Here is a 57,671-nt window from a genome sequence, read left to right on the forward strand (position 1 = left end):
CGTTTTGACCATTTATCCTCCCCCACAAGATATTTTTGTAGAGCAGGCGAAAAATTTTTCAAAAAATCATCTACACTTACGAAAATTTCAACTAATTTTAGCGGACTTAGAGGTAATTGACTCATATGATTAAATATTTAAAAAGTACAACTCAAAGTTAATCATTTTTTCAATTACCCTAAGTTTTTTTATTTAAATCCCTTGAAAACAATAAGTTAGACTTATAATTCACGTTTGTTAAATTGCGAAAACCAAAAAAACGTTTTTTTCAACTAAACGATAAATGCTTATGCGAAAAGTTTTATTGCTTTTACTTGCTGTGTTTTACGCAGGTTTCCTTTCGGCTCAGGATACTACCAAAACTGATGAGCCACCTCCTATTGACGAAGATTTTAGCAATTATGGTGATGTTAGTTCGGGTGTGAAGCGTTATTGTACGCAAAAAGTGCAAAATCTTACCCCTACGAAATTATACGGCGGCGGCTATGAGGTGCAAGGACCTTTTAGTATTACATCTAAAAAAGGTGAGCCTTATCAAAATAATCCCAATTACAACAATGTTGGTGATAGCCCCGATGATGTAAAAGTTCAGGCAGTTCACGGCTTGCATCTAAATGTAAATTATCCAATTATTTCCAAGTCCAGCCTGATAGTGAGCCTTACAGCCCAATATCAGGAGAGTCGTTTTATTTTTGAAGACCCCAAAGGTTATAGTTTGTATCGCAGTCTGAATGATAGAGGCTTACGCACAGGAGGAATAGGCACAACTATATTCAAACCTTTGAATGAGCAACGCTTCATAATTATTCAAGCACAAGGCGATGTCAATGGTGATTTCAAATCAAGTGAATTGGGTACAGCTTTTAGCAGTGGGCTTACGCTCAGTGGGGCTTTTGTGTATGGTTGGAAAAAAAGCGACCGCTTTATGTGGGGGATTGGGGTTACACGTACTTATCGCGGGGGCGAAACTTTGCACATTCCTATTTTGCTCTACAATCGTACTTTCAACGACCGTTGGGGGGTAGAAATACTTTTCCCTGCAAGGGCACATTTCCGCAGAAATTTCTCGCCTAAATCGCTTTTGCAATTGGGTTATGAGATTGTTGGAAATTCTTACCATATCAGCAATATAGGCGACCAAGTAGGTACAGATTTACGCCCTTATGATGATTTGCAACTTCGTCGCTCAGAAGTAAAAATCAGAGCTATTTACGAGCAGGCTCTGAAAAATTTCATTTGGATTTCTGTGCAAGCAGGATTTCGTTACAACTATAAATTTAACCTTTCCGAAGCTCGTGATATTAGAGAGGGGATTATTAACAAAAAATTCTTGCTCAATAACGATATTGGTCATACGCCTTATGTGAGCGTGGGGATTTATTTGGTAAGTCCTTGATATTTGCAAATAATGTCTTTCAAGCAGCCATAATAGTCTTTATGGCTGCTATTTTATTGCTTTATCAATCTTTTCAAGTCTAAAATAAATTTGTCAAACATTTTCACTTTGTCGCTTTCCTCTATGTTGATTTCGCTTAAAACATAGCAGCCGTCTGTATCAACTTCAACGATTGCCCTGCCTTTTTTGGTAGGGTATTTGCTTGTCAAAGTTCCGTCTTCATCGGGCGTGATAAAGTAAACTCTGATGTGTTTGGTCATACTATCCATTGCCAATTTCAATTTCCAGTAACCTGTTTGAGCTATTCTTTCTCGCAAAGTTACTTTGCTTGACAAAACTGCAATAATTTTAGAGTTTTTAGGTTCATAAATTATCAAATCCACATCTGGTAAATGACAACCATATTCGCCATAGTCTACTAATAAATTACGCTTTACTTTGCTCAATTCTTCGGGCAGGTTCTTACCTTCTGTTCTTTCCAAAGAACTACCATTGATGACTTTTAGTCCTAAATTTTGAACTTCGTCAGTGATGATGTACTCAATTAGTTTTTCTAAATTCTTACCTTTGAAAGCACGCCAAGATTGTTCGTGGTCTGGTTCTCTACCCTCTTTGCGGGCTTTTTGGGCAACCTTGCTTACTAAAAAGTCTGCTTTGTGTTGTTCTTTTGCCTCTGTAAGTAGGTTAGAAATATATTTGTAAGCATTTTCTCCGTATTGGGCTTTTTTGTTTTTGTAAATCGCTATCAGGTCTTTAATTGTCATTGTTTTTGCATAATTAAAATATATTCTGTAGGATACGCTAAAGTTAAGTTGGCATCGGTTACTTTTGCAAATTGCCCTGTATTGCTATCTCTTGTGGAAGGTAGCATTTTAGAAGGAATTTCTCTTTTAATAATATCAAAAACTCTAAAACCAATCGTTTGCATTTGTTCTACAAAAACCTCTGCGTTTAGAATTTCCACACCCTTAAAATTAGTGTTGCCAATTACAATACAAGCCTTTCCTTTCGGCTTCAAAACTCTGTGCATTTCTACAAAAGTTTCGTACATATCCGCAAAATAATTTCGTACTTCACGTCCTTTTTTATTATTGCCCAATTTTGATACAATTTCATTTGCCAAATCACTATGCAATTCAATTTCTTCTCTTTGTGTAGCCGAAGAGCCAATAAATTTTTTGCGAAATTGAGCTAATTCGTCTAAATGTCCTAACCAATACAAGGGAAGTTGGTGTAAATCGGCATATTCATAACTTGTTACATAGGGCGGACTTGTTACAATCAGGCTTGCTTTTTCATTTTCACAAGGCACGTTTCGGGCATCTTGGCAAGCAATTTTTCTGAAATTTTCAATATTACCTAAAACATTTTGAGGCAAAATTTTACAAAAAGCATCATTTTTTTTGAGCATTTTTTTTGTTTGTTGCAAAAAAGTAACCAAAACATCATATTCTTTTTTCTTGAAATCTCGTGTAGGTTTAATACTTTTTTGTAACCAAATAGAGCAAGTTTTTAGGATTTGGGCAAAAGCAACAAGAAAAAAGTTTTTTATGCTTTCGTTTTCAATTTCTAAAATCCTATAAAGCAAAATCGCTAAATTTTCCTTTTGAGTAGGTTTATACCAGTAATCTATTCTTTCGTGAAAATTCAGTTTTTCGTAAGCCTTTTCCAAATAAAAATCTTTTTTTCCATTAAAACGACTTATTAAGTCTATCTCTAATTGAACAAACTCTTTGGCTAATTCAGTAGATTTGATAGGGGTTGTTTTTGCCTTTGCCACCAAATAGGCTATTTCGTTAATATCTGTACCTATTCCAACTCTTTGATTTACAATACTTTCTACAATTGTTGTACCACTTCCCATAAAAGGGTCTATAATGAGTTCTCCTTTTTGGCTATGTTCTGCAATAAGCCTACTTGCTAATTGTGGAATAAATTTGGCGGGATAAGTATAGTAAGAATGTGTAATGTAAGAAGTATCCTTTGCGGAACAATTTGTAAAACTCCAAGATTTGTCTAAGGCAATATTATCAAACATTTGATTAAAATTTTCTACAAAAGTACGTATTTTTTATTGAATTGTGTTTAGCACCTTAAAAATTCATAAATAAGCAAGTTTTAAGCATTATTTAAGAACTTGTAAAAATATTTTTTCAGCAAACAAACCTTTTTGTATTTTTGGCAAAAAACCTTTTGCAAAAATGATGGAATCAGGAAAAACCAAAGCCGAAAAATATCAGATTTTAGCAGAAAAAAATGCAGAAGCCTTACTGGGAGGCGGAAAAGACAAAATTGAAGCTCAACACAAAAAAGGCAAACTGACAGCTCGGGAGCGTATAGAATTGCTATTAGACAAAGGTTCTTTTGAAGAGATAGGTAAGTTTGTAATGCACCGAGCCCGAGATTTTGGTATGGATAAACAGCACTATTTGGGCGATGGCGTAGTTACAGGCTATGGAACAATCAATGGGCGTTTGGTGTATGTTTTTTCGCAAGATTTTACGGTATTTGGTGGCTCACTTTCAGAAGCCTATGCCGAAAAAATCTGCAAAATAATGGACTTGGCAATGAAAAATGGTGCTCCTGTCATCGGTTTGAACGACTCAGGAGGAGCAAGAATACAAGAAGGTGTGGTCTCGCTGGCGGGCTATGCCGATATTTTCTACCGAAATACACTGGCTTCGGGAGTAATTCCACAAATTTCGGCTATTATGGGACCCTGTGCAGGAGGGGCTGTCTATTCACCTGCCATTACTGATTTTATTCTAATGACCGAAGGCACTTCGTATATGTTCGTAACGGGTCCTAACGTAGTGAAAACCGTTACCCACGAAGAAGTAACTTCCGAAGAACTGGGCGGAGCTTCCACACACAGCACTAAATCGGGGGTTACGCATTTTGCCTGTGCCAACGAAATAGAAACCTTAGAAACTATCAAAAAACTGCTTTCTTACATACCTCAAAATTGCGAAGAAGAATCGCCCGTTTATGCTTACGAAGCCAAAAGTGATGAGCTACGCCCTCATTTAGACGATATTATTCCCGATAATCCCAATCAACCTTATGATATGCGAGAAATCATTGAAAGTGTGGTTGATGAAGGATCTTTTTTAGAAGTCCATAAGAATTTTGCAGAAAATATCGTGGTAGGTTTTGCTCGTTTGGCGGGGAAAAGCATCGGGATTGTGGGTAATCAGCCTGCGGTGCTAGCGGGAGTTCTGGATATAAATGCCAGTATCAAGGCGGCTCGTTTCGTTCGTTTTTGCGATTGTTTCAATATTCCTTTGCTTGTTTTTGAAGATGTACCCGGCTTTTTGCCCGGTACCGACCAAGAATGGCACGGCATCATCAATCACGGAGCAAAACTTTTGTATGCCTTTTGCGAAGCTACTGTACCACGTGTAACCGTTATTACACGCAAAGCCTATGGAGGTGCTTATGATGTGATGAACTCTAAACACATAGGGGCAGATATGAATTATGCTTGGCCCACCGCCGAAATTGCTGTAATGGGAGCAAAAGGTGCTGCCGAAATTATTTTCCGTAAAGAGATTATGGAAGCTGAAAACCCCGAAGCCAAACTGCAAGAAAAAATTGAAGAGTACGAAAGAAAGTTCGCTAACCCTTACAGAGCGGCTTTCAGAGGCTATATTGATGAGGTGATTATGCCTTCGCAAACCCGTCAGAAACTCATAAAGGCTTTCAAAATGCTTGAAAATAAAGTTGCTTCGCTCCCTAAAAAGAAACACGGCAATATTCCTTTGTAAAAAAGATTTTTTTTGATAAATTGCCTTTCAAGTGTAATTTTGCCAATTCAAACATTGTATGGTATGAGCTTTTACATTCAGAATACGGCTACGGGGATTAGCCTGACCAAGGAAGACATTTTAGCCGATTACCGCCTTGCTTGCGAAAGTCGTGAGGCGAGCCTTATGGGGCGGAAAGAGGTTTTTGCTGGGAAAGCTAAATTTGGTATTTTTGGTGATGGTAAAGAATTACCTCAAATTGCAATGGCAAAAGCCTTCAAGGCAGGTGATTGGCGTTCGGGCTATTACCGCGACCAAACTTTTATGATGGCTATTGGCGAACTGACTTTGGAAGCCTTTTTTGCCCAACTATATGCTGATACACAAATAGAAAATGAGCCTGCTTCCGCAGGTAGGTGTATGAATTCGCACTTTGCTACTCGCTTGCTCAATGAAGATGGTTCTTGGAAAAACTTGACTGAACTTAAAATCTCCTCTGCTGACATATCTCCTACCGCAGGACAAATGCCTCGTCTGTTAGGTTTAGCTTGGGCTTCTAAATTGTATCGCCAAAACCCCGAACTACGTGGATTTTCGCACTTTTCAAACAATGGAAATGAAATTGCTTTTGGAACTATTGGCAATGCTTCTACTTCCGAAGGAATGTTTTTTGAGGCTCTCAATGCGGCAGGTGTGTTGCAAGTGCCCCTGCTAATGTCGGTTTGGGACGATGAATATGGCATTTCTGTTTCCAAAGAATACCATACCATTAAACATAGTATTTCTGACGCCTTGGCGGGCTTTCAACGAGAAAATCCTCAACAAAAAGGCTTTGAAATCTTTAAAGTGAAGGCTTGGGATTATCTCAAACTCATTGATGTTTATCAGAAAGCGGCTAAAATTTGTCGCGAAACACATACACCAGTGCTTATACACGTGATAGAAGTTACGCAACAGCAAGGACACTCTACTTCGGGCTCTCACGAACGCTATAAATCCAAAGAACGTTTGGAGTGGGAGCAGAATTTTGACTGCAACCGAATGTTCAAAGAATGGATTTTAGAACACGGTATAGCTACCATTACCGAACTCAATCGTATAGAGGAAGAAGCAAAAGAACGCGTAAAACAGGCTAAAACTACGGCTTGGAATAATTTCCTAAAATCTATCAGGCGTTACCAAGAGGATACTGAAAAAGCATTAGACTGGGCAATTTCACAAAATCCTGCTTACCAAGAGGCTTTGCAAAAAGTGAGGCAAGAATTAAAAAGCACCGTCAATCCTATCAAAAAAGATTCTATTATTGCTCTCAAAAAAGCCATTCGTATCTTGCGAAATGAGCCTGAAAGTGCTAAAAAAGAATTGTTGCGAGTTCTAAAAAATAAACAGGAACTTGCTCGTGATGAATATAACTCATTCCTTTATAGTCAATCACCGAAAAATGCTTTACACGTAAAAGAAATAAAACCTATCTACGCTCCCGATGCCAAAGTGGTAGATGGCAGAGAAGTTTTGCAGGCAAACTTTGAAGCCATTTTCCAAAATAATCCTTTGGTAGTAGCTTTTGGTGAAGATGTTGGCAAAATTGGCGATGTAAATCAGGGTTTTGCAGGTTTGCAAGAAAAATTCGGTGAAATTCGCATTACTGATACGAGCATTCGTGAATGTACTATTTTGGGGCAAGGCATTGGAGCGGCAATGCGTGGTTTGCGTCCTATTGCTGAAATTCAGTATTTGGATTACTTGCTGTATGCCATTCAAATTATGTCTGATGATTTGGCTTGCTTGCAATATCGCACCAAAGGCGGACAAAAAGCTCCTGTGATTATACGCACACGAGGGCATCGTTTGGAGGGGATTTGGCATTCAGGCTCGCCTATTGGAATGATTTTACACGCTATTCGGGGTATTCGGGTGCTTGTACCTCGCAATATGACTATTGCGGCGGGCTTCTACAATACAATGCTTCAAACCGATGAACCTGCTCTCATTATTGAGTGCTTAAATGGTTATCGTTTGAAAGAAAAAATGCCACTCAATTTAGGTGAATTTACCGTGCCTCTGGGAGTGCCTGAAATTTTACGCGAAGGCACTGATGTTACATTGGTTACGTATGGCTCAATGTGCCGAATAGCAATGGACGCCGCCTCTCAACTTGCCGAAGTGGGCATAAGTGTAGAAGTGATTGATGTGCAAACCCTTTTGCCTTTTGATGTTCATCACAGCATTTTGCACTCTATCAAGAAAACCAACCGAGTAGTTTTTGCAGACGAAGATGTAGAAGGAGGTGCTTCGGCATTTATGATGCAACAAGTTTTAGAGGTGCAAGGAGCATACCGCTACTTAGATTCAGCCCCTGTTACCATTCACGCACAAGATCATCGCCCTGCCTATGCCTCTGACGGCGACTATTTCTCTAAACCCAATGCCGAAGATATTTTTGATAAAATCTACGCAATGATGAGCGAGGCAAATCCGCAAAAGTTTCCTCCGTTGTATTAACTAAAAAGCAAGGTTTCTGTTGAATGAAGCCTTGCTCCTCTTATGGTTGTGTAAATGCAAAAGTTTATTTTCAAAATAGCCTTTATTTTAATATTGGTAGCCTGCCAAGAGCAAAAGGCTCGCTTTGCTGTTCAGGAAAATGCTCAAATAGATGCGTTTTATTCACTGGCTTCTTTACAAACGCTTCAAAAAGCTTGGGAAAATGACCCCGAAAATGATATAACGGCTTATCAACTTGCTTTGTGGTATTTTCATCAGAAAGAATATAACAAAGCCAAAGATTTTGTCCAAAAAGCTCTTAAAATTTCTGAAAGAGCAGAATATTATTTGCTCAAAGCTCAATGTGAAAATGCTTTGAAAAACTTCACCGAAGCTCGTAGTAGCCTACAAAAAACCTTGAACCTTGAAAAAAACAATTTTCAAGTTTTACTTTTTGCATTTCAGTTTGCAATGGAACAAAGCGAGTGGCAAGAGGCAGAGAGATATTTGCAAAAACTTGAAAAAAATTATCCCGAAGCTCCTCAACTTACTTTTGCCAAAGGAAAACTTGCTTTTCTGAAAAATGATACCCTGCAAGCCTATCATTTTTTACAGAAAGCAGTTGAGCAAAATCCTGCCTATACCGAAAGCTACAAGCTATTGAGCCATTTGTATAATCAACAAAATCAGCCTACAAAGGCTATAGAATGGGCAAATAAAGGACTGAAAGTCAAAAATTTATATGATAGTCTGTTTTTAGAAAAAGCTCTTGCTTGGCAAAAACTCAAAGAAAAAGATAGTGCCGCCAAATACTTCCTGCGAGCCTATCAGCAAAACAATCGTTTGTATCAGGCGTCCTTTTTTTTAGGCGAGCAGGCTCTTAAAGCAGAAAAGTATCAAGAGGCGTTAAATTTCTTGGAAAATGCCTATCGTTATGCACCTGCTTTGCCCAAAATCAATTATTTTTTAGGTATTTGTTATGAAAAATTAGGTAAAGATGAACTTGCATTAGATTTTTATCAAAAAGCTATCAAACAAGATGCCGAAGATTTAATGGCTCGTCAAGCATTGTATTTCTTGAAAGAAAAATTAGAACGAGAACGAATGAAACGTCTGCAAGATTCTTTATGGAAAGCACAAAGCCTAAAAAACGAACCATAAAACTCATTGCTTGGGTTCAAAAATAATTGGAATTCTTGTGTGGCTTTTTTTCAATTTTTAGGCACAATGTTATGATATTTGTAAATACTTTGGACTTTTTGGAAAAAGTTGATTTTTCTAAAAAAATAGAAGTTTTTATACTGCGTTTGGATAAAATTGATAGCTACATTTCAGGGAACAAATGGTTCAAACTGAAATACAATTTGCAAGAGGCACGAAAATTGGGTTTGAATAAACTGCTTACTTTTGGCGGGGCATATTCTAACCACATTGTAGCAGTAGCCGCGGCGGGGAAGCGTTGGGGTTTTGAAACTATTGGTGTTATCAGAGGAGAAAAACCTCCAATACTCAATGAAAGGCTCTTGCAGGTAGAAAAATGGGGAATGGAATTATACTTTGTGAGCCGTCAGGACTATCAGCAGAAAAAAAATCCTGATTTTATCCAAAAGTTAGAGCAAAAATTCGGAAATTTTTACCTTATTCCCGAAGGAGGTTCTAATGCTTTGGCGGTTCAGGGTACTAGTGAGATTTTAGATTTTTTACCGCAACTTTCTTTTAGTTTTGACTATATTCTGTGCTGTGTAGGAACAGGCGGCACACTTGCAGGACTTGCCCGAAGTCTTTACGCCACAAATACAAAACTTGTAGGTATTCCTGTACTCAAAAATGCATCTTTTTTGTATCAAGAAATTTACAAACTCTTGCAAGATACGCCTTTTCAATCTTTTGAATTGCTTTTAGACTACCATTTTGGCGGGTATGCCAAAAAAACAGAAAAACTTTCGGCGTTTATTCAGCATTTTGAAGAAAAATTTCAAGTTCCTACGGAGTTTGTCTATACAGGAAAGATGTTTTTTGCTTTTTTTGATTTATTAGAAAAAAACTTTTTCCTTCAAAATAGTAAAGTGCTTCTTGTACATACGGGAGGAGTTTTTAGATAAAAAAATCCTCACAGATAGCATCTGTGAGGATTTCAAGAAAAAAACTGCTTAATCTAATTTTACTCTACCAAAGTAAATGTATTTACCATTTGAAGTTGAACCAAAAAAGGTAATTTTATTAGGTGCAGGCTTGAAAAATGGGAAATTTTTATCCAAGTAAAATTTCTTTTTATTCACTACGCCCAAAGTTGTAAAATTGCTAATGGAAGCATCGCCTTTGTTAATTTTAGCAATACGAGGATAAATTTCCAATCTATCATCTCCAACATCAAATCCATCAATTTCGGTGAGAATTAAGTACATATTTTGATTAGATTCGCTCACATCTAAAATATACTGCGGAGCTCCCATAGCCTTGCTCCATTTATTGTTTTCAACAGGGTCTATGCCATACATTGCTTTCAGAACCCCCTTGTTATCAAAATACAAGGTAATTACATCTTGATAGACTTTCTTATTCTTGGAAACTTTATAGTTTTGCCCCGATAAAATAAACTCCTCTCTATCATTTACCATAGCGATTTTTCTATCAAATTGTCCGCCTTTGAACACAGGTTTGCGTTTTTGAGCAGGGGGCGTTTTGATTTTAGCTTTCATTTCATCAAGATTGGTATTCGTGATGAACTCTACTTGATTGGTTGCCTCGTTGTACTTCATCACCTGCACAGACTTAAACTTATTCGGATTGATGATTTGGTCATAGTATTTGCCTTTGGTATCGGCAGATAAGCCATAAAAATAGTGGCTGGTGTTATGTGTAAAATCTTCATCTATACGCCATAAAGAGGTAGCCGCTTTGTAGGGTACTCGTACCACATTTTTGAAATCGTTATCAAAGCGTAAAATTTCAAATTCATTGGTTTTATCTTTGGGGGCTTTGTTTTTTCCCCAACGGCTGGGAGCAAGCATAAAGAAAGCACCTTCGGCTATGGGAATATCCTCGTCTTCGGGGTTTTGCCTATTGATGACAGACTTGTAGAAAGCTCCCATTGCATAAGGGAAGTCAATATCTTTTTTAGCTACCATATCTAAATCTTTGTTGAATTTCATTAAAGTGATTCTTTGGTAGCCCATCTCACTTTTGGGGGTTGCTATTACGACTGCATCGCCTGTGTAGTCATCTTCATAGTAATTCAGAAGCAAATATTTATCCCCTTCATCGGTTTTAGGCTTTACTTTTTCAAGTGTTTTTACACTTTTGGTATATTCTTGAAAAAAGGTACTCCACGTGTAAGTTACACGCTTACGTTTAAGCACCAGCGTACCCGTGAAGTTTCTCTCAACACTGATACCTTCTCTCACGATAGGCTCTTTATATTTTACTTTTATTTCTACATCAGATTTACCCAAACGCAATTTGATGCGGTTGTTTTCAATTTCCTGCTCTTCTTGGCGTTGGTCAAGCAGATTGTATTCCTTATCAAAGGAATAAATTTCCATTTTGATACGCCTGCTATTCTGTGATGTGATAAAAACAAGGTCAATATTGCCTGTTTCTGCATCTTGATTAACGTGATACAGGTAGCCCCTTTTGGCACGCTTGGAAAGTTCGTGCATTTTTTCTAACTCTACCGTTTGGGCATATACATTTGCACCAAACAGCAGACATACAAACGAGAGAACTGCAAAAATACGTTTCATATATTTTTAGGAATTTAGTTTAAGCAAAAAGACAAAATTTTCAAAGCTTTTACCATACCTCATTTGACGTATTTTTGCAGGAAACTTTCTGTATCTTACTACTCACACAAACAAGAAATTTGTACTTTTATCTAAAATTTAGTATAAAAATCATTTTTTTGTAGGTAGTACAAAATTTTTTTTTAATATTGCGAAAATATTTTGCAAACGTAAAAATCATATTCTTATGAAGAAAATAACTTTACTGCTCTTTGTAGTGTTTTGCTCTTGGTATAATGCCCAAGCCCAAGGCTCTGACTGGACTTTGGGAGCAGGCGTAACTGCTTTTGATTTCGGTGTACCTGCCAAAAAGGGCTTGAGTATGAGCGACTGGAATTGGGGACCCTACATCACGGCTTCCAAGAAAATTGGTTCTATGATTCAAATTGCTCCCTCGGTTTCGGTAGTTGAAATTCGTAATTTTAGCGACTTATTCCCCGACGAACTTTTTACCACAGGACAAACCGCCGCCAGCGTGCAAGGTAGCTTGGCAGGGCAATTACATTTTTTGCCTGAAAAGAAATTTGACCCTTATCTTACTTTGGGCGGTGGTGCTAATTACCTTCGCAGACAAACCTATGGAGTTCTGGAAGGTGGATTAGGAGTAAATTATTGGGTTGATGACCTAATTGCCCTTAATTTACAAGCAGGCTATAACTATATGTTTGATTTTGCCGATTATCTGCATTACAGAGGAGGTTTCCGTTTTGGCTTGGCTAAACCCAAAGATTCTGACGGAGACGGAATTCCTGATAAGAAAGATAAATGTCCTAATGATAAAGGTTTGAAGCAATTTGCAGGTTGCCCTGATACTGATAACGATGGCATTGTAGATGGTGAAGATGCCTGTCCTGCTGAAGCGGGTTTGAAAGAATTTAATGGTTGCCCTGATAAAGATGGCGATAAAATTATTGACAAAGATGATAAATGCCCTGATACACCCGGTTTAGCTCAATTCAAGGGTTGTCCTGATACAGACGGCGACGGCTTACCTGACCCCGACGATGCTTGCCCTACCGAAGCAGGAAAAATGGAATTACAAGGTTGTCCCGATAAAGATGGAGACGGCATTGCCGATAAAGATGACCGTTGCCCTGAACAACCCGGTTTAGTTTCTTTCAAAGGCTGTCCCGATAAAGATGGTGATAAAATCCCCGATGTAGATGATGCCTGCCCTGATGTACCCGGTATCCCTGAAGAAAAAGGCTGTCCTGCTAAAAAACCTAAAGAAGAAGACTTGTTAAAAATTGCCAAAAGTATCAATTTCGCCACAGGCAAAGCTACTATATTGAAACTTTCACTGGCATCGCTTGATAACTTAGCTAATCTATTGAAGCAATATCCTGATGCTAAAATTGTTGTAGAAGGGCATACCGATAATGTAGGTAATAGAGCCGCTAATAAAAAACTTTCTCAACAGCGTGCCGATGCCATCAAAAACTACTTGGTGAAAAAAGGCATAGAGGCAAACCGTATTCAGGCAATTGGCTATGGCGATGAAAGACCTGCCGATGGCAGCACTGATATTAAAGCAGGTAATAAAACACCTCAACAGCGTTCTGCAAACCGCCGTGTGGAAATCAAGAATATTTGATAAAATTCTGCCTTGCATTTCAAAACCTACAAGGTTTAACCTTGTAGGTTTTGTGTTTGTAAGGTTTGCAAGTAATTAGCTATGATAATAGGTTTAGGTAAGTTTTGAACAGCTTGCCAAGAATACCATTCTAAATTTTTATCTACAAGATTTGGGGTAGGACTTTCAAAATGAAAAAAACGAATAAATATTTTTTGATGAGTAAGTTGGTGTTTGAGTATTTCAGAAGCCATTAAAAAAGTTCCCTGTACCTGTATCTGATGAAGTTCGTCTAAACTGATTTTTTCTTGCAAATCAAAATCGTAAAGATTTTGCCAAATATCCTTGTGTAAGCGTTTTTTGAGGGCGATTTTATCTTCATTGTGCCAAATAATATAAGCAAAAAAACGCTCACGCATTTGTGTTTTACTGATTTTTACAGGCAAACTCTCCTGCTCTTGATAAGCAAAAGCAAAACAATGCTCACGCAAAGGACAAAACATACAATTGGGTTTTTGCGGGGTACATTGCAAAGCCCCAAATTCCATAATTGCCTGATTGTACTCACTACTATTTTCAGGAACGATACTTTCAGCCAAAGCCCTAAACTCTTTTTCGCCTTGTGGGCTGGCAATATCTGTATAAATGCCAAAATAACGAGCCAACACCCTGAATACGTTACCATCAAGCACAGCTACTTTTTCGTTGAAGGCAAAAGAAGCAATCGCTGCTGCGGTGTATTTGCCTATGCCTTTGAGTTTGAGTAGTTCTTGATAGTTTTTTGGAAACTCGCCTTGATTGTTTTCGCAAAGATGGCGAGCCGCAGTAAGCATATTTTTAGCTCGGTTGTAGTAGCCTAAACCTTGCCAAAGTCGGAACACTTCATTATCACTTGCCGAAGCCAAATCTTGTAAGGTAGGATACCTTTCTACAAATTTCAGATAATAAGGCAAACCTTGTTTTACACGAGTTTGTTGTAAAATAATCTCTGAAAGCCAAATGTGATAGGGATTTTGGGTGTTTCGCCAAGGAAGTTTGCGATGATGTTTTTTATACCAAGCGATGATGTTTTCTACAAAAAATTTACTTTTCTCGTTCATTTCTTTTGATGTTCCAATGCGTTCCAAGTGTAAATTCTGCACATTCAGCTACGGAAGCGTGGGTTTTGAGAAGCAATCCTGTGAAAATGTTTTTATGAAAATACCATTTCAAACCATAACGCTGATAAAAAGGCATATCGGTTTTTGCCTCAAACTGCCTACGAATATAGTAACCAAGTTGGATATTGAGGCTCATATCGCCGAAGGTAATTTCATCACCTATTACCAAGCTAATACGCCTGTAATCAGGTTTAGAGGTTTGATTGGGAAATTTTTGCTCAATTTGATACTTGATGCCTTCGTTCCAAGAAAAATCCAAACCTGCATTTAATCGGTGTTTTCGGTTTATATCACGCATAGCGTATAAACCTACATTGAAAACAAAATGTTTGTAAGGCTGATTGATTTCCGTTTCTATAAAACTACCTGCTAATGCCGTCTGAAAGTGCCATTTTTTTTCAAAAAAGGTGTGGGTATTTTTTTGGAAAATAATGTTTTCAGGATTAAACACATAGCTTGCTCCCACAAAGGTAGTGATTACATTTACACCCGCATTGGGCAGTTTGAAAGCACCATTAGAATAATGCGTAATCTGCAAGCCTGTTTTAAGTCTGAAATGAGAGTTGAGGTGATAGTTCCACCAAAATCCCCCTTGCATTACATAGCTCCAAATATTACTCAAAACATTGTTTTGAAAATTGGTTTCAATATCAAAAGGATTAGAGGCAAAGGCAAGCCCTGTACCGATTTTGAATTGTAAGGTACTTTTTTCCGCTCGGTAGATAGGCAAAAGCATATTTGCCGATAGTGCCACGGAATGCCCAAGAATAGAATTTTGGTAATTGAAATAAGTGAGTGCAAAAGAAGTTTGGGGGTAGCCAAAGTCTTGTTCCCAAGCAAGCCTACCCAAATGATAGCGATTAAAGTAGGCTGTAATTGCCCAAGGATGCGACTGCACGTGCCCAATTTTAGGTGCGTGGCGAAAAATAAAACCATAATCACTCATTAAACCCGCCTCAAAGGGGGGTTGGGCGAGGGTAGTCGAGGCTATCAGCAATCTTAAAAGAAATATGAGGAATATCTTCTGCATAGTTGGTGGCGTAAAAATAATAAAAAACCTCCAAATTTTAATTTTTGGAGGTTTTTTTGAAAATGCAAAAGCGAAAACAATTAAGGGAACAATACCCCTCTGATGTTTCTAGCATTTATATCAATAAGGGGTATGCTTGTGCCATATTTAGCATTTATAGATTTAATAATTTGATTAGCAACAATAGCATAACCTTTTGGGGTAAGATGAACACCATCAAGCGAGAACAATCCACCGCTGATAAAGTCTGTTGAAACTTGTACGCCATCAATGCTTCTGTTTCTGATAATTTGATTAAACAAAGCATCGGCATCTACAAGTGCTAAACCTTTAGCTTCAGCCACGGCACGGATTTTTGCATTATAGGCGTTTGTAGCATTGCGAACAAAATTTACTTCTTGCTCATCTAACACCGACCAATCAGGAAAGGGTTGAGGTTGGAACGTAGTAGGATTTACAAAACCTAATCCGTTAGCAAAATTAGTAGGAGTGAGCAGCCCTTGCTGTGCAGGCAAAAGAATAAAATCAGAAGCCGCATCCATTTGTTCTACTATAACTCTTAAATCACCGGGAAGATCTGTAGAACAAAGAGGACAAATAGAAGTGGGTATAGTGCTAGAAAGTGCAACACCTTTTACAATAATAAATCTATTGTTGCCAGCAATAAGTCCTGGGTTTGTACCACCTACGATAGGACCGGCACCATCAGGATCCCAACCGGGAATAGGAGGCAATGGTCCAGGTCCGTCAGGATCTACGGTAAGACCTTGATAAATAAAGTTCAGAAGAGTTGCTTCTGATGCGGTAAACTCTCTTCTTACAGTAATTTCAGTTGCACTTTTAGGAATAAAAGGGAAGGTAGGCAATGTCCCTCTAATTTGCTGATTAATGAGCGTTACATAAGGAATAGAGGCTACGTCAGGAATAGTTGCAACCACACCCTTGGCACCATTGGCAGTGAGTTTGTTTATCAAAGCGTCGTAACTTGCATTAAAAACATTGATATTAGTAATTGCCCCCAAAGAACCATCAGTGCTGTAAGGAAATTGAGTAGGAGCGATAGTATTTGAGCGGATAGGGTTAGCATTGGGGTCTCCGCCACTTGTTGCAAAACCTAATACATCATTGTTTCCAATCCAACAGGTAAAGAAAGTAGCATTAGCTTCACCCACAAAATCTACATAAGATTTAGTAGTAAGGGGAGGAAGCAAACGTTCAAAAAAAGGATTGAGTTGGCTGTAAGCAGGAACGGTTACATCTACTACTCTAATACCTGAAATACCGTAGTTATTGAGAGGACCGTCGTAGCGAGCAAACCTTAAAGGACTTGGACTTACAACAGCCAAGTTATTTGTTTCTTGTGAAATAACAGGCGTACCTGTCGGACTCCAACCTGTAATTTTCAAGAACCCCGAACCATTTTGCTGCCCATCATTGAATAAAGCCTGATGAAACTCTCCACCGCCAACTAATTTGAATTGCTCGGCAATAAATTTGGGGTAAGAGTACCTCATAGACTCGTTATACAAGCCATTATCAGCAACGCCAGCCGTAAGGGAGTTACCAACAGCAATATATTTGCTTAAATCTAAGCTACCTTTGTTAGCTGGGATAGGGTCTATTTTAGGAGCACAAGCACCTATAATAAAAGCACTTGCGGAAATAGCTAATGTTCCTTTCAGTATGTTGAGTTTCATATCTATTTTGAATTTTTTGTTCGACCATTATTAGAAATTAAACGTTACACCAAAAGTACCTACTACGGCTTTGGTTTTGAAATCGCCGCGAGGACCTACAAAATTACCATTAGCATCAGTAGCAGGATTTCTATTATCGCGAGTAGGTCTGGTAAGATAGATGCCTCCTAAATCAATGCTTACTTTTCCAAAAGAATATCCCAGTCCTAATGTACCCGCAAAAGTATTGGCATCAGGAGTTTCGGCAGTCATAAAGCCATCTTTTACAGGTGATGGATCGAAGTAAGTGCCTCCTCTAATAGCTAATCCTCCTTTTTTATATTCAGCACCAGCACCAATAGTAATACGATCTTGATATTGACGAGGAGAAATAGAAGTATTAGAGCCTGCTACAGGGTCTGTGAAGTTAAAAGCAAGTTCTTTGTAAGCACTCCAAAAAGTATAGCGGGCATCAAAGTTGAATAATAAGTTATCACTATATTTCCAAGTAACACCGGCAGTAAGCACAGCAGGCAAAGGTAATTCTGATGAAAACTTAGTAGAAGCAGTACTACCACTCAGATTAGGGAAATTACCCGCAATAGCGGCACCTACGGGACCACCCAAAGATGGTATGTTAGTAAAAGTAGCAGTGCCGTCTTCTACTTTGGCGATAATTTTAGAACGATAAGCTAATCCGAGGGTTACTTCATCAAAAAGTTTGTAGGCTACCCCCAAGTTCCAGCCCATACCTGTTGCTTTTCCGTCAAGTTCAGCATCTACAAAAAGACCATTGACAGGAAGAGCATTTTGTCTTTGCAGATTAACACTTCCAGTCATATACTGGAATCCTGCTCCAACGGAAAACTTTTCATTTACTCGGTAAGCAACAGTAGGTTGAATGTAAATGGCTCGCAGAGCAATTTGCTCTAAATAGGTTTTGCCAATCCAGCCATCTTCCCATTTTACAGTAGAGCCATAAGGCGTAACTACACTCAACCCTGCTTTGATAGCTTTATTTTTTCCAAAACCAAAAGCGGCGTGTAAGTAAAAAGGAGTACTTACAGGGTTTTCAGTTTTATAAATGCTGCCGTCTAAAGAGGCAAATTCTGTTTTACCAAATATGGCATTTACCCCCGCCGCTACTCCACCACCTTCAATGAAGCCAATAGCACCAGGGTTGTAGAACATATTGCTTACATCAGCCAAGGCAGAACCAGTATTTCCCATACCTGTTTGCCTTACACCTTGCAAGACTACTTGAAAGCCGCCTGCTTCCGCCCATAAATAGGCACACAGACCTAAAATAGTAAAACTTAGTCGCTTCATAAAAAAGTTGTTAAGTTTAGGTTAATTGAAGTTAATATGGCAAATTTATCGCTATTATACAAAAATATCTACGATTTGTTACAAATTTTTCTTATTTTTTTTCAAAAAATATTCTGCAAGCATAATAAAAGCACTTTTTAATACAACTCATCTAGGTTCATTGCAAGATATTTATTGACAGCCCTGTAAGAGCTAAAAATACTTAAAAATACCCCTAAAACAATTAAAATTCCTCCGATAATTAAAATTTGCAAAGGACTAAACATTTCAGAAAGCCTAATAAAACCTACATTTAAGTAGGGTAAACTTACATAGATAAGTGTAAAAGCGATAGCTCCACTCAAAAGCCCTTGCCAAAAAGCGGTTGCTAAAAAAGGACGGCGGATAAAGGAGGCTGTAGCCCCTACCAATTGCATCGTACGGATAATAAATCTCTGAGAAAATAAAGCCAATCGTATAGTATTGTGTATCAGTATTACCACAATAATCATCATAAAAAGAGCAAAAGCTGAAAGTACAAAACTGACCATTGCTACATTCTGATTGACCTCCTCTGAAAACTCTTGTGCATATGACACCTCAAAAACACCTTTCATTTGCTCAAGTTCTTTCTTGATTTGCTCCAACCCCTCTTGGCTACAGAATTCAGATTTGATATGCAATAAAAATGAATGGCGTAAAGGATTTTCACCAAGCAGAGTGATAAAATCCTCCTTCAAGTCTTTGATAAGTTCTTTGGCGGCTTCGTCTTTATGTTTGAAAGTTATATCGGCTTGTCCTGCAAATCTTCTGATATATTTTTTATCAGAAAGCAATTGCCGTATTTGTGCTATTTGCTCGTTTTCTAATCCATTATCGAGCATTACTTGTACTTCCACATTTTCTTTTACTCTTTCAGCAAAATTGATAATACCTATGATAAGCATAAGTAACACCCCCAATGCAATGAGAGCAATTGTGATACTTGTCATCACACTGGTGTAAGGGTAGCTTCCTAAACTTTTACTTTTGGTTTGAGTAATAGTTGCCATAGTTTTTTACAAAAAAAGCAAAGAAAAAAAATATTTTCTTTGCTTACAACAATGGATTTAGTGTAAATTAGCTTTCTAATTCAGTCATTTCAATCGGAATTTTGACAATTTGTCTTAAATCTTCCCCTGTTTGGAGCATATCTTCGTCTTCAGAATCATAGTACCAAGAAACTCTTATTTTTTTGCCTTCTGCGTGCATTTTTTCTAATTTTTTCAGAATCCCTAAAATATACATAGAAGAACTTGTATTGAAATAATCCAGCTTAAATGTAAAATGAGTTAGTTCTTGTGGATTCTTGGCATATTCATCAAGCCACTGCAACAATGGCTCATAGAACTGGAAGGAGTTTTCAGGGATAGACCTGCCTGCCAATTCCATTTTACCACTTAAAGCATTAAAAAAGACTCTAGGCGTTTTATTAGTATTTTCTATTATCAAACTTTCCATATATTTTATGAAGTTTTAGCTTAATACAACATCTTTTACACGAGCTACGGTCATACTCATCATAAAAAGTACGTGGTCTTGGTCGTATTCAACAAAAGAATAGTTAATTTTGCTTTGAGTACGTCTTGCCATATCTATCAAGCCAAGCCCTGCTCCACGTGTAATAGATACTTTGGGATTTTCTAAAATATCCAAATAAACCTTTTGCAAATCTTCTGCCGACATCATATTCACGTTATCTATGCGTTTTTTTAAGGCTCGCATTCTATGCCCTGAAATATAATTACCTACTAAAACTTCATATTGGTTTTGTTGAGCGGCAACAATCACAAAGGATTCATTCTCAAAAGACTTATCCAAAGATTCTTCGGCAAAATAATTGACAATGTTTTGAATTGCTTCTACCAAAATGCTAATAACTTTCTTACGGATAGCTAATTTTTCATTGATAGAAGCCACATTTTTTTCAGCTAACTTAACAAGATAAGTAACTGTATCACCATCAATACAGCCCTTGTAGGCGAGCAAGACTTTTTCTTTTTGAATAATTTGGTGATACCTATCTACAATAGACATAAGCTATGAAGATTTAATTTGCGGAAATTTTTGAAAATTTACGATAAAAAGCAAATTTTTTAGCAATCATTTGCTAAAATTTCTGCTATATGTAAGAAATTCAATGAAATATTGTTTTTTTTGGCATAACTTTCCAAATGCATCAGGCAAGAGAAATCAGTAGAAACTACATATTCGGTGGTGGTTTGAGAGGCATTTTGCAATTTTTGTTCTGCCATAGCCGCTGAAATGGCAGGAAATTTTACAGCAAATGTTCCTCCAAAACCGCAACAAGTTTCAATCCCACTCATTTCAACAATTTCCAACCCTTTTATGCTTTGAAGCAACTTACGAGGTGCATCACTAATATAGCACTCACGAAGAGCTGAACAAGAATCGTGATAAGTGATACGATGTGGGAAACAAACATTTTCTAACTGCTCAATACCCAGCACATCTACCAAAAATTCGCTGAGTTCAAAAGCCCTTTTTTGCAAACTATAATATTTTTCTAATTTTTCTTCGCTTTTCAAAATATCGGTATAAGCGTTTCTAATCATTCCAATACACGAAGCCGAAGGGGCTACTACGTAGGCATTTTCATCATCAAATTCATCAATGAGTTTTTCCGCAACACTGCAAGCCTCTTTCCAAAAACCTGCATTATAGGCGGGTTGCCCACAACAAGTTTGTTTTGCCTTGTAACGTACCCTACACCCCACACTTTTGAGTACCTTGATTGTGTCCCAAGCAATTTTAGGGCGAATTTGGTCTATAAAACAAGGTATAAATAAATCTACAACGGGGGAACTCTTGGACATTCAAGCGTTTTTTGTGGTTACAAAGATAAGTTAAAATGTATATCAGTCAAGAGAACATCAAAAAAAATTTATTTTTGCAAAAAATTTGCTTTACAAATTTAAATTGCCTCTAATGAAACAATTAAATCAATTCAGCGAGGGCTCGCTTACTGTTACGCTTTTTTGGTGGAATCAGAAATTTATCTTGAAATTTGAACAAAATCAGCTTGAGCAGACTTACAAAATTAGTGAATTGGATTACTCCGAAACAGAAGTTTTAGAACTTGCTCAAAATCAAGAATTTTTAGAGAGTGTAAAAAAACGATTTGAGCAAATGTTTAGCGACCTGCAAATATATTTGCAAACCTACTGAATGTTTTTATAACTTTGAAAATCACTCCAAAGAGCCTCAAAAAACATATTCCCGATAATTTCTGCCCCTTTGAGCGTAAAATGGGTGTAATCTTTGCTTGCTAGACCCTTTTCTACCCAAAGAGGCATTGTATTTTTACCTCCCATTGCCTCATACAAGTCCCAAAAAGCACAATCCGCTTGCAGGGCGATTCTTTTCTGCACTCTGCGTAAAATTTCTACCGCAGGGTAGGTCTCAAAAGCATTTCCAGACTTGTAGCTTCTATCCGAAATCCCCACAAGCACAAAAGAGGCTTTGGGGAAGGCTTTTTTCAGGAAATTGATTTGCTCCATCATTTTTCTTTCATAGAAGCCAAAGTCGGTGGTGTTCATTGTTACATTTACCCCAAAATGCAAAATAACTAAACAAGGGTTGAGGTATTCGGCTTGTGCTTGTAGGGTGGAGAGGTTCATTTTGGTAAATTCCAATCCCGCACTACCTCGTATGGGAATGTTATCAACCGTAATACCTTTATTACAATCCAATGCCACAGCGTACATTTCAGGGCTATTGGCTGACTGCCAAGTAACTTTGATTTCAGAAAAGTTTGTTTGCAAAGGAACTGCCCAAAAATGCACTTGTGAAGCAGGTTCAAATTTTTTGTGAGAAAGTTTATTTTCGCTCTCCCAAATTTCTATTAGCGTTGGGGTTTGTGTATTACGAAAAAGAATTTTGATATTTTCTACTTTTTGAGCTTTCTCGCTTGCTTTCTCGGATTTACGAAAAATAGTATAGCTTGCTGTGTCTTTTTCAGAGTAAAGATAAGTTTGTCCTAAAATGCCATAAGTCTGTTTTTTTTCGGGCAGAGCTTTACCGAGCAAAAAATAGTTTTTTAGTTTTTCATCATTTTCTTGCTGTATGCTGAATTTGATATTGTTGGCATTCGTGAAACCTTGCAAACCTACCCCGCAACCTCCTACTTTTTCTTGCAGGGCTGTTCGTAAAGTGGCAGTAATTCTATCACCTTCAATTTGCGAATCGGCAAAGTAGAGGATACGGTAATGCTCGTTTGCACCATTCTCTAAATTTTGCAAGGCTGAAAAAAAATATTGAAGCGTTTTTAAGTTATTTTTGGGATAAGCCAAAAAAGTGTTTCGAGTAAATTTAGTTTCAGAAGTATCAGATAGAGTGCTTTTGGCAGAATTAGGGTTTTCTTGATGATGCTTACGCATTTCTTTGCGTTCTACGTTAGGAGAGTAGCTGTAAGCATTTTGCAGACTATCAATCCATTGATTTTTTGCTTTTATATCAACTTTATCTGATGAAAAAGTTTCTTTTTTTTCCGAGTAGTTATTGCCCCAAAATTTTCTACTAAATTCAAAACCTTTCCACAAACTTACTAAAATAGCTACATACAAGAAAATACGTAATGTTTGATGAACTGACTGCATTGCTATTTTTTTCCAAATTTTTTCTCAAAATATTGGTAGGCTTCATTAAGTTTCTGACAAAGTTCTTCGGCGGTTTTGCGTTTGCTTTCATTATGATGAAAGTTGTCGGGGTGATATTTTTTCATCAAGTTTTTGTATGATTTCTTGATTTCTTCAAAATTGCTCCCTGCGGGAACTTCCAGCCAAGCGTAATACTTCAACTCTTGTGTATTGGAATTTTGATAACTAGACTTTTTTTGGTAATCCTGCTGTTTCTGATGAGACTGATACTCCTGCTGATATTTTTGGTATTTGCGATAGTTCTCTTCAAATTCCTCAAAAGCAGTTTTTTGCTTATTGGTTTTCTCTTGCGAATGCTGTTCTTTTTTGCCAATGCCCCTTTCTTCCAAGGCTTGGTCAATGGCATCATTGATGTAGGCTCTCAATATATCCCAAATTCTCTCGCTGAACATCTGATTATGTAAGTTTTTTACGTGAATATACATAAAAGGAAACCTTCAAAAGAAGTGAAGGTTTCAATAATAAAATAAGTGTCAAATTTTATACCAGCTCTTTCATTTTCGCAATAGTATTTTCAGCACCCGCATAAATTTGAGAAATAGAGGCTTCCATCATATAACAAGGACTTGTAACGATTTTATTCGCTTTATCCACAAAAACTTCATTGACACTCACCATTACGGCGGTACTTCCTGTCTGATTGATACCTTCGCTAATGGCTCTAATATCATAAGGAGATTTTTCAATAGTATTGCCTACGGTAAGTTGCACATTGGCAATGCCTTCCAGAGCTTTTGCTACCGTAGTAGGCGACATACAAACTGCCCCAATAGGCTTACCAGCTTTGTAAAAATCTTGTATTACTTTCTTGATAGGCTCAAGAATAGCCCCCGCAGGACCTTCAAAAGCCCATTTGGTAAAATTTTTAGCCACACCAAAGCCCCCGGGCATTACCAAGCCGTCAAGTTCAGTAACGTTCAAATGGGCTACATCAACAATATTGCCACGTGCTATGCGTGCCGCCTCTATGAGAACATTACGTTTTTCGGGCATTTCCTCGCCTGTGAGATGATTGATAACGTGGTGTTGTTCGGTATTAGGTGCTGTACAAACCGCTTCTACGCCCATTTTATCCATAGCAAGCAATACGCTAACTGATTCGTGTATTTCAGCACCATCATACACGCCACAACCTGAAAGCAAAACTGCAAATTTGAGTTTCTTTTCCATAAAAACCAGATTTTTACTTGCGTAAGCAAATTACAAATTTTTAGTAAGAAAATAAATTTTCATCAAAAAAAAACTTATTCGGAATGCAAAATTTTCTATGTTTTTTGCGTTTTATTGAAAAAAATATCTATGGGAATTGCTGATTTAAGTCTTCGCCGTCCTGTTTTGGCAATTGTGATGTCCTTGATACTAATGCTTTTCGGAGGGATTGGATATAAGTTTTTGAGCGTAAGAGATTATCCTGCCATAGACCCGCCTGTCATTACGGTGCGTACTGCCTACACTGGTGCCAATTCGGATATTATTGAAAGTCAAATCACTGAACCTTTGGAAAAGGCTATCAATGGTATTCAGGGAGTTCGGACAATTTCTTCTACCAGCTCGCAAGGGGTGAGTAGTATTACAGTTGAGTTTGAATTAGGCATAGATTTGGAAGCCGCCGCCAATGATGTTCGCGATAAAGTAAGCCAAACTTTGCGACAATTGCCCCAAGATTTAGATGCTCCGCCTGTGGTTTCAAAAGCCGATGTTTCCGCAGACCCTATCATTATTTTAGCGGTGCAAAGTACCAAATTTAACCTTTTTGAAATAAATGATTTTGCCGTGAATGTTTTGCAAGAACGGTTGCAAACCATTCCTGATGTGAGCCGTATCAATATTTTTGGCGAAAAACGATATGCAATGCGTTTGTGGTTCAAACCAGACCGCTTGCAAGCCTATAATATTACCGTGAATGATATTCAGCAGGCTCTTTTGCGTGAAAATGTAGAACTCCCCGCAGGCAAAGTTTTTGGCAACCAAACTGAACTTACTATTCGTACATTAGGCAAACTTTCTACGGAAAAAGAGTTTGAAGAAGTAATTATACGTTCTAATAACGAAGGAATTGTAAGGCTGAAAGATGTTGCCGAAGTAGAATTGGGCGTAGAAATAGAAGAAACCAACTGGAAACTCAATGGTAGTGGTGGTTTAGCAATGGCAATTGTACCACAACCGGGTTCTAATTACGTCAAGATTTCAAATGATTTTTACAAGCGTTTAGAAGAGTTAAAAAAAGAAATACCCGAACATATCCGTTTTGAAGTGCTGTATGATGTAACCAAATACATCAAAAAATCAATTGAGGAAGTAGCTGAAACTTTACTCATTGCTTTTGGTTTGGTAGTGCTGATTATTTACCTCTTTTTTAGAAATTGGCTCATTGCTATTCGCCCATTGATAGATATTCCTGTTTCGCTGGTGGCAACTTTTTTCATAATGTATCTGGCGGGCTTTTCTATCAATATTCTTACGATGCTTGGCATTGTGCTTGCTACGGGTTTGGTAGTTGATGACGGCATCGTAGTAACTGAAAACATTTTCCGTAAATTAGAGCAAGGTTATCCTATTCGCCGAGCCGCCGCCGAAGGCACCAAAGAAATTGTATTCGCTGTAATTTCTACCTCTATTACGCTGGCAGTGGTCTTTTTGCCTATAATGTTTTTACAAGGTTTTGTAGGAAGTCTATTTCGTGAATTTGGTGTAGTAGTTGCAGGAGCAGTGCTGATTTCTGCCTTTGTTTCACTGACACTCACTCCCATTTTAAGCGTTTGGCTCAACCGACCCAAAGATAAACCTTCTTGGTTTTATCGCATTACAGAGCCATTCTTTACAGAAATGGAAAACCTATATGCCAAAACCTTACAGGCTTTTTTGCGAGTACGTTGGGTAGGCATTGCATTGGTAGGAGTTTGCTTCGGAATAATTTATTTCCTCTTTCAAAAAATTCCTTCTGAACTTGCTCCTATGGAAGACAAAAGCAATTTTCGTATGAGCATCACTGCTCCCGAAGGTGTATCGTTTGATTATATGACCGAGTACGTAGATAGATTCGCTACTTTTGTACGCGATTCTGTGCCCGAAGCGAGAGGTGTGTTCAGTTCTACGGCACCTACTTTCATTGGTGGAGGCTCTAATACGGCTTTTGTAAGGGCTATTTTAGTAGAACCCCAAGAGCGAAAACGTTCTCAACAGCAAATTGTAGATTATGTAAATAAAAAACTTTCTCAATTCAACGATGGGCGTATTTTTATAGTCCAAGAGCAAACTATTTCAGTGGGTTTAGGGTCGCGAGGAGCTTTGCCTGTGCAGTTTGTAATTCAAAACTTTGATTTTGAAAAAATAAAAAAGGTGCTACCTACCTTTTTGGAAGAAGCTCGCAAAAGTGGAACATTCCTTGCCGTAGATGCCAATCTAAAATTCAATAAGCCTGAAATTGAAATTTCTATTGATAGACTTAAAGCCAAAGATGCAGGAGTAAGCACTGCCGATATTGCCGAAGCCTTACAAGCGGCTTATAGTGGCAGAAGAATGGGCTATTTTATTATGAATGGTAAGCAGTATCAGGTAATAGGGCAAGTCAAGCGTGAGTTTCGTGATGAGCCAACAGATTTGAGCCAAATTTATTTGCGAAACAACAGAGGAGAACTTGTGCAGTTAAGCAACTTGGTAACTATTCGTGAAACCAGCAATCCGCCACAGCTTTTTCACTATAACCGCTATAAATCAGCTACAATCTCGGCTTCTTTGGCACCGGGTAAAACTATTGGCGATGGCATTGCTACTATGCAAGCCATTGGCAAGAAACTTTTAGATGATAGCTTTGCTACTTCGCTATCGGGACCTTCGCGAGATTACGTTGAGAGTTCTTCAAATACAGCTTTTGCTTTCTTTTTAGCTCTTTTGCTGGTGTATTTGGTGCTTTCAGCTCAATTTGAAAGTTTCATAGACCCTTTTGTGATAATGTTCACCGTACCTTTGGCACTGGCAGGAGCGTTGCTTAGCTTATGGCTTTTGGGGCAAACTATCAATATTTTTTCACAAATTGGTATGATTATGCTCATCGGATTGGTTACTAAAAATGGTATTCTGATAGTAGAATTTGCCAATCAAAAGCAGGAGCAAGGTATGGAAAAAGTCAAAGCCCTGCTGGAAGCCTCTAAACAGCGTTTAAGACCTATTTTAATGACTTCACTGGCTACAATGCTTGGAGCATTACCGATTGCTTTATCACTCGGAGCGGCGGCACAGAGCCGTATGCCTTTGGGAACCGTGATTGTAGGAGGGGTGCTGTTTAGCCTTATACTCACTTTGTATGTTGTACCCACAATGTACAGCTACCTTTCACGTCCTAAAAAAGCCCATTTACAGACTAATGAGCAAGTAACCGAAGAGCTTGTTTTGTAAAAATTGCCTCCCAAAACTTGGGAGGCAATTTTTTATACTACTACATTCACTATTTTTTTAGGAACAATAATTACCTTTTTGGCGGATTTGCCTTCAAGCCATTTTTGTACGATTTCGTTAGATAAAACAATTTTTTCAATATCAGCTTGGGGCAAATCTAATGCAATTTCAATATTAGTACGTAGCTTTCCATTTACCGAAATAGGATAGTTAAAAGTACTTTCCTGTAAATGTTTTTCATCATAATCGGGGTAAGTGGCAAAGTTGATACTTTCAGTATGCCCAAGCAAATGCCAAAGCTCTTCGGTAATATGTGGAGCATAAGGAGCTAAAAGCACCAAAAGAGGTTCTAAAATAGATTTTTTATTGCATTTTAGGTCTGTAAGTTCATTTACGCAAATCATAAAAGTACTTACAGGCGTATTGAATGAAAATCGTTCAATATCTTCGGTTACACGCTTAATGGTGTGATGTAAAATTTTAAGTTCGGCTTGCGTAGGTTCTTGTTCGCTAACATTAAAGTTCCCCTTTTCATCGTGAAATAATCTCCACAATTTTCGTAAAAACTTATGCGTACCTTCAATGCCGTTGGTATTCCAAGGTTTGAACTGCTCCAAAGGACCAAGGAACATTTCATAAAGTCGCAAGGTATCGGCTCCGTATCGTTCAACCACATTATCTGGATTGACTACATTGTATTTGGATTTAGACATTTTTTCTACTTCCGCTCCGCAAATATATTTGCCTTCCTCTAAAATAAACTCCGCATTTGCTAAATCAGGACGCCACTTGCGAAAAGCATCAATATCCAAAACATCGTTTTCTACTAAATTTACATCAACGTGTAAAGCTACTGTCTCGTAGCTATCTCGCAAATTATACGATACAAAAAGATTAGGTAATTCATAATCATTTTCAGGGAATTGAACGAATTCTTCTCCTGACAAAGCCTTTCTCACCCTTAAAACAGCCTCTTCTACGTTGGTAAAAATCTCCTCTACCGAAACAAACATCACTTGGCAATCAGGCATAAATTCAGCATATTTGCTCAAATAATTTTGCCAATTTTCTTTAATGATAGATTGAGAGCGAATTTCAACAGCGACTTTCTTTTCTTTGTGAACAAAATCTAATTGCATATCACCGGGCAATACGTTTGCCTCAAAGCCCAAAGGCAAAAGATATTCAGCAAGACGCTTGTGGGCTTGAGCCTCTTTGTAAAGAACTTTATACACAAAGTTGCTTCGCCCTTGTATCATTCCCTGATTTATCATTTTTTGGAAAGGTTCAGGCGAGGAAATGTAGCCTAAATCATACAGCACCTTGTTCCAAAAACGAGAATAAAGCAAATGCCCTGTGCCGTGTTCTGCACCGCCAATGTACAAATCTACATTTTTCCAATATTGCTCTTTTTCTTTGCTGACAAACTCTTTGCCATTATGCGGGTCCATATAGCGAAGCCAATACCAACTGCTTCCTGCCCAACCGGGCATCGTATTGAGTTCATAATCGTAAATGCCCTTGTATTTCCAATTTTCAGCTCTGCCAAGGGGTGGTTCGCCTGTTTCAGTAGGCAGATACTTATCAATTTTGGGCAATACCAAAGGCAAATCATTTTCATCAATTAAGTACGGCACTCCCTCTTTGAAATAAACAGGTACAGGCTCTCCCCAATATCGCTGACGGCTAAATACGGCATCACGTAGCTTATAGTTGATTTTACGCTTACCAAAACCATTTTCTTCGGCATACTGAATAGCTTTTTCAATGGCTTCTTGGGTATCCAATCCATTCAAAAAGCCTGAATTTATCATTTTGCCATATTTTTTTTCGGTAGGGTTTTCCAAATGCTCTGTGCCTTCAATAACAGGCACAATAGGCAAGCCAAAAAATTTGGCAAAACGAAAATCTCTATCATCAGAACTCGGAACACCCATTACGGCTCCAGTTCCATATCCTGCAAGCACATAATCCGAAATCCAGATAGGAATAGGTTCTTTTGTAAAAGGATTGATAGCATAAGCCCCTGTAAAAACGCCTGAAACGCTTTTTACTTCGCTCATTCGCTCTCGCTCGCTACGATTGATAGCCTTTTCTACGTATGCTTCTACTTCGGGTTTTCGGTCAGGAGTGGTTATTTCACTTACAAGCTCGTGTTCAGGGGCAAGAACTAAAAAAGTTACTCCAAAAATCGTATCAATACGAGTAGTGAAAACGGTAATGGTTTTATTTACCTCACCCCCCAGCCCCCTCTCCAAAAGAGAGGGGGTGTTTTGGATAACTCTTTTTATTTTTTCTAGAACCTTTTCTAAATCGTTTTCTACTTCTGAGTTAGTAAAACGAATTACTTGATAACCTAAGTAATTCAAGTATTCTGTCCTGATTTTATCAAACTCTTGCTGTTCTTTTTCAAAATGCACTGCACCATCAACTTCTATGATGAGTTTTTTTTCAAGGCAAACGAAATCTACGATAAAGTTCTCAATAGCGTGTTGTCTTCGGAACTTTACATCTAAATTTCTGTTTCTTATTGCTTGCCATAAGATATTTTCAGCGTTTGTAGGATTTTTACGATTATTGCGGGCAAATTCTTTTAATTTTTCCCATTTTTCAGGGGAAGTTGTTTGCCAATGAAATGAGTGTTTCGTATTTTTATTTTCAATATTTTCTTTTTCAATGCTTTGAGAGGCAGTAATAGCCCCCTCTCCTTTGGAGAGGGGGTTGGGGGTGAGGTAAAAACAAACCTCCGCCCCCATACTTTTACCTATCCAATTTCTTTGCACTTCTTTGATGCTTTCCGACCAGTCCAACGTTTCCAAATCTTGCAAGAGGCGTTCGGCGTATGCAGTAATTCTCATCATCCATTGCCGCATTAGTTTGCGTTCTACGGGATAGCCCCCTCTTTCCGAAACGCCGTCTTTTACTTCGTCGTTAGCAAGTACCGTTCCCAGTGCAGGACACCAATTTACGTATGCATTAGCAAGATACGTAAGGCGATATTTCAAGAGAATATCAGAACGCTGTTTTTCTGAAAAATTTTTCCATTCTTCGGCAGTAAAAGTAGGCGTATCTTCGTCGCAGGCGGCTTCTACTTGCAGATTACCATTTTTTTCAAATTCTGCAATAAGTGTATGGATATGCTCGGCTTTATTAGCTTTCTGATTATACCAAGCCTCAAACAGACGCATAAAGATCCATTGTGTCCATTTGTAATATGCGGGGTCTGATGTTTGTACTTCTCTGCTCCAATCGTAAGAAAAACCAATATTTTTAAGTTGTTCTTTGTAACGTTTGATATTTTCGGCAGTAGTAATAGCAGGGTGTTGCCCTGTTTGGATAGCATATTGCTCGGCGGGCAAACCGAAGCTATCAAAACCCATAGGGTGCAGTACATTAAAACCTTTGGCTCTTTTATAGCGAGCTATTACATCAGAAGCAATATAGCCGAGTGGGTGTCCTACGTGCAAACCCGCTCCCGATGGATACGGAAACATATCCAAAACATAGTATTTGGGTTTTGAAGTATTTTCTTTGGTTTGGTAAATATTGTTTTCTGCCCAATATTTTTGCCATTTAGCCTCAATTTCTCGGAAATGATATTCTGCCATAGGGGTTGAAATTTTGTAATAATCGGCAAAGTTAGCACTTTACCCCCAATTCACCAAAATTGAAAAAAGTCAGCAACAAAAAATGTTATATCGCTACGAAAATATACCAAAAGATTTATCTTTGTAACATAAATCAGGTTATTATATGCAATATTGGCTCTTAAAATCTGAACCTTTCAAATATAGCTGGGAACAAATGCTCAAAGACGGCTCTACCTTCTGGGACGGGGTGCGAAACTTTCAGGCTCGCAATAATTTGAAAGCTATGAAAAAAGGAGATTTGGCTTGTTTTTATCATAGCAATCAAGGCAAAGAAATTGTGGGTATTGTGAAAATCATCAAAGAAGCCTACCCCGACCATACTACTGATGAACCCGATTGGGTAATGGTTGATGTTGCTCCTGTGTGTAGTTTGAATAAGCCACTCAATTTAGCTACGATTAAAGCTCACCCCGTTTTGCAAAATATGGCTTTGGTGAGGCAAAGTCGTCTTTCCGTTGTACCTCTTACCAAAGACGAATTTGAGATGATTTGCGAAATTGGTAAAGTTGATGTAAATTTGCTAAAAAACACCTGATATTTTGAAAAAACTTCTACTGACTTTCATATTATTGAGTTTATCAAGTTTCCTTTTAGCTCAAAAAATCACTATCACAGGTAAATTGGCTGATGCCAAGACCCAAGAACCGCTGATAGGGGCTATTGTTCGCCTTTCCCAAAATAAGCAAATCGGTACCGTAACAGATGAAAACGGGAATTTCAAACTTGTTTTCAATTATCTTAAAGACTCCCTTGTATTTGAATACACAGGCTATAAAACAAAAAAAGTCCCCTTCACTGCCCAAGCTCAGCAAGTTTTTAGCTTACTATTAGAAGAAGATACCCAAGCAATAGAAGAAATCACGGTCGTCCCCGGTGAAAACCCTGCTTATGCTATCTTACGAAAAGTTGTGAAAAATAAAAGCAAAAATGATAAACGCCGAGCTAAATTTTATGAGTGTGATATTTACAACCGCATTGAAGGCTACGTGAATGACAACGAAAAGGGTATCAGCAATTTACGTGTAATGAAAGATATGAGCCGTGCCGCTGCCACTATTCCTAATTTGCGAGATAGCAAAGGTAAAGTGCTGATACCGATACTGGCAAGTGAGAGTTTTTCACGCTACTATTATATGGGAAAGCCCGAAAAAGAGCGTGAAGATGTAAAGGTAACAAACCTTTCGGGAATTGGTCTGGAAAGTGCCGAAGGCATTGGGCAAATCTTTACAGGTGGCAAACTCAATGATTACAATTTCTATCGCAATCAAATGAATATTTTAGACAAATATTTCACCTCACCCATTGCTGATGGCTGGCGATTGAAATATGATTATGACCTTTTGGATAGTGTTTTAGTGGATAAAGATACTTGCTATGTGCTAAATATTGTACCTCGCAACCGACAAGACTTGGTTTTTGAAGGTAAAATGTGGATAAGCAAAAACGATTATGCCCTCAAAAAAATTGATGTACAAATGACCAAAGAAGCAAACATCAATTTTATCAAAGGCTTGAAAATCAGGCAAAATTCTTTTCGCAGCAGCGAAGGCTACTGGCTTCCTGAAAAAGTAGATTTTGAAGTAGAAGTTTCGGAATTTTCGGAAATTATTCCTAATATTTATGTGCGTACTCATACACAATATCATAATTATCTGCTCAATGAAGCCCGTGATAAGAGTTTTTACGATGAACTCCCGTTACCACCCAACAATGAAAACAAAGATACCAGCTATTGGAATATTTACAGAAAAAACGACAGCACTTTGGTAAGCAAAGTAAATGTTTATCAAATCATAGACTCACTAAAAACTATTCCTTCTGTACAACGTTACACTACTATTCTCACTATTCTTACTACGGGGTATTATGAAATGAAAGGCATTGATTTAGGGCATTATGCACGCTACTATGCTTGGAATGATATAGAGGGACATCGTTTCAATATAGGTTTCCGTACCAATCGCTTTTTGAGTAAAAATTTCACTTTTAAGACGCGTGTAGGTTATGGCTTACGAGACCAGAAAGGCAAATATTTTGTGGAGCTAAGTCAGATTCTTTCCCGAAAATTATTCACCAAAGCTACTTTCAGCAGAACCGAAGATATTGAGCCATTGATTTTTCTAAATCAATTTGATAACCTCCCTGATATTTTCATTGCTTCCAATCGCTTTTTTACGCTTTCGGGACGAAAGCCTTTTTTCAAAAAGGAAAATCTTTTTTCCATAGAAAGTTCTATTCAGCCTTCATTTACAGAAAAGCTCACTTTCCGAACTCGTCAGTTAAGCCCTTTGCACGGATTTGCCTATAAAATTCCTGAAAATACAGGCTTGCGTACAGAAATCAATACTACTGAAGTGATATTGCAAACCACTTTTCGGAAAGGGGGAAATCGTATTCGCTTGCTAGATAATAGTGAAATTACCATTGGAGGAGGAACTTCGCCTAAATTTACACTTACCACTGCTTTGGGGTTAAAAGGTTTTGCAGGCGGAGATTTTAATTATCAGCAAATTCAGTTAGATATTTCCAAATACAATGCTCGTATTTTTGGTATCGGACACGCCAATTACTTCATCAGTGCGGGCTATTATTTTGGTCAAGTGCCATTTCCTTTGCTTCGGGCTCATTTGGGCAATAATACACCTTTTCTGATAGAAAAAGCCTTCAACCAAATGAGTGGTTTTGAGTTTGTCAGCGATCATTACATAGCCCTGAACTATGCTCATTACTTTGAAAACCTGATTTTCAGTCGTTTGCCACTTTTCAAAAAAGCCAATAAGTTTTTAGATTGGCGTTTGGTAGTTAGTTTGAATGCTGTTTATGGAGGTTTGAGGCAAGAAAACAAAGATTTAATAGCAGATTTTGACCTATTCGGTAATCCTTTGCCACCTATTCAGAGCCTTAACTATCAGATGCCTTATGTTGAAGTGGGGTATGGGATAGATAACATTCTTAAATTTTTCCGTGTAGATTTTTTTCATAGGCTTACTTATCTGAATTTAGATACTGCCAAGCCCTTTGGTATAAAATTTTCCGCTCAAATTAAGTTGTAATTTTTTGAAAAAAATTGCATATTTCGCCCAAACCTTGTAACCTTGAAGCCCAACGCTCTTATATGTACGCAAACAGGAGAGGAGTACCCGCTTGATGAGCCTATTTGGCAAAGTCCCAAAGGGTATCTTTTGGATATTCGTTTTCGTCCTTTTTTAGATAAAACTTCTACTCGTACTCGCCCTGCTAATTTATGGCGTTACAGGGAGGCTATTCCTGTAGAAAAAGATGAAAATATCGTCAGCTTTGGGGAAGGAGCAACCCCTATGCAAAAAATCAATATTGCAGGGGTAGATGTGCATTTCAAGTTAGATTTCTTGTTTCCAACAGGGTCTTACAAAGATAGAGGCAGTGCAGTGCTTATCAGTAAAATCAAAGAGCTTGGCATCAGGCACGTAGTACAGGATTCTTCGGGAAATGCAGCAAGTTCCATAGCCGCTTATTGTGCCAAAGCAGATATTGCTTGCGATATTTATGTGCCAAAGGGTATTTCAGAAGCGAAACTTACCCAAATTCGGGCTTTTGGAGCTAATGTAAAAATCATAGATGGCTCTCGCGAAGATACGGCTCAGGCGGCTTTGGAAGCGGCAAAAAACAGCTATTATGCCAGTCATTGTTGGAATCCGTTTTTCTTTCAGGGAACTAAAACCTTTGCTTTTGAAGTTGCCGAGCAACTTGGCTGGAAAGCTCCTGATGTTGTAATTTTACCCGCAGGAAACGGTACTTTGCTTATTGGGGCATATATTGGTTTTAGAGAGTTGATGAAAGCAGGCATTACAGATAAAATTCCTAAAATAATAGGCGTACAAGCGGCAAATTGTTCACCTTTGTATCAAGCCTACAACGAGGGTTTGCCTTACATTCCAAAAATTGAAACTTTGCCTACACTTGCCGAAGGCTTAGCAATTGCCCAACCTATACGAGGCAAGCAGATGTTGCAATACGTAGAACTAACCGAAGGTGTTTTTTTATCTGTAAGTGAAGAAGAAATCAAAGATGCTTTATTATTGATGTGTAGCAGGGGTTACTTCATTGAGCCTACTTCGGCGGCGGTAGTGGCAGGAGTGCAAAAATATGTGGAGCAGTTCTGGGAAAATGAAAAAATTGTTTCTGTGCTTACTGGTTCAGGTTTGAAAGCGGTGGATAAAATTGCCAAAATCGTAAATAAATAGCCTTATGCGTTTTGTTCTTTTGCTTTTTTTGTCTTTGCCTTTTTGGGCATTCTCTCAAACTCTCAGCCAAGAGCAAGCTCAAAGACTTGCCCAATTGCCTTTGAAGTGTTTGGAGCAAGAATATCCCAACAAGCTCAATCAGGTGCTTGCTGATGAAAAAGACTTAGAAAGTCCTAAAAATTTACACCCTGCTTTTTATGGTTGTTTTGATTGGCACTCGGCAGTACACGGGCATTGGAGCTTGGCTTATTTGCTTCGTAAATTTCCTAACTTGCCCCAAAGAGAGGAGATTATCCAAAAACTTTCTGCCCATCTTTCAGTGAGTAATATTCAAAAGGAGATTGCTTATTTTGCAAAAAAACACGAATACGCCTTTGAGCGTACCTACGGCTGGGCTTGGCTTTTGGCTTTACAACAAGAACTAAATACACACCCCGAGCCACGCTTGCGAAGTTTGGCAAGTCATCTGCAACCGCTTTCTGATTTGCTTATCGCTCGTTATCAGGAGTTTTTACCCAAATTGCTCTACCCTATACGTGTAGGTACGCATACAAATACCGCTTTTGGAATGAATTTGGCTTGGGATTATGCCATAACCACCCAAAATTCAGTTTTTCAGGAAATCTTACGAAAAGAAGCCAAACGACTTTTCAGTAAAGATGTAGCTTGCCCTTTTGCTTGGGAGCCAAGTGGCACAGATTTTCTTTCACCTTGTATGGAAGAAATCGCCTTGATGATGAGAGTTTTGCCTAAACAAGAGTTCTTAATGTGGGCGAAAAAATTTGCCCCTACTTTGTTTCAAAAAAACTTTCGTTGGGAAATTGCCAAAGTTTCTGACCGCAAAGATGGGCATTTGGTTCATCTTGACGGCTTGAATTTCAGCAGGGCTTGGAACTTGTATGATTTGGCTAATTCTTATCCCGAATTGGCTCATTTGCAAAAAGTAGCCGAAGAACACTTGCGTTTTTCTTTACCTGTTATCACAGACGGCAATTATGAAGGAGAGCATTGGCTTGCTTCTTTTGCGTTGCGGGCTTTTTATTTTTTGGAAAAAGGAAGTAAAAAATAGGAATTTGAGATTGAGCAAAGTTAGAATAAGTTTTTTCAAATCATTACATTTTGCCATTTTTCAGCTTTTTGCCAAGCCAGCAATTCTACATTTTCGCCGTCGAAGGTAGCGTAAGTATGGTGATAAATCCATTCGCCAGTATTGACATAGCGAGCGTTTTCGCCCACAGGCAAAAATAGGGGCAAATGTCTATGTCCGAAAATGTAAAAATCGCGGTGTTTGAGTGTCTCTTGTTCTTTGCAGTATATCCAAAGCCATTCATCATCTCCTAAAAATTTTTCAGCACCTTTTTTTTCACTTTGTAATCGGCTATGCTTTGACCAAAACTGAGCCAATGCAATGCCCCAATCAGGATGAATTTGCCTAAAAAGCCACTGACAAAGTCTGTTGGCAAAAATTTTTTTTAAGATTTTATACTTTGTATCGCCCGGTCCCAAGCCATCGCCGTGTCCTATTAAAAAAGTTTTTTCGTTGATACTGATTTCAATAGGCTTGCGAAAAATAGGAATGCCAAGTTCTTTTGTAAAATAATCAAATAGCCACATATCGTGGTTGCCTGTGAAAAAAACAACAGGTATGTTGCGGTCTAAAATCTCAACCAATTTTGCCTGAAAGCGAATAAAGCCTTTGGGGATAGCGTGTTTGTATTCAAACCAAAAATCAAAAATATCACCGAGCAGGAAAATTATTTGAGCATCTTGGCTTATTTGCTCTAAAAAATCACAGATTTTTTGCTCTCTTTTTTGGCTATTGCGTACTCCCAAATGAAAATCGGAAGCGAAATAAATTTTTTTCCCTGCTTGTAACGTAATATTCGTTGAAAAATTGGACATAAAAGGCTTTGTACAAAACTGCAAAAGAGGGTTTTAATTTTTAACAATTTGGCTATTAGTGATTTGAATTTTCCTTAATGTATTCTGAAATTTCTGTGCTTCTGCCATTGAGCTAAAAACGCCCAAAACTAATATTGTACCATTACATTCGGTTTGCACTTGAAAAGTACCCGACTGATTTTCAACTTTTTTCTGATTTTTTTTGGGGCTTTCTTTTGGAGATGTAGAAGGCGTTTCATCGGTTTCTTGGCTCTTCAGTTCGGCTTTTTTCTGCTCCAAATCTCTGATTTTAGCACGTAATTGGGCTATTTCAGTATTTTTCTGTGAAATTTGTCGTTCATTATTTTCAATACCTGTTTCCAAAGTTTGCAATTCCTTTTCTTTGGCTTCTTTGCTTTCTACAAGAGCCTTGAATTGCTCGGCGGAACTTTCTTTTTTACGCTTTTCCCACTGACGCAAAAGGGCTTTTTCTTCTTTGCTCAATTCTTGGGCAAAAGCATCTAACGTTACTCCCAAGCATAATATCACAATCAATAGATTTGCTTTCATATTTGATAAATTTTGTATCACAACTATTTAACTTCTTTGAGAGGCACTCTTACGCCGTCTTTATACGCAACAATCCAGCCTCCTTTTACACCAATTTCAGGCAAACAATTTTTGAAGCTATCGGCTTTCTCAAAATTTCTAAAATTACCCAAAGTATATTTTTTTATTTTGCCGTCTTGCTCTACTCTCAAATCGTACTCATTACTTACGGAAAGGTCTAATTTATCGGAAGCGGCAATTTGCAAGCGAAATACAACGCCTTTGTCAAAATTTTCTTTGCTTGCGGTGGAAGTAGTGCTGTTGTTGATGGGTTCAGTTTTATTGTTGCTTGTAGAATTAGCTGAAGCAGTAGGTTTGCCCCCTAACTCTTTTTCTAACTCTTGCAATCTTTTCTGTAAAAGATTGATTTCCTCATCTTTAGCACTAACGAGGGCTTGAGTTTCGGCAAGTTCTTTTTTCGCCTTGCTTATGCGTGCAGGCAAAAGGCTATTTGCCTCTGAAATAGCTTTGAACTCTTCTACTGAAGTTTTTTCTAATTTTTCACGCCAAATTTTTTCTTGTTCTTTGTCTAATTGTTGCCCCCAAAGCAATAGAGAGTAACACCAAACCCAAAGTAATACAGCAACTTTTTTCATAAATCTTGTTCAATTTTTAGCAAAAGCTACAATTTTTTGCTCAAAAATACAAAAAATCAAAGAAAATTTTTCAAAAATTCCTACCTTTGAATTGGCAGTTATTGGTGATTTTAAGAAAAAATTTTGAATAAAATGCTCAAATAGGCTTATTTTTTGCTTCAAATTTTGAGCCTGTGTCGTAAAAAGTGTATAAACTATTTTCAGGAAAAATTATCATTATTTCATAAAACCTTAAAACTTATGCCCGAAATTCGTTGGTTGTTTCGTCCTACACCTGATCCTATAATGGTAAAAAATTTTATGAAAGAAACGGGGGCAGATGAAATTGCCGCTTATTTACTTGTTCAGAGAGGGGTTACTAATTATGAGGAAGCTCGTCTTTTTTTTAATCCCAGAATAGAACACCTGCACGACCCTTTTCTGATGAAAGATATGGATAAAGCCGTTTTGCGTTTGGAGCAGGCTTTTGAAAATAATGAAAAAATTATGATTTATGGCGACTATGACGTAGATGGCACTACTTCGGTGGCTTTGGTGTATCAATTTTTCAAGAGGGTTTTCCCCGATAAAAATAACTTTGATTTTTACATTCCCGACCGCTACAAAGAAGGTTATGGCATTTCCAAACAAGGAATAGATTATGCCAAAGAAAATGGTTTTACGCTTATGATAGCTCTGGATTGTGGTATTAAATCCATTGAGCTTGTAGAGTATGCCAAATCAAAAGGTATTGATTTTATTATTTGCGACCACCATTTGCCCGGTGCCAAAATTCCTAATGCCGTAGCTGTTTTAGACCCCAAACGCCACGATTGTCAGTATCCTTACAAAGAACTATCGGGTTGTGGGGTAGGGTTTAAGCTCTTGCAAGGGTTTTCTTTGCATAAAAAAATAGAGCAAGAGCATTTGCACCAATTTTTAGATTTGGTAGTGGTAAGTATTGCTTGCGATATTGTACCTATTACAGGAGAAAATAGAGTGCTTGCCTACTGCGGACTTGATAAACTTAACAGCAAACCTTTGCGAGGTTTGCGAAAACTTCGGGAAGTGGCGGGTTTTGGCGAGGATAAAGCTATGAGCATCACAAATGTAGTTTTTGGTATAGGACCCCGCATCAATGCCGCAGGCAGAATAGAACACGCTCGTAATGCTGTAAAGGTGCTTTTAGCGGAAAACGAGGAAGAAGCCAAACGTTTTGCCGAAATTATCCACGAACACAACCAAGACCGCAAAGACCTTGACAAATCTATTACCCAAGAGGCTTTACAGATGATTGAGGCTCAAAACCTGCAAAATGCAAAAACTACTGTACTTTTCAAACCTGATTGGCACAAAGGGGTGATTGGCATTGTGGCTTCGCGTTGTATAGAACATTATCACCGACCTACAATTATTCTTACTCAATCCAATGGCAAAATAGCAGGTTCTGCTCGTTCTGTTCACGATTTTGATGTTTATGAAGCTATTGAGGCTTGTGCCGATTTACTAGAACAATTTGGGGGACACAAACACGCCGCAGGACTTACGCTCAAACCTGAAAATTTGCGTGCTTTTCAAGAAAAATTTGAACAAGTAGTAGCGTCTCGTATCAAACCCGAACAACTCTCGCCACATTTGGAAGTGGATATGAAGCTACTTCTCAAAGATGCTACGGATAAATTTATGCGTATTTTGAACCAACTTGCTCCTTTTGGACCAGGTAATATGCAACCGCTTTTTATGTCGGAATCAGTAAAGGCTATTCCCGAGAGCGTAACTTTTGTAGGCAAAGATGAACCCAAAATTCATCTAAAATTCAAGGTAAGACAGGAAAATTCGGCAGTATTTGATTGTATTGCATTTGGAATGGGACATTTAGCCGAAAAAATACAAACAGGCGAGCCTTTTCATATTTGCTACCATTTGGAGGAAAATCATTTCCGAGACAACACAACGCTTCAACTGCGGATAAAGGATATTAAATGGTGAGGCTGTCTTATCCTTGCTATCGTTACGGAAAATGCCTGTTGGATTGTGTTTTTACTTTTTAACGTGGGCTATACTGCAATTTGTAAAGTACTATTTATTCATTGTTGTTCTAACATTTAGGAGATTATTTTTGAACCCATTACCAAACTGTCATACGAAGCACTGAACCCGCCATTACGCCAAATCGCTGTTAGCAATAGCTTTTTTCGTTCTTCAGTTTGTCTCCGTATATTTTTTAAAGTTGTCCAAGATTGCTTGCCAACCTTGTCTTTGTAAATCAATTGGGTTTTCTGTTTCAGGGTCAAATGTTACGGTTACTTCTGTTTGTCCGTTTACTTCATTAAACTCAACCGTTGCAAGTCGTCCGCCAAACTCATAAGTAAAACTTTCTCCTTGGTTGATTTCTTTGTAAACAGCATCAAAGTCAAATCCAAAGCTTCCGTCTTTGGCTTCCATTCTTGCAACATATCGCCCGCCAACTTTCATTTCGTTTGACGTTCTCGGACAATGCCATGTATCAATCGCGAAATTCCATTTAGTAATGTGTTCGGGTTTTGTGTAATAGTCCCAAACTTTTTGTTTGGCTGCCGAAACAATTGCCTTAATAGTTATTTTTTCTGTTGCCAAAATTTTATAGTTGCATTTGAGTTGGGTCGGTGAACATCACTTCCCATTGGTGACCGTTCGGGTCGGCAAAGCAGTCGTAATACATCCAGCCGTGGTCGACACTTTCTCTGTATCGTGTTGCACCGTTTTCAATGGCAAGTTTTACAATTCTGTCAACTTCTTCCCTGCTTTCTACCTGGATAGCTGTCAAAACCTGAGTGGTTGTTCCGTCTGCAATGGGTCTGTTTGTAAATGTGCTGAACATTTCGTGAGTGACAAGCATTACATATATCAGTCCGTCATTCAGAACTAAGCACAATGCCCTGTCATCCGAAAATTGTTCGTTAAAAGTAAATCCGAGATTTGTCCAAAAGGCCCTTGTCTTTTTAAGGTCTTTGATTGGAAGATTTACGAAAATTGATTTTACTTTCATTTTGTGTTGTTGTATGTGGTTTTAGAATTGGTGCTAACGTTTTGGCGCTTGGCGTAGTGGCGGATATTTAGCACAAAAGTTCAATCGAAGCACTGCACTTAAACCTACCACAAAACTGTCATACGAAGCACTGAACCCGCCATTACGCCAAACCGCTGTTGTGCCTTCGTTGTTCTTTTTCGTCCGTTATATTGTCGTCCAAATCCGTCTGATTAGGGAAAGCCATACTCTTTGCCAAGTTTTGGTTTGCGGGTCAGCTGGTGCGACTTGGCAATGTGTATGGCTTGTGGGTTGGCTTTAATAATTAAATGTCAGTCCTATTCCAAAACCCATATCGCTGTCGTAATGTGTTCTGAACCCTAAGTTTTTACTTGCGATATAATTTAGTCCAAACATATATTCTTTGTCTGTATTTACCATAAATGAGGCTCTAAACCTTTTTGAAAGCGGAATGTCTTCACGTCTTAATTGTACTCTTACATTTCCATCTTGATAGACTTCTGTTTGTAAAATTATAAGCATTGGCAGAGTATATGCAACCCCTAAACTAAACTGTGTCCGATTGTCTTTGGTATTAGTCTGCCCAAAAAGATTTTTTTCTGGTGTTTCGTGTTTTCTGTATCGCCAATCAAAACCTATAAATGGCATTAGCCATTGATTTCTGCCTATGTATCGTCCTATGTGGGTTTCTGTTTCGTAACCGTGTCTGTCGTTATATCCCAAACGCCATTCTGTGCCAAAACTCCAACGGGTATTTTGCAACATAGTCATTCCGTCATTACCATTGGTCGCAAAGTCGTTTTGGAACATAAAGTGCAGTTCGTTGCTTTCTCTTTGCAGCTTTCTATAAGCCCATTTTTTATTGGGTAAATAAGGATTAGGTGCTTGGTTTTCTGTGCTAAACACACGGTTCATTCCTGCCATCATATGGTAGAGAATATGACAGTGAAAAAACCAATCGCCTTCTAAATTGGCTTCAAACTCTATGACATTGGTTTCCATTGGCATGATGTCCAATACATTTTTGAGTGGTGCATAATCGCCTTGCCCGTTGATAACCCTAAAATCGTGTCCGTGCAAGTGCATCGGGTGTCGCATCATTGAGTTGTTGTAAAGCGTAATCCTTACAATTTCTCCTTTTTTGATTAGAATTTTATCGGTTTCTGCAAGTACTCGGTTGTCCATACTCCACACATAGCGGTTCATATTTCCTGTCAATTCAAACCTTAATTCTCTGACAGGGGCATTTTCTGACAAAGTGGTTTTGGTAGGTGATTTGAGCATTGCGTAGTTTAATGTAACAATGTCATTGCTTGGCATTGTATGATTGCTATGGTCTGAATGTTGAGATGATTTTGGTTTATTTTCTCCCGTAATTTCAGGATACATTACTGTGTTCATATCCATTTGTTGCAGGCTCATATTCATACCCATATCTTTCATATCACCATTCATTTTCATCATATCGTTCATCATCTTCATTCCTTCAAAATATTTCAGTTTTGGTAATGGACTTGCCAACTGTTTGATGCCTGAACCTATATAAATTGATGCTGATTTGGTGCGGTCTTCGGGGGTTACCAAAAGTTCGTAAGAAGTATTTTCTGCGGGAATGGTAACTATTACGTCATAGGTTTCTGAAACCCCGATAATCAGTCTATCTACCACAACAGGCTCCACATCATTACCATCATTGGCAACAACGGTCATTTTTCCTCCTGCGTACGTGAGCCAAAAATAAGACGAAGCACCACCGTTGGAAATTCGCAGCCGTACTTTATCACCTGCTTTGAATTGAGAGAGTTGGCTTTCAGATGTTCCATTAATCAGAAATTTATCGTAATACACATCGCTCACATCCATTGCTAGCATTCGTTTCCATTCGTTTGTGAGTTTGGTTTTGAAATGACCTGCTTTTATGGCTTCTCCGTAACTCTGAACAGTATTTTTCTTTATAGCAAACCAATCATTAGCATTGTGCAACATACGGTGAATGTTGTCAGGGTTATAGTCTGTCCATTCACTTAAAATAATGGGAACGGTTGGCAAATCATCAATCCCTTTTCTGAAAGTGGGGTCGTCTGCCCTTTTGAGCAAAATCATTGAGCCATACATTCCTATTTGTTCTTGCAATCCGCTATGGCTGTGATACCAGTGTGTTCCGTTTTGAATTATCGGAAAACGGTAAATGTGCGTGGTATTGGGTTTAATCGGCATTTGTGTTAAATACGGCACGCCATCTTCTTTATTGGGTAGATACAAACCGTGCCAATGCAAAGATGTACTTTCTTTGAGCCTATTGTGTACGTGAATTTCAGCCGTGTCACCTTCTGTAAATGTAAGTGTTGGCATAGGAATTTGTCCGTTTACGGCAATGGCTCGCTTGTTTTTTCCTGTAAAATTAACGATGGTGTCTTTTATGTAAAGGTCGTATCGCACCACTTTTTGGGCGAATACGACTTGTGTTGCCAATAGTAGGAACACTATCGGCAACAATTTTTTATAAATATTTTTTTGATTAACCATTTTATAAATTTTATAAATTTCATTCTAAATCAGGTTTAAAAGCATCCAAGCACTCATTGCTATCATTAGGGCATCTTCAATAATGGTAACGGTACTCATTGGCAAGTTGAACACGGCACCCAAACAGGCACATTGTATTTTCTTTTTGTTCAATACCGATTGTAATACCCCGATGATGCTGATGCTCATTACAATAAATGTTACACTATTAGTAACAAGTGGATTAAAATTTACTAAAAAAGCAATGCCCAAAGCCAATTCTGTGAAAGCATAGATATAAGCCCAAGCGGGTAACCGCTTTGCTACAACATCATACATTACATAGCTTTCGGCAAAGCCTTTCAGATTGAGCATTTTGAAAAACGAAAATACCAAAAAGAAACCCGCCATAAAGTGTCGCATCCACTGCATTGTATCAAACCTTTCGTTGGTAAACTGTACTAATGTCGTTACCAATGAGATATAAAAAAATATCAACAAGATTGGCTTGTAGGTGGCTAGCCAACCTTTGGTTTGTTCTGCCAGTTCGCTGTGATGTTGTGCAGAAATCTGATACTTTTCAGGCAAGGCTTTTTGCAACCTATCCAATGGAATGTGTTTATCCATTGTGATTGTGGCTGAATTTTCGTCTTTTGAAACTTCAACGCTTACCACATTTTCCACCATCAACAACGATGATTTAACTTTTGCTTCACAGCTTGAACAGGTCATTCCTGTTATTTGATATGTATGTACCATAATCTTATATTTTAAAGGTTAAAAACTATGGCACAAAGTTCCGAAGCTATTTGCTTATCGTTGTTGTGTTATTTTGGGTTTGAGTTGTAACATTTATAAGTCTTCAATTTGCCTTCGTTTTTTGTCTTTCAATTGCTTGTAATGCGAAGGAGAAAAACCTGTTACCTTTTTAAACTGATTGCTCAAATACGCCACACTGCTGTAATTCATCTGAAAAGCAATTTCACTCAGAGTTAATTCATCATACAGAAGCAACTCTTTTACCTTTTCTATTTTCTGGTTGATAAAATATTTCTCAATGGTTGTATCTTCTACTTCCGAAAACAAATTGCTAAGAGATGAATAATCCTGTGCCAGATGTTTTGACAAATAATCGGACAGATTGGAATTGAGCTGAGCGTTTTGTTGATGCACCAATTCAATTATCAAAGTTTTGATTTTATCAATCAATCGGCTTTTCTTGTCATCAATCAGTTCAAAACCAAAGCTTTTCAGGTGTTCTGCAATCTCGCTTTTTTGGTGAGCCGAAATTGGTTCAATAGTTTCTACTTCGCCCAAATCAACTGCAAGTAGTTGAAGTCCGAGTTTTTCCAACTCAGACTTCACTACCATTTTGCAGCGACTACACACCATATTTTTGATGTATAGTTTCACTTATTCTATTTTTTCAACCGTTATACCACAAGAAAGCATTTGAGAACCGTAGTAAGGGTTTTTAATGGCATTTTCTTTGCTCAACCAATTAGCACCTTTACCATTGTTTGCCATTGGGCAATGTTGGTAATAGGTAGGCGTTTCTTGTTTAGAAGCTTTCAAGAGTTGATACATATTATCTGATAAAGTATTGAAATGGTCACGCTGATGTCCCACATCTTTGGTTTCTTCAATGTGTTCGGTATCAAATACTAAATCTTTCATTACCTTCATCCAAACGATATGCTCTTCATTAGAAAGTTTGTTCATCTGCACGGCATTAAGAGCATTGAGTAGTTCTTTTGCTTTGGCAGAAGCCAAATTGCCATCAGATTTTACCAAAGCGTCTTTTAATGCGAAGTAGTTTTCAAAAACTGATTTGAGTTGATTTACTACTTGCTTTGTTTCATTTGACTTGTTTGTTGCTCCTTCGTGATTGTACTTAGAATGGTCGTCAATCGTTTCTACTTTTACCATTTCTGATTTTTTCACACGGTCGTATTGACAACATTCTGGAAGTTTAGCATACACATCATCAGGAGCAAGAAATTGGTCGCTATCGTACCCTGCCAAAGCAATACGCTTTAAGATTTCGACTTGACTGGTCTTGCTTGGGTCGTAGGTTAAAGTAGCCATTTTGGTATCTTTGTTCCAATCTACCTGTGCTACTTTCTTAATGTTTCCTGCTTTTTCAATGGTCGTTTCACACATACCACAGTTACCGTAAATTTTTACGCTTTCGGTTTTAGCGTTTTTGATTTGAGCGTTACACGCTGTGAACGATAGCAATAGCGTAATTGCCATCAATATTTTTATTGATTTCATATTTTTAAAAATTAAATGTTTAACGAATAATAGAATTTGTAAGCAAGAAAAATGCTTTCAATTAGTCAGACCTATTGCTGTCAAGGTAATAAAATTAGCCTATTTTGGGCGGTTGCCAAATTGAAAGAAAGCCTGATGAATAATAGGTGTCTTGATAATAAAAGTTAGGCTTATTAACGATTATTGTAATTCCTGAAAAACCATCAAAAAAAGGAATTGTAAAGTTTGTACAATTAGTCGGACAATGACAAGCTGGGTTTCCGCATTTCCCATCACAATCTTTACTGTGTTTACCACATTGTCCTTTTTCTGTGTCGCAACAATCTTTCTTTTCCGTTTCCGTATTAGATTTTTTGGTGCAAGTATTTTCTAAGTTTTCAGATTTTGACCCACAAGCATAAGTATCTGTTGGAGTCAAAGAGAAACCAATCAGGGTTAATAATGCTATGTAAAAAAATCTTGTCATAATTTTTATAAACGCAAAGGTACAAATTTTATTCTGTCAAGCGTTGGCAAAAAACAGCTCTTTTGGTTTTTTGAACTTTGGCTTGCGTGTTGGCAAAAACCAAATGTGCTGTTTGTGCTGTCGGCTTTTTTACAATGAGGCACAACGGTTCGGGGCTTTGCGATGGTGGGGCAATCGAAGCACAAATCTTCAATTTTGCACTAAAGTTCAACCGAAGAACAACCGTTGAACTTTGCAGTTTCGCCCCACTATTGCAAAACCCTTGTTAGCGGCTGGCATTTTAGTGTGCTGCTGATTTTGAGAAAAAATTTATTACGATAACTCCTGTCACAATTAAAATAATTCCAATAATTGCTGGAATGTCTAACGATTGCTTAAATACCACAACCGAAATTATAGCTGTCAAGACAATTCCTAAACCACCCCAAATTGCATAAGCTATTCCCAAAGGAATGGATTTTAAAGCTTGCGATAAAAAGAAAAAGGAAGCAATATATGCCACAATTGTTATCGCTGTTGGCAATAATTTTGAAAAACCGTCTGATGCTTTCATAAAGCTCGAACCTACAACTTCAAGTACGATTGCTAATGATAAAAATAAATATTTCATTGTTCTTTTGTTTTAACTGATGCAAAGATACAAAAATTAAAAAGTGCTTTTTTTGACAAATGTCAAAATCGTTATTTCTTTCTAATACGGCTCAATGTTTCTTGCGAAATACCCAAATAAGAAGCAATATGTCCTAAAGAAATTCTTTGCAAAGCTTCGGGTTGGTTTTTCAAAAGCCAATGATAACGCTGTTCTGCGGTATGTGTTTGTAATAAAAAAGAACGTTCCTCTAAAATTTTGCAATATTCTTCTGCCATTTTTCTACCAATCGTATTCATTTCCTGCGATGATTTGTAGAAACTTTCAAGGTCATTGCTTGAGATATAATATAAAGTGGTGTCTTCTAAAAACTGAATGTTTTCAATTGAAGGTTGGCTAAAAAATAATGGCATTACTGAACCTAAAATTCCGCTCTCAAAACCAAACCAAACATTAATTTCTCTTTCATTGATATTATAAAACGAACGAACAAGCCCTTTTTCAATTACGAATAAACTTGAAACAATTTGTCCTTCTTTGAGCAAAAAATCGCCTTTTTGTTTTATCAGACTTTTAATTTTTTCGTTAAGTTCTGTTTCGATTTCAGAGGTCAGATTTCCGTATTTTTTAAGTTGTTTTATGAGAGGGTTCATTCTTTGTACGGTGTTGGTTTATGCTTGCCGCTAACTTATAAATATACGCAAATATACAAGTATATTTTTGAAATTCCAAAAAAACGAAAAAATTTTCTTTATTCAAAATCAAAATAGTTATACAAAAAAGAAACACATAGATGAAACTTTTTCAAACAGGCAGGGCAATATTTAGACAATTCAATTACGCAGTGCTATTTTTGTGTAGCGGACTGTCGTTTTGAAGTCTTATTATCCTAAAAGTTCTTGGATAAATCGAATATCTGCTCTTATTTTGGCAAAAACTTTCTGTATCTAATTTAATTAAAAATATCTTTTTAAATAAGCCAGATAAGAAAATGAACCCTTAACGTATTAAGATAAATAGCTGCTTGCTAATTACTTTGGGGTTAACATACCGAGAAAATTGCTTGAAAAGTGAGATACATTCCAAAAATACTTAGAAATTTGGGTCAACGAAAACTTTTGCAATAATACTTTCGTTAATTAGAAGCTGAAAAAACAATTTTTATGAAACTTACAAAAACTTTCTGGATAATTTTCTTGTTGGGATTTACTTTGCAAATACAAGCCCAACAGATTATTCTAACAGGTATGCTCATTGATAAAGAAAGCAAAGCACCTGTATCGGGGGTACGAGTAATAAATTACACTGCTAGTCGTGGTACAATTTCTAATGATAAAGGAATATTTAGTTTACGTGTAAATGCAGGCGATAGCCTTGTCATTCGTTCTGTTAATTACCGAACTGCCTTTTACAAAGTACCTACTAATCAGGAAGAGGCTTATTCGGTTGTTTTACCTTTGGAGGAAGCCGTAGAAACCATTGCTCCTATTCAGGTTTTTCCTTATTCCGATGAGCATACTTTCCGAGAGGCATTTTTGAACATGGAAACCGAAACTGAAGAGACAAAGGCTATGCGAGAAAATTTAGACAAAGGCAAAATGTTAGATGCTTCTCGTCAGATGGCTCAAGATGGTCAAAATGCCTCCCAACAACAACTACAAATGCAATCAATGAAGCCTGTAACTAATAGTTCCTTACCTACACTTAATATTTTCAGTCCTTCGGCTTGGCGAGAGTTCAAAAGACAACTGAAAGAAAGTAAAAATAAAAAAGAAAGGCAAGAAAAAAACTATAAGAACTAAGAAAACCTTAATTTTTTGAACGTAAGTAGTTAAAAAAAACTATCTCACAGCGAGATAGTTTCAATAATGCTTTTGAGTAAAAATTCGCCGTCAGTATTTCCAAGCAGAGCATTGGAGGCTCTTTCAGGGTGAGGCATCATTCCCATAACATTGCCCTTTTTGTTGCAAATACCTGCGATGTTTTCCAAAGAGCCATTAGGGTTAGCGTCTTTGGTGATATTTCCGTTTTCATCACAATACCTGAAAATTACTTGTCCATTGGCTAAAATTTCTTGTAGCTCTTTTTCGGGGGCATAGAAGCGTCCTTCGCCGTGGGCAATAGGAATTTTGTAGGCTTTTTTGCGAGGTAATTTATAAGTAATGAGTGTATCATCGTTTTGTGGGCGAATAAATACGTTTTTGCAAATGTATTTTTGTGAAGTGTTTTTAAGCAAAACACCGGGCAAAAGTCCCGCTTCGGTAAGTATCTGAAAGCCGTTGCAAATGCCTAAAACAAAGCCCCCTTTTTCAGCAAAATCAACAATTTCACTCATAATAGGCGAAAAGCGAGCAATTGCCCCTGTACGCAGATAATCTCCATACGAAAAACCGCCAGGTAAGACAATAAAATCACAGCCCTGTAAGTTTTTTTCTTTGTGCCAAAGTTTCACGACTTTTTGCCCTAAATTTTCAAGGGCATCAACCATATCGTCATCGCAATTAGAGCCGGGAAAAACAACTACACCAAATTTCATTGCCGAAAAAATTTTTTCGCAATATACAGAAATCCGAATTTTATGCGGAAATTTAAGGCAAATTTTCAAGCAATTTTTTTCTTGTTTTTGTGTTAATAGCTTATGTCTATGCAAATAGAAATTGTCAATGGGGCAAACCTGAACCTTTTGGGCAAAAGAGAACCGCATATCTACGGCTCGGAAACTTTTGAGGCATATTTGGAAAAGTTACGGGAAAAATACCCACAAGTAGAAATTGGTTACTTTCAATCAAATATTGAAGGTGAGCTTATCAATCGTTTGCACGAAGTAGGTTTTTCGGCAAAAGGTATTATCTTGAATGCAGGAGCATATACGCACACTTCCATTGCCCTTGCTGATGCTATTCGGTCTATAAAAACGCCTGTGATAGAAGTACATATTTCTAATATTTTTGCTCGCGAGCCTTTTCGCCACAAGAGTTATATTTCTATGGTTTCGGTAGGAATTATTTCGGGCTTGGGCTTGCAGGGCTATGATTTGGCAATTGAATATTTTTTGAATTCTTGAATTTTTCATAAAAATGAAAATTTGTTTTGCAACTAATAATCAGCATAAAATTGCAGAAGTACAAGCGATTGTCGGTAATCAATTTGAGTTAGTTTCGCTTGCAGAAATTGGCTGTTTGGAAGAACTCCCTGAAACGGGGAACACATTAGAAGAAAATTCAGCCCAAAAAGCTGAATATGTTTGGCACAAATATCAAATTCCTTGTTTTGCCGATGATAGCGGTTTGGAAGTAGAAGCTCTTGCGAATGCACCTGGCGTGTATTCGGCACGCTATGCGGGTTTGCCTAAAAATGATGAAAAAAATATTGCTTTGCTTTTACAAAACTTGCAAAACCAGCCCAATCGTAAAGCCCAATTTCGGACTTGCATTACGCTTATTACTGCAAAAGGAAAGTGGCAATTTGAAGGCATTGTAAAAGGGGAGATTTTGCAAGAAAAACGAGGTTCAGGAGGTTTCGGCTATGACCCTGTGTTTTTGCCTGAGGGCTATAAGCAAACTTTCGCTGAAATGTCTGTACAAGATAAAAATGCAATTAGTCATAGGGCTATAGCTGTCAGAAAATTAGCAGATTTCTTGCAGGCTAATCCGTATATTTTCTGAAAGATTTGCCTTTTGACTATTTTTTTTCAAACTTTGAGGCAAAATCAAAAAAAAGATCAATGCTTTCCTATATTATTTGGAACATTCACCCCGAATTTATCCGAATTGGTGATATCCGAGCCGCTTGGTACGGCTTGCTTTTTGCTTTGGCTTTCCTGGCGGGTCAGTATGTTTTAGGGAAAATTTTCAAAATTGAAGGCAAAACTGAAGACGATTTAGCGACTTTTTCGTTCTATGTTATCATTGCTACCGTAGTAGGAGCAAGGCTCGGACACGTGCTTTTCTATCAACCTGACTATTATTTTGCCCACCCACTTGATATTCTCAAGGTTTGGGAAGGCGGGCTTGCCAGCCACGGTGCCGCTATCGGTATTTTACTTGCTGTGTATTTTTTCAGTCGTAAATATAAAGTTTCGTATTTGTGGATTTTAGATAGACTTGTAATAGTAGTAGCTCTGGGAGGTTGTTTCATACGCTTGGGTAACTTGATGAACTCTGAAATTATCGGAAAGCCTTCTAATGTGCCTTTTGCTTTTGTTTTCGCTAATCGTTGGATTGATAATGCTTTAGAAAGCTACGAAGAAAGCTATCAGATAGGCTACAAACGAAATTTCACAGAAAAAGCAGATTTCAAAGATACAACTCTCAATGGTATTAAACTTGTACCTTTGCAGGTGCATACCTATTTTGACGCTGAAAAGACCTCTGAAAGCGAAGCTAAGCAGTTTTTACAGATGAATATCCCTGTCATAGCAACTAAAAACAAAGATGTAGCCGAACATATTGTATTGAGTTCCAATCCTAAATTTCAAACTATTGAAAAAGATAAAGAAATTCAGATAAGTTGGCAGGCTTATGGTGTGCCTCGCCACCCTTCGCAACTTTATGAAAGTATTTCCAGTTTGCTTTTATTCATTTTTTTACTTGCCTTGTACTACCGTTACAAACAAAAAACCCCTGAAGGCTTGATTTTTGGACTTTTTTTGATTATCTTGTTTTCGCTAAGATTTTTGTACGAATTTCTGAAAGAAAACCAAGTAGAAGGTGAAAATGCTATACAACAAGCTATACAACTAAATTTAGGGCAATTGCTGAGTATTCCTTTTGTACTTGTAGGTATTTGGCTTCTGGTGCGTCTGAAAACAACTAAAAAAATAGCTGTATGAAAACCAAAGAAGAAATTGTACGCGATTGGCTACCACGTTATACGGGAATGCCATTAGAACTTTTCCGTCCTTATATTTTGCTCACCAACTTTCGCAATTACGTAGATATGTTTGCCGAAAAATTTAATGCACCTATCTATGGCGAAGAGAAACCTATGCAAGCCGTAAGTAGCGATGAACTTACGCTTATCAATTTTGGTATGGGCAGTGCAATGGCGGCAACGGTGATGGACTTGCTTTTGGCAGTTGCCCCCAAGGCGGTTTTATTTTTGGGTAAATGTGGTGGGCTGAAACGCAAAACCCAAGTAGGCGATATGATTTTACCTATTGCCGCTATACGTGGCGAGGGCACGAGTGCCGAATATATGCCCCCCGAAGTGCCGTCTTTGCCTTCATTCCGTTTGCTTCGTTCGGTTTCCTCAATGATAAAAAAACACGAGTTGGACTACTGGACTGGCACCGTTTATACTACCAATCGTCGTGTGTGGGAACACGATGAGGAGTTCAAAGAATATTTGCGTAAAATTCGTGCCGCCGCTATTGATATGGAAACTGCTACGATTTTCACCGTTGGTTTTATCAATGAAATTCCACGTGGGGCTTTGCTACTTGTTTCCGATAACCCGATGATTCCCGAAGGGGTAAAAACCAGTGAAAGTGATAAAAAAGTTACTGCTCAATTTGTAGAAAAGCATTTACAAATTGGTATAGATGCTCTTTTAGAACTGGCTCATTCAGGAGAATCGGTAAAACATTTGAGGTGGGATTAAATTAAGTTGGCTTATGGAAGTGAAAGTTTTGCACATAGACCCTGAAATTTTAGGTGGTACTCCTGTTTTTTATGGCACAAGAGTACCTATAAAAAACCTCTTTGATTATTTGGAAACAGGGGAAACCATTGAAACTTTTTTAGAAGATTTTGAGGGAGTAAAAAGAGAACAGGTCATAAAATTATTGGAAACTTCACAAAAACTCATAGAGTCATCAACAGCTATTCTTTATGAGAATCTTACTTGATGAGTGTGTAACTAAGCGTTTGAAATCGGCTTTAGAAGGTTTAGAGGTACTTACAGTTGCAGAAATGAAATGGAATGGCGTTAAAAACGGTAAACTTCTTGCTTTGTGCGAAGAAAATAGCTTTGATATACTCCTGACTATTGATAAGAATATTGTTAATCAGCAAAATATTGAAAAATTTAATATTTCAATTGTCGTTTTTAATAGTAGTTCAAGCAAGTTAGAAGAGTTAGAAGTATTTATTCCTGCATTTAAGGCAAATCTTAATCATTTTGAAAAAAGAATTGCATATGTAATTGATAAACAGGATATTCAAAAGAAAATCTAAAAAGCTACTTTATCTCTCAAACTTTCTTATCTTTTATGTATTTTTGCCTTCTAAAATTACTTAGTCAAGAAAACCTTTTCTATGTGTGGTATAGCGGGTTTTCTCTGTTTTGAGAAAACATTAGACCGAAGCCTTCTGCAAGCAATGACAGCCCAGCTCGCTCATCGCGGTCCTGATGCAGAAGGTTTTTTTCAAGATGAATTTTGTGGCTTGGGGCATCGCCGATTAAGCATTCTTGACCTTTCGGAGCAAGCCAATCAGCCGTTTTTTTCACAAGACGGCAGATATGTGGTAGTATTTAACGGCGAAATCTATAATTTCCGTGAAGTTGCCGAAAAATTACAAATCAAGCCTCGTACTACTTCCGATACCGAAATTTTAGTGGAAGCCTTTGCCCAAAAAGGTACGGCTTGCGTGCAGATGTTCAATGGAATGTTTGCCTTTGCTATCTACGATACACACAAAAAAGAATTACACTTGTGCCGTGATAGAATTGGCAAAAAGCCGCTTTATTACTTTTGGAATGGGCATTATTTCGCCTTTGCCTCCGAACTAAAATCTTTGATGGTTTTGCCTTTCATTAAAAAGGACTTGAATTACCTTGCCATTGAGGATTTTCTGCATTTGGGCTATATTCCTCGCCCACATACTATTTATGAAGATGTTTTCAAGATGTTTTCGGGCTATTGGCTGAAAGTTTCTCGTAAGGGTGTGGAGGAAAATATGTATTGGGATATTCAAGCCTGCCTGAAACAACATAAAATAACTGACGAAAATGAAGCCGAAAAACAATTAGAAGCACTATTGCAAAGCTCGGTTCGCTATCGCCTGATAAGTGATGTGCCTTTGGGAGTTTTTTTAAGCGGGGGAATAGATTCCAGTCTTGTGGCGTCAATGGCACAGAAAGTAAGTAATGAAAAAATTAAAACTTTTTCTATCGGTTTTGAAAACGAAAAATACAATGAAGCTCCTTTTTCCCGAAAAGTTGCCGAGCATCTCCAAACCGAACATCACGAACTAATACTCTCTATCCAAGAAGCCAAAAAACTCGTCCCTGAAATTATTGACGTGTATGATGAACCCTTTGCCGATAGCTCTGCTGTACCTACGATGCTGATTTCGGCTTTTGCAAAAAAATACGTGAGTGTGGCTTTGGCAGGTGATGGGGGTGATGAGCTTTTCCAAGGCTATGGAATGTATGATTGGGCTGAGCGTCTTAAAAATCCATTTCTAAAACCTTGGCGTTTTATGATTGCCGAGATTTTAAGCCTGAAAAAAAGTGTTTCTTTTCAGAAAGGGGTGCAAATGTTTCGCTATCCCAAAGGAAAGCACTTGGCAAGCCATATTTTTTCGCAAGAGCAGTTTTTGTTTTCACAAAAAGAAGTTGAAAGTCTCATTACTTTTCCTGTTACCAGTTCCGAGCCTTTGCTTTCTACGCAGTTTGGCGTGATGAAATGCCCTCCTCGTGAGCAACAAGCCCTTTTTGATTTGCAATACTATCTGCAAGATGATTTGCTCGTGAAAGTTGATAGAGCCTCTATGCGTTACGCTTTGGAAGTTCGCTCTCCGCTTTTAGATTATAGAGTTGTGGAATTTGCTCTTAATTTAGATACTTCACTCAAATATCAGAACAAAACCACCAAGTATTTACTTAAAAAAATTCTTTATCGCTACGTTCCTGCGGAGTATTTCAGGCGTCCTAAATGGGGCTTTGCTATTCCGCTAATGCAATGGCTTAAAACAGATTTACGTTATCTGATTGATGAGTTTTTGAACCATAAAATCGTTACCCATTACGACCTCGTAAAATACGAAAAAGTAAAAGAGTTGAAAGAAAAATTTCTGAAAGGAAATGATTTTTTCTACAATCGCTTGTGGGTGCTGATTGTTTTACATCAATTTCTGAAAAAAAATTTTGATTAGCTATGCAAGAATTTCTACAACGCCGTCCTCGTCGTAATCGTAAAAATGAAGTTATCAGAAACCTCACACAAGAAACTTGGCTTTCTAAAAATGATTTGATTTTTCCACTTTTTGTGTGCGAAGGAGAAAATCAAAAAATATCCATACCTTCAATGCCCGGTATTTTTCGTTATTCTTTGGATTTGCTTTTGGCAGAAATAGAAACTTGTGTAAAATTAGGCATTAAGGCTTTTGCTCCTTTTCCGCAAATTCCTGAAAATAAAAAAGATACAACAGGTTCGCAAAGTTACAATCCCGAGGGTTTGTATCCGAAAGTAATCAGAACTATTAAGCAAAACTTTCCCGATGTAATGCTTTTTACAGACGTTGCCTTAGACCCTTATAGCTCTGACGGACACGACGGCATTGTGCGAAACGGCGAAATTTTGAATGATGAAACCTTGGAAGTTTTAGTCAAAATGGCACTTGTGCAAGCCCAAGCAGGTAGCGACTGCATCGCCCCTTCGGATATGATGGACGGCAGAGTGGGCTATTTGCGAAAAGTTTTAGACCAAAACGGCTTTACCAATGTATCTATTCTTGCCTATACGGCTAAATATGCAAGTGCTTTTTACGGACCTTTTCGCGATGCCTTGGAATCTGCTCCTAAATTTGGCGATAAAAAAACCTATCAAATGAACCCCGCCAATGTACGTGAAGCCTTATTAGAAGCAGAATTAGATGTAGCCGAAGGGGCGGATATCATTATGGTAAAACCCGCTTTGGCTTATTTAGATGTAATTCGTTTGCTCAAAGATAATTTTCCTGTTCCTATTGCCGCCTACAACGTAAGTGGCGAGTATGCTATGCTCAAAGCCTCTATTGAAAAAGGTTGGCTCAATGAAAAAGTAATTTTGGAAAGTCTTTTGAGTATCAAAAGAGCGGGTGCAGATATAATTCTTACTTACTTTGCCAAAGAAGTAGCGGAAAAGATTTCTTGAAAAGTCTTTCTGCCTTTCACAAAATAAGCCCAAACGATTGAAATTTTAGGTAAAGTAACTTTTTGAGGCAACTTTTGCTTTTGTTTTTTTGCAAAAAGCAGATAAGCATAAAAAGCCCAATGAGCCTTGATAATTGCCCATATATGTTTCCATTCGCCTTTTTTGAGAAAAAGCATTGCGGATAACCCGTCTAAAAAAAGGCGAATAAATACTTTGTAAAAACATTGAGGAAAAGGCAAATTTTTGGCTAAAACAATCAGATTATTACGATAATTGAGAAAAGTTTTGCGGGGGTTACTTGCATTGAGCGTGCCTCCACCTACGTGAAAAACTTCACTTTCGGCAACGCAAAAAACTTTACCGCCTGTTCTTTGAACTCGCCAACAAAAGTCAATTTCCTCAAAGTGAGCAAATAAATTTTCATCAAAGCCCCCCAATTTGTGCCACCATTCAGCACGAACTACCATACAAGCTCCTGTTGCCCAAAAAATTTCACAAGGCTCATTATATTGCCCTTCATCTTTTTCGCAAGTATCAAAAATTCTGCCCCGACAAAAAGCATAACCCCATTTATCCAAAAAGCCCCCTGACGCACCTGCGTACTCAAAATAGGTTTTTTGGTAAAAAGACTTAATTTTCGGCTGAACGACAATAACCTCACTATTTTTTTCTAAAAAGTCTATCAAAGGCAAAAGCCAATTTGAACTGACCTCAATATCTGAATTGAGTAGAACAAAGTATTTTGCTTCAATTTGTTTCAAAGCCTCGTTGTAACCTTTGCAAAAGCCCAAATTTTGCTCAAAACAAATTAGTTTGACCTGTGGAAAAGATAAGCGTAAAAAATCCACTGAATTATCAGTGGAAGCATTATCGGCAACAATTATTTGAGCCTCTGCGGAATGAGCAATGACCGAAGGTAAAAATTTTTCAAGCCAATGCTTGCCGTTGTAATTGAGAATTACGACAGCCGTTTGAGCCAAGCTATTCATCAAACTGCAATATCCTTCACTTCATCAGCAATTACAAGTTTGCCCAAAGTTGCTTTTTTGATATCCTCTATACTTACATCTGCGGCTTTTTCAATGAGTTTGAAACCTCCTTCGGGTAAAATTTCATAAACCCCAAGTTCGGTAACCACCTTTTTCACACAACGCACCCCTGTAAGCGGAAGCGTACATTTAGGCAAGAGTTTGGATTCGCCTGCTTTATTGACTTGTTGCATCGCTACAATGATATTTTTAGCCGCCGCCACCAAATCCATCGCTCCTCCCATACCTTTGACCATCTTACCGGGTATTTTCCAGTTGGCAATATCGCCATTTTCGCTTACTTCCATAGCTCCCAGGATAGTCAAATCAATGTGTTCGCCGCGTATCATAGCAAAACTATCGGCAGAGCTAAATAGCGAGGAGCCGGGTATCATTGTGATAGTTTGCTTACCTGCATTGATAAGGTCAGGGTCTACTTCGGCTTCCGTAGGAAAAGGACCTATTCCCAACAAACCATTTTCTGACTGCAAAACTA

General features: G+C 37.9%; 52 protein-coding genes (1 of these 52 running past the window's edge). 22 read left to right on the forward strand and 30 right to left on the reverse strand.

Annotation, left to right across the window (positions count from 1 at the left end; translation table 11 throughout):
• The first annotated feature begins 289 nt into the window (after positions 1 to 289).
• Positions 290 to 1,396 carry a DUF6268 family outer membrane beta-barrel protein gene (locus Rain11_RS00540; protein WP_133121454.1) on the forward strand — a complete coding sequence of 369 codons (1,107 nt, stop codon included), beginning with the start codon at positions 290 to 292 and terminating at the stop codon, positions 1,394 to 1,396.
• A 53-nt stretch (positions 1,397 to 1,449) separates the two neighbouring features.
• Here the strand turns inward: Rain11_RS00540 and Rain11_RS00545 are convergent, their stop codons facing one another.
• Both Rain11_RS00545 and Rain11_RS00550 read right to left on the reverse strand, forming a co-directional pair.
• On the reverse strand, positions 1,450 to 2,160 hold the full coding sequence (locus Rain11_RS00545; protein WP_101357378.1) for a BsaWI family type II restriction enzyme: 711 nt from the start codon (positions 2,158 to 2,160) through the stop codon (positions 1,450 to 1,452).
• The gene (locus Rain11_RS00550; RefSeq protein WP_101357379.1) at positions 2,157 to 3,434 is read right to left on the reverse strand and encodes a DNA methyltransferase; all 1,278 of its coding nucleotides are present in this window, start codon (positions 3,432 to 3,434) and stop codon (positions 2,157 to 2,159) included. Before Rain11_RS00550 ends, Rain11_RS00545 begins: the two co-directional genes overlap by 4 nt.
• Before the next feature lie 166 nt (positions 3,435 to 3,600).
• On the opposite strand from Rain11_RS00550, the gene Rain11_RS00555 reads away from it, so the two are divergent.
• From Rain11_RS00555 to Rain11_RS00570, 4 genes are all read left to right on the forward strand, one after another.
• Positions 3,601 to 5,163, forward strand: a complete 1,563-nt coding sequence (locus tag Rain11_RS00555) for an acyl-CoA carboxylase subunit beta (RefSeq protein WP_394341582.1) — start codon at positions 3,601 to 3,603, stop codon at positions 5,161 to 5,163.
• A gap of 63 nt (positions 5,164 to 5,226) precedes the next feature.
• Positions 5,227 to 7,644, forward strand: a complete 2,418-nt coding sequence (locus Rain11_RS00560; RefSeq protein WP_101357381.1) for an alpha-ketoacid dehydrogenase subunit alpha/beta — start codon at positions 5,227 to 5,229, stop codon at positions 7,642 to 7,644.
• A 54-nt stretch (positions 7,645 to 7,698) separates the two neighbouring features.
• Positions 7,699 to 8,784, forward strand: a complete 1,086-nt coding sequence (locus tag Rain11_RS00565; protein ID WP_101357382.1) for a tetratricopeptide repeat protein — start codon at positions 7,699 to 7,701, stop codon at positions 8,782 to 8,784.
• 71 nt (positions 8,785 to 8,855) lie between these two features.
• Entirely contained in the window at positions 8,856 to 9,725 is an 870-nt protein-coding gene (locus tag Rain11_RS00570; protein WP_101357467.1) for a 1-aminocyclopropane-1-carboxylate deaminase/D-cysteine desulfhydrase, read from the forward strand.
• Between the two features lie 48 nt (positions 9,726 to 9,773).
• Here Rain11_RS00570 and Rain11_RS00575 read toward each other — a convergent pair whose 3' ends face one another.
• The gene (locus tag Rain11_RS00575; protein WP_101357383.1) at positions 9,774 to 11,366 is read right to left on the reverse strand and encodes a hypothetical protein; all 1,593 of its coding nucleotides are present in this window, start codon (positions 11,364 to 11,366) and stop codon (positions 9,774 to 9,776) included.
• Between the two features lie 226 nt (positions 11,367 to 11,592).
• Here Rain11_RS00575 and Rain11_RS00580 point away from each other — a divergent pair, with 226 nt between their 5' ends.
• Positions 11,593 to 12,999 (forward strand): OmpA family protein, encoded by a 1,407-nt coding sequence (locus Rain11_RS00580; protein WP_101357384.1) that lies wholly within the window; start codon positions 11,593 to 11,595, stop codon positions 12,997 to 12,999.
• 35 nt (positions 13,000 to 13,034) lie between these two features.
• On the opposite strand, the gene mutY is transcribed toward Rain11_RS00580, so the two are convergent.
• The 8 genes from mutY to Rain11_RS00620 all read right to left on the reverse strand — a co-directional run bounded on the left by mutY (position 13,035) and on the right by Rain11_RS00620 (position 21,028).
• On the reverse strand, positions 13,035 to 14,078 hold the full coding sequence (mutY, locus tag Rain11_RS00585; protein ID WP_101357385.1) for an A/G-specific adenine glycosylase: 1,044 nt from the start codon (positions 14,076 to 14,078) through the stop codon (positions 13,035 to 13,037).
• The gene (locus tag Rain11_RS00590) at positions 14,062 to 15,168 is read right to left on the reverse strand and encodes an acyloxyacyl hydrolase (RefSeq protein ID WP_101357386.1); all 1,107 of its coding nucleotides are present in this window, start codon (positions 15,166 to 15,168) and stop codon (positions 14,062 to 14,064) included. The genes mutY and Rain11_RS00590 overlap by 17 nt, the downstream gene beginning before the upstream one ends.
• Before the next feature lie 80 nt (positions 15,169 to 15,248).
• Positions 15,249 to 16,865 (reverse strand): SGNH/GDSL hydrolase family protein, encoded by a 1,617-nt coding sequence (locus tag Rain11_RS00595; protein ID WP_101357387.1) that lies wholly within the window; start codon positions 16,863 to 16,865, stop codon positions 15,249 to 15,251.
• A 30-nt stretch (positions 16,866 to 16,895) separates the two neighbouring features.
• Complete coding sequence (locus tag Rain11_RS00600) at positions 16,896 to 18,173, reverse strand: OmpP1/FadL family transporter (RefSeq protein ID WP_101357388.1); 1,278 nt, start codon at positions 18,171 to 18,173, stop codon at positions 16,896 to 16,898.
• 137 nt (positions 18,174 to 18,310) lie between these two features.
• On the reverse strand, positions 18,311 to 19,204 hold the full coding sequence (locus Rain11_RS00605; RefSeq protein ID WP_101357389.1) for a cell division protein FtsX: 894 nt from the start codon (positions 19,202 to 19,204) through the stop codon (positions 18,311 to 18,313).
• Between the two features lie 67 nt (positions 19,205 to 19,271).
• A complete protein-coding gene (locus tag Rain11_RS00610; protein WP_101357390.1) occupies positions 19,272 to 19,652 on the reverse strand; it encodes a DUF1987 domain-containing protein in 381 nt (126 codons plus the stop codon).
• A gap of 15 nt (positions 19,653 to 19,667) precedes the next feature.
• Positions 19,668 to 20,228: a SiaB family protein kinase gene (locus tag Rain11_RS00615; protein WP_101357391.1), complete on the reverse strand. Its 561-nt coding sequence runs from the start codon at positions 20,226 to 20,228 to the stop codon at positions 19,668 to 19,670.
• A gap of 59 nt (positions 20,229 to 20,287) precedes the next feature.
• Entirely contained in the window at positions 20,288 to 21,028 is a 741-nt protein-coding gene (locus tag Rain11_RS00620; RefSeq protein ID WP_101357392.1) for a (Fe-S)-binding protein, read from the reverse strand.
• 112 nt (positions 21,029 to 21,140) lie between these two features.
• On the opposite strand from Rain11_RS00620, the gene Rain11_RS00625 reads away from it, so the two are divergent.
• Positions 21,141 to 21,380, forward strand: a complete 240-nt coding sequence (locus tag Rain11_RS00625) for a hypothetical protein (RefSeq protein WP_101357393.1) — start codon at positions 21,141 to 21,143, stop codon at positions 21,378 to 21,380.
• On the opposite strand, the gene Rain11_RS00630 is transcribed toward Rain11_RS00625, so the two are convergent.
• From Rain11_RS00630 to elbB, 3 genes are all read right to left on the reverse strand, one after another.
• Positions 21,374 to 22,810, reverse strand: coding sequence for an SGNH/GDSL hydrolase family protein (locus Rain11_RS00630; RefSeq protein ID WP_101357394.1), 1,437 nt, complete (start codon positions 22,808 to 22,810; stop codon positions 21,374 to 21,376). The two genes, Rain11_RS00625 and Rain11_RS00630, sit on opposite strands and share 7 nt — an antisense overlap.
• A 2-nt stretch (positions 22,811 to 22,812) precedes the next feature.
• Positions 22,813 to 23,262 (reverse strand): J domain-containing protein, encoded by a 450-nt coding sequence (locus Rain11_RS00635; RefSeq protein WP_207764403.1) that lies wholly within the window; start codon positions 23,260 to 23,262, stop codon positions 22,813 to 22,815.
• Positions 23,263 to 23,350: 88 nt separating this feature from the next.
• The gene (gene elbB / locus Rain11_RS00640; protein ID WP_101357396.1) at positions 23,351 to 24,040 is read right to left on the reverse strand and encodes an isoprenoid biosynthesis glyoxalase ElbB; all 690 of its coding nucleotides are present in this window, start codon (positions 24,038 to 24,040) and stop codon (positions 23,351 to 23,353) included.
• A gap of 129 nt (positions 24,041 to 24,169) precedes the next feature.
• Between elbB and Rain11_RS00645 the strand changes: the two genes are divergently transcribed.
• Positions 24,170 to 27,265: an efflux RND transporter permease subunit gene (locus Rain11_RS00645; protein WP_101357397.1), complete on the forward strand. Its 3,096-nt coding sequence runs from the start codon at positions 24,170 to 24,172 to the stop codon at positions 27,263 to 27,265.
• A gap of 32 nt (positions 27,266 to 27,297) precedes the next feature.
• Here the strand turns inward: Rain11_RS00645 and Rain11_RS14255 are convergent, their stop codons facing one another.
• Positions 27,298 to 30,873, reverse strand: a complete 3,576-nt coding sequence (locus Rain11_RS14255) for a leucine--tRNA ligase (RefSeq protein WP_101357398.1) — start codon at positions 30,871 to 30,873, stop codon at positions 27,298 to 27,300.
• Between the two features lie 145 nt (positions 30,874 to 31,018).
• On the opposite strand from Rain11_RS14255, the gene Rain11_RS00655 reads away from it, so the two are divergent.
• From Rain11_RS00655 to Rain11_RS00670, 4 genes are read left to right on the forward strand one after another with little or no spacing between them, the layout of a single operon-like run.
• The gene (locus Rain11_RS00655) at positions 31,019 to 31,450 is read left to right on the forward strand and encodes an EVE domain-containing protein (RefSeq protein ID WP_101357399.1); all 432 of its coding nucleotides are present in this window, start codon (positions 31,019 to 31,021) and stop codon (positions 31,448 to 31,450) included.
• Positions 31,451 to 31,454: 4 nt separating this feature from the next.
• Positions 31,455 to 33,968, forward strand: a complete 2,514-nt coding sequence (locus tag Rain11_RS00660; RefSeq protein WP_165778046.1) for a DUF5686 and carboxypeptidase-like regulatory domain-containing protein — start codon at positions 31,455 to 31,457, stop codon at positions 33,966 to 33,968.
• A 42-nt stretch (positions 33,969 to 34,010) separates the two neighbouring features.
• Entirely contained in the window at positions 34,011 to 35,138 is a 1,128-nt protein-coding gene (gene thrC, locus Rain11_RS00665) for a threonine synthase (protein ID WP_101357401.1), read from the forward strand.
• A gap of 4 nt (positions 35,139 to 35,142) precedes the next feature.
• Positions 35,143 to 36,207, forward strand: a complete 1,065-nt coding sequence (locus Rain11_RS00670) for a DUF2891 domain-containing protein (protein WP_101357402.1) — start codon at positions 35,143 to 35,145, stop codon at positions 36,205 to 36,207.
• A 35-nt stretch (positions 36,208 to 36,242) separates the two neighbouring features.
• On the opposite strand, the gene Rain11_RS00675 is transcribed toward Rain11_RS00670, so the two are convergent.
• Genes Rain11_RS00675 through Rain11_RS00685 form a run of 3 tightly spaced genes read right to left on the reverse strand, consistent with a single transcriptional unit; the run spans position 36,243 to position 38,224 of the window.
• Positions 36,243 to 37,040 (reverse strand): UDP-2,3-diacylglucosamine diphosphatase, encoded by a 798-nt coding sequence (locus Rain11_RS00675; RefSeq protein ID WP_101357403.1) that lies wholly within the window; start codon positions 37,038 to 37,040, stop codon positions 36,243 to 36,245.
• 33 nt (positions 37,041 to 37,073) lie between these two features.
• On the reverse strand, positions 37,074 to 37,589 hold the full coding sequence (locus Rain11_RS00680; protein ID WP_101357404.1) for a hypothetical protein: 516 nt from the start codon (positions 37,587 to 37,589) through the stop codon (positions 37,074 to 37,076).
• Positions 37,590 to 37,612: 23 nt separating this feature from the next.
• Positions 37,613 to 38,224, reverse strand: coding sequence for a hypothetical protein (locus Rain11_RS00685; protein ID WP_101357405.1), 612 nt, complete (start codon positions 38,222 to 38,224; stop codon positions 37,613 to 37,615).
• Positions 38,225 to 38,464: 240 nt separating this feature from the next.
• Between Rain11_RS00685 and recJ the strand changes: the two genes are divergently transcribed.
• On the forward strand, positions 38,465 to 40,192 hold the full coding sequence (recJ, locus tag Rain11_RS00690) for a single-stranded-DNA-specific exonuclease RecJ (protein ID WP_101357406.1): 1,728 nt from the start codon (positions 38,465 to 38,467) through the stop codon (positions 40,190 to 40,192).
• 213 nt (positions 40,193 to 40,405) lie between these two features.
• Here recJ and Rain11_RS00695 read toward each other — a convergent pair whose 3' ends face one another.
• From Rain11_RS00695 to Rain11_RS00735, 9 genes are all read right to left on the reverse strand, one after another.
• Positions 40,406 to 40,819 (reverse strand): SRPBCC domain-containing protein, encoded by a 414-nt coding sequence (locus Rain11_RS00695; protein WP_101357407.1) that lies wholly within the window; start codon positions 40,817 to 40,819, stop codon positions 40,406 to 40,408.
• Positions 40,820 to 40,823: 4 nt separating this feature from the next.
• A complete protein-coding gene (locus Rain11_RS00700) occupies positions 40,824 to 41,231 on the reverse strand; it encodes a VOC family protein (protein ID WP_101357408.1) in 408 nt (135 codons plus the stop codon).
• A gap of 297 nt (positions 41,232 to 41,528) precedes the next feature.
• Positions 41,529 to 43,715: a multicopper oxidase domain-containing protein gene (locus tag Rain11_RS00705; RefSeq protein WP_243390517.1), complete on the reverse strand. Its 2,187-nt coding sequence runs from the start codon at positions 43,713 to 43,715 to the stop codon at positions 41,529 to 41,531.
• A gap of 66 nt (positions 43,716 to 43,781) precedes the next feature.
• Positions 43,782 to 44,495 (reverse strand): heavy-metal-associated domain-containing protein, encoded by a 714-nt coding sequence (locus tag Rain11_RS00710; protein ID WP_101357410.1) that lies wholly within the window; start codon positions 44,493 to 44,495, stop codon positions 43,782 to 43,784.
• A 93-nt stretch (positions 44,496 to 44,588) separates the two neighbouring features.
• Entirely contained in the window at positions 44,589 to 45,149 is a 561-nt protein-coding gene (locus Rain11_RS00715) for a helix-turn-helix domain-containing protein (RefSeq protein WP_101357411.1), read from the reverse strand.
• Positions 45,150 to 46,013 (reverse strand): DUF3347 domain-containing protein, encoded by an 864-nt coding sequence (locus tag Rain11_RS00720; protein WP_101357412.1) that lies wholly within the window; start codon positions 46,011 to 46,013, stop codon positions 45,150 to 45,152.
• A 94-nt stretch (positions 46,014 to 46,107) separates the two neighbouring features.
• The gene (locus Rain11_RS00725; RefSeq protein ID WP_101357413.1) at positions 46,108 to 46,479 is read right to left on the reverse strand and encodes a hypothetical protein; all 372 of its coding nucleotides are present in this window, start codon (positions 46,477 to 46,479) and stop codon (positions 46,108 to 46,110) included.
• A 280-nt stretch (positions 46,480 to 46,759) separates the two neighbouring features.
• Positions 46,760 to 47,089 (reverse strand): DMT family transporter, encoded by a 330-nt coding sequence (locus tag Rain11_RS00730; RefSeq protein ID WP_101357414.1) that lies wholly within the window; start codon positions 47,087 to 47,089, stop codon positions 46,760 to 46,762.
• Between the two features lie 71 nt (positions 47,090 to 47,160).
• A complete protein-coding gene (locus Rain11_RS00735) occupies positions 47,161 to 47,721 on the reverse strand; it encodes a Crp/Fnr family transcriptional regulator (RefSeq protein ID WP_101357415.1) in 561 nt (186 codons plus the stop codon).
• Positions 47,722 to 48,231: 510 nt separating this feature from the next.
• Between Rain11_RS00735 and Rain11_RS00740 the strand changes: the two genes are divergently transcribed.
• The gene (locus Rain11_RS00740; protein WP_101357416.1) at positions 48,232 to 48,870 is read left to right on the forward strand and encodes a carboxypeptidase-like regulatory domain-containing protein; all 639 of its coding nucleotides are present in this window, start codon (positions 48,232 to 48,234) and stop codon (positions 48,868 to 48,870) included.
• A 44-nt stretch (positions 48,871 to 48,914) separates the two neighbouring features.
• Here the strand turns inward: Rain11_RS00740 and purQ are convergent, their stop codons facing one another.
• Positions 48,915 to 49,604, reverse strand: coding sequence for a phosphoribosylformylglycinamidine synthase I (gene purQ / locus Rain11_RS00745; protein ID WP_101357468.1), 690 nt, complete (start codon positions 49,602 to 49,604; stop codon positions 48,915 to 48,917).
• Between the two features lie 108 nt (positions 49,605 to 49,712).
• Between purQ and aroQ the strand changes: the two genes are divergently transcribed.
• The 8 genes from aroQ to hemB all read left to right on the forward strand — a co-directional run bounded on the left by aroQ (position 49,713) and on the right by hemB (position 56,147).
• Positions 49,713 to 50,132: a type II 3-dehydroquinate dehydratase gene (gene aroQ, locus Rain11_RS00750; RefSeq protein WP_101357417.1), complete on the forward strand. Its 420-nt coding sequence runs from the start codon at positions 49,713 to 49,715 to the stop codon at positions 50,130 to 50,132.
• Between the two features lie 13 nt (positions 50,133 to 50,145).
• Positions 50,146 to 50,733 carry a non-canonical purine NTP diphosphatase gene (locus tag Rain11_RS00755; RefSeq protein ID WP_101357418.1) on the forward strand — a complete coding sequence of 196 codons (588 nt, stop codon included), beginning with the start codon at positions 50,146 to 50,148 and terminating at the stop codon, positions 50,731 to 50,733.
• A gap of 59 nt (positions 50,734 to 50,792) precedes the next feature.
• Positions 50,793 to 51,899, forward strand: a complete 1,107-nt coding sequence (locus Rain11_RS00760; RefSeq protein WP_101357419.1) for a prolipoprotein diacylglyceryl transferase — start codon at positions 50,793 to 50,795, stop codon at positions 51,897 to 51,899.
• Positions 51,896 to 52,669, forward strand: a complete 774-nt coding sequence (locus tag Rain11_RS00765) for an AMP nucleosidase (RefSeq protein ID WP_101357420.1) — start codon at positions 51,896 to 51,898, stop codon at positions 52,667 to 52,669. Before Rain11_RS00760 ends, Rain11_RS00765 begins: the two co-directional genes overlap by 4 nt.
• Before the next feature lie 13 nt (positions 52,670 to 52,682).
• Entirely contained in the window at positions 52,683 to 52,916 is a 234-nt protein-coding gene (locus Rain11_RS00770) for a DUF433 domain-containing protein (protein WP_101357421.1), read from the forward strand.
• Positions 52,900 to 53,244, forward strand: coding sequence for a DUF5615 family PIN-like protein (locus tag Rain11_RS00775; RefSeq protein WP_101357422.1), 345 nt, complete (start codon positions 52,900 to 52,902; stop codon positions 53,242 to 53,244). Before Rain11_RS00770 ends, Rain11_RS00775 begins: the two co-directional genes overlap by 17 nt.
• 81 nt (positions 53,245 to 53,325) lie before the next feature.
• Complete coding sequence (gene asnB, locus Rain11_RS00780) at positions 53,326 to 55,167, forward strand: asparagine synthase (glutamine-hydrolyzing) (RefSeq protein WP_101357423.1); 1,842 nt, start codon at positions 53,326 to 53,328, stop codon at positions 55,165 to 55,167.
• 2 nt (positions 55,168 to 55,169) lie between these two features.
• A complete protein-coding gene (hemB, locus tag Rain11_RS00785; RefSeq protein ID WP_101357424.1) occupies positions 55,170 to 56,147 on the forward strand; it encodes a porphobilinogen synthase in 978 nt (325 codons plus the stop codon).
• Here hemB and Rain11_RS00790 read toward each other — a convergent pair.
• On the reverse strand, positions 56,111 to 57,136 hold the full coding sequence (locus tag Rain11_RS00790; protein WP_101357469.1) for a glycosyltransferase family 2 protein: 1,026 nt from the start codon (positions 57,134 to 57,136) through the stop codon (positions 56,111 to 56,113). The two genes, hemB and Rain11_RS00790, sit on opposite strands and share 37 nt — an antisense overlap.
• On the reverse strand, positions 57,136 to 57,671 hold the 3' portion of the coding sequence (locus Rain11_RS00795; RefSeq protein ID WP_101357425.1) for a 3-oxoacid CoA-transferase subunit B. 124 nt of this gene lie beyond the right edge of the window; only the last 536 of its 660 coding nucleotides appear in the window; the start codon falls outside the window, past its right edge; its stop codon occupies positions 57,136 to 57,138. Before Rain11_RS00795 ends, Rain11_RS00790 begins: the two co-directional genes overlap by 1 nt.

The organism is Raineya orbicola (genome assembly GCF_002843425.1).
In the GTDB taxonomy this organism is placed as follows: Bacteria; Bacteroidota; Bacteroidia; order Cytophagales; family Thermonemataceae; genus Raineya; species Raineya orbicola.

What these genes read in the sequence shown, in the direction of transcription:
- Rain11_RS00540 (WP_133121454.1), top strand. Translation starts at nt 290, where the DNA reads ATGCGAAAAGTTTTATTGCTTTTACTTGCTGTGTTTTACGCAGGTTTC.
- Rain11_RS00545 (WP_101357378.1), bottom strand. Translation starts at nt 2,160, where the DNA reads ATGACAATTAAAGACCTGATAGCGATTTACAAAAACAAAAAAGCCCAA.
- Rain11_RS00550 (WP_101357379.1), bottom strand. Translation starts at nt 3,434, where the DNA reads ATGTTTGATAATATTGCCTTAGACAAATCTTGGAGTTTTACAAATTGT.
- Rain11_RS00555 (WP_394341582.1), top strand. Translation starts at nt 3,601, where the DNA reads ATGGAATCAGGAAAAACCAAAGCCGAAAAATATCAGATTTTAGCAGAA.
- Rain11_RS00560 (WP_101357381.1), top strand. Translation starts at nt 5,227, where the DNA reads ATGAGCTTTTACATTCAGAATACGGCTACGGGGATTAGCCTGACCAAG.
- Rain11_RS00565 (WP_101357382.1), top strand. Translation starts at nt 7,699, where the DNA reads ATGCAAAAGTTTATTTTCAAAATAGCCTTTATTTTAATATTGGTAGCC.
- Rain11_RS00570 (WP_101357467.1), top strand. Translation starts at nt 8,856, where the DNA reads ATGATATTTGTAAATACTTTGGACTTTTTGGAAAAAGTTGATTTTTCT.
- Rain11_RS00575 (WP_101357383.1), bottom strand. Translation starts at nt 11,366, where the DNA reads ATGAAACGTATTTTTGCAGTTCTCTCGTTTGTATGTCTGCTGTTTGGT.
- Rain11_RS00580 (WP_101357384.1), top strand. Translation starts at nt 11,593, where the DNA reads ATGAAGAAAATAACTTTACTGCTCTTTGTAGTGTTTTGCTCTTGGTAT.
- mutY (WP_101357385.1), bottom strand. Translation starts at nt 14,078, where the DNA reads ATGAACGAGAAAAGTAAATTTTTTGTAGAAAACATCATCGCTTGGTAT.
- Rain11_RS00590 (WP_101357386.1), bottom strand. Translation starts at nt 15,168, where the DNA reads ATGCAGAAGATATTCCTCATATTTCTTTTAAGATTGCTGATAGCCTCG.
- Rain11_RS00595 (WP_101357387.1), bottom strand. Translation starts at nt 16,865, where the DNA reads ATGAAACTCAACATACTGAAAGGAACATTAGCTATTTCCGCAAGTGCT.
- Rain11_RS00600 (WP_101357388.1), bottom strand. Translation starts at nt 18,173, where the DNA reads ATGAAGCGACTAAGTTTTACTATTTTAGGTCTGTGTGCCTATTTATGG.
- Rain11_RS00605 (WP_101357389.1), bottom strand. Translation starts at nt 19,204, where the DNA reads ATGGCAACTATTACTCAAACCAAAAGTAAAAGTTTAGGAAGCTACCCT.
- Rain11_RS00610 (WP_101357390.1), bottom strand. Translation starts at nt 19,652, where the DNA reads ATGGAAAGTTTGATAATAGAAAATACTAATAAAACGCCTAGAGTCTTT.
- Rain11_RS00615 (WP_101357391.1), bottom strand. Translation starts at nt 20,228, where the DNA reads ATGTCTATTGTAGATAGGTATCACCAAATTATTCAAAAAGAAAAAGTC.
- Rain11_RS00620 (WP_101357392.1), bottom strand. Translation starts at nt 21,028, where the DNA reads ATGTCCAAGAGTTCCCCCGTTGTAGATTTATTTATACCTTGTTTTATA.
- Rain11_RS00625 (WP_101357393.1), top strand. Translation starts at nt 21,141, where the DNA reads ATGAAACAATTAAATCAATTCAGCGAGGGCTCGCTTACTGTTACGCTT.
- Rain11_RS00630 (WP_101357394.1), bottom strand. Translation starts at nt 22,810, where the DNA reads ATGCAGTCAGTTCATCAAACATTACGTATTTTCTTGTATGTAGCTATT.
- Rain11_RS00635 (WP_207764403.1), bottom strand. Translation starts at nt 23,262, where the DNA reads ATGTTCAGCGAGAGAATTTGGGATATATTGAGAGCCTACATCAATGAT.
- elbB (WP_101357396.1), bottom strand. Translation starts at nt 24,040, where the DNA reads ATGGAAAAGAAACTCAAATTTGCAGTTTTGCTTTCAGGTTGTGGCGTG.
- Rain11_RS00645 (WP_101357397.1), top strand. Translation starts at nt 24,170, where the DNA reads ATGGGAATTGCTGATTTAAGTCTTCGCCGTCCTGTTTTGGCAATTGTG.
- Rain11_RS14255 (WP_101357398.1), bottom strand. Translation starts at nt 30,873, where the DNA reads ATGGCAGAATATCATTTCCGAGAAATTGAGGCTAAATGGCAAAAATAT.
- Rain11_RS00655 (WP_101357399.1), top strand. Translation starts at nt 31,019, where the DNA reads ATGCAATATTGGCTCTTAAAATCTGAACCTTTCAAATATAGCTGGGAA.
- Rain11_RS00670 (WP_101357402.1), top strand. Translation starts at nt 35,143, where the DNA reads ATGCGTTTTGTTCTTTTGCTTTTTTTGTCTTTGCCTTTTTGGGCATTC.
- Rain11_RS00675 (WP_101357403.1), bottom strand. Translation starts at nt 37,040, where the DNA reads ATGTCCAATTTTTCAACGAATATTACGTTACAAGCAGGGAAAAAAATT.
- Rain11_RS00680 (WP_101357404.1), bottom strand. Translation starts at nt 37,589, where the DNA reads ATGAAAGCAAATCTATTGATTGTGATATTATGCTTGGGAGTAACGTTA.
- Rain11_RS00685 (WP_101357405.1), bottom strand. Translation starts at nt 38,224, where the DNA reads ATGAAAAAAGTTGCTGTATTACTTTGGGTTTGGTGTTACTCTCTATTG.
- recJ (WP_101357406.1), top strand. Translation starts at nt 38,465, where the DNA reads ATGCCCGAAATTCGTTGGTTGTTTCGTCCTACACCTGATCCTATAATG.
- Rain11_RS00700 (WP_101357408.1), bottom strand. Translation starts at nt 41,231, where the DNA reads ATGAAAGTAAAATCAATTTTCGTAAATCTTCCAATCAAAGACCTTAAA.
- Rain11_RS00710 (WP_101357410.1), bottom strand. Translation starts at nt 44,495, where the DNA reads ATGGTACATACATATCAAATAACAGGAATGACCTGTTCAAGCTGTGAA.
- Rain11_RS00720 (WP_101357412.1), bottom strand. Translation starts at nt 46,013, where the DNA reads ATGAAATCAATAAAAATATTGATGGCAATTACGCTATTGCTATCGTTC.
- Rain11_RS00725 (WP_101357413.1), bottom strand. Translation starts at nt 46,479, where the DNA reads ATGACAAGATTTTTTTACATAGCATTATTAACCCTGATTGGTTTCTCT.
- Rain11_RS00730 (WP_101357414.1), bottom strand. Translation starts at nt 47,089, where the DNA reads ATGAAATATTTATTTTTATCATTAGCAATCGTACTTGAAGTTGTAGGT.
- Rain11_RS00735 (WP_101357415.1), bottom strand. Translation starts at nt 47,721, where the DNA reads ATGAACCCTCTCATAAAACAACTTAAAAAATACGGAAATCTGACCTCT.
- Rain11_RS00740 (WP_101357416.1), top strand. Translation starts at nt 48,232, where the DNA reads ATGAAACTTACAAAAACTTTCTGGATAATTTTCTTGTTGGGATTTACT.
- purQ (WP_101357468.1), bottom strand. Translation starts at nt 49,604, where the DNA reads ATGAAATTTGGTGTAGTTGTTTTTCCCGGCTCTAATTGCGATGACGAT.
- aroQ (WP_101357417.1), top strand. Translation starts at nt 49,713, where the DNA reads ATGCAAATAGAAATTGTCAATGGGGCAAACCTGAACCTTTTGGGCAAA.
- Rain11_RS00755 (WP_101357418.1), top strand. Translation starts at nt 50,146, where the DNA reads ATGAAAATTTGTTTTGCAACTAATAATCAGCATAAAATTGCAGAAGTA.
- Rain11_RS00760 (WP_101357419.1), top strand. Translation starts at nt 50,793, where the DNA reads ATGCTTTCCTATATTATTTGGAACATTCACCCCGAATTTATCCGAATT.
- Rain11_RS00765 (WP_101357420.1), top strand. Translation starts at nt 51,896, where the DNA reads ATGAAAACCAAAGAAGAAATTGTACGCGATTGGCTACCACGTTATACG.
- Rain11_RS00770 (WP_101357421.1), top strand. Translation starts at nt 52,683, where the DNA reads ATGGAAGTGAAAGTTTTGCACATAGACCCTGAAATTTTAGGTGGTACT.
- Rain11_RS00775 (WP_101357422.1), top strand. Translation starts at nt 52,900, where the DNA reads ATGAGAATCTTACTTGATGAGTGTGTAACTAAGCGTTTGAAATCGGCT.
- asnB (WP_101357423.1), top strand. Translation starts at nt 53,326, where the DNA reads ATGTGTGGTATAGCGGGTTTTCTCTGTTTTGAGAAAACATTAGACCGA.
- hemB (WP_101357424.1), top strand. Translation starts at nt 55,170, where the DNA reads ATGCAAGAATTTCTACAACGCCGTCCTCGTCGTAATCGTAAAAATGAA.
- Rain11_RS00790 (WP_101357469.1), bottom strand. Translation starts at nt 57,136, where the DNA reads ATGAATAGCTTGGCTCAAACGGCTGTCGTAATTCTCAATTACAACGGC.